General features: G+C 71.4%; 48 protein-coding genes and 2 pseudogenes (1 of these 50 running past the window's edge). 25 read left to right on the plus strand and 25 right to left on the minus strand.

From position 1 onward, the window contains the following. From ACFVT1_RS36945 to ACFVT1_RS36975, 7 genes are all read right to left on the minus strand, one after another. Positions 1–113 (minus strand): signal recognition particle receptor subunit alpha (locus ACFVT1_RS36945; protein WP_389800886.1); only part of this gene is annotated, 113 nt, incomplete at its 3' end. 90 nt (positions 114–203) lie between these two features. Then, positions 204–1565: a DUF6895 family protein gene (locus ACFVT1_RS36950; RefSeq protein ID WP_389804088.1), complete on the minus strand. Its 1362-nt coding sequence runs from the start codon at positions 1563–1565 to the stop codon at positions 204–206. Beyond that, on the minus strand, positions 1562–2362 hold the full coding sequence (locus ACFVT1_RS36955; RefSeq protein WP_389804091.1) for an ABC transporter permease: 801 nt from the start codon (positions 2360–2362) through the stop codon (positions 1562–1564). Before ACFVT1_RS36955 ends, ACFVT1_RS36950 begins: the two co-directional genes overlap by 4 nt. Further along, on the minus strand, positions 2359–3420 hold the full coding sequence (locus ACFVT1_RS36960; RefSeq protein ID WP_389804094.1) for an ABC transporter ATP-binding protein: 1062 nt from the start codon (positions 3418–3420) through the stop codon (positions 2359–2361). The genes ACFVT1_RS36955 and ACFVT1_RS36960 overlap by 4 nt, the downstream gene beginning before the upstream one ends. Continuing rightward, a complete protein-coding gene (locus ACFVT1_RS36965) occupies positions 3417–4778 on the minus strand; it encodes a lanthionine synthetase C family protein (protein WP_389804097.1) in 1362 nt (453 codons plus the stop codon). Before ACFVT1_RS36965 ends, ACFVT1_RS36960 begins: the two co-directional genes overlap by 4 nt. Continuing rightward, positions 4775–8107 carry a lantibiotic dehydratase gene (locus tag ACFVT1_RS36970; RefSeq protein WP_389804100.1) on the minus strand — a complete coding sequence of 1111 codons (3333 nt, stop codon included), beginning with the start codon at positions 8105–8107 and terminating at the stop codon, positions 4775–4777. Before ACFVT1_RS36970 ends, ACFVT1_RS36965 begins: the two co-directional genes overlap by 4 nt. A gap of 91 nt (positions 8108–8198) precedes the next feature. Beyond that, positions 8199–8369, minus strand: coding sequence for a gallidermin/nisin family lantibiotic (locus ACFVT1_RS36975; RefSeq protein WP_362204984.1), 171 nt, complete (start codon positions 8367–8369; stop codon positions 8199–8201). Between the two features lie 280 nt (positions 8370–8649). Between ACFVT1_RS36975 and ACFVT1_RS36980 the strand changes: the two genes are divergently transcribed. The 7 genes from ACFVT1_RS36980 to ACFVT1_RS37010 all read left to right on the plus strand — a co-directional run bounded on the left by ACFVT1_RS36980 (position 8650) and on the right by ACFVT1_RS37010 (position 13924). Continuing rightward, positions 8650–9207, plus strand: coding sequence for an RNA polymerase sigma factor (locus ACFVT1_RS36980; protein ID WP_389804102.1), 558 nt, complete (start codon positions 8650–8652; stop codon positions 9205–9207). Between the two features lie 104 nt (positions 9208–9311). Beyond that, positions 9312–10181 carry a hypothetical protein gene (locus tag ACFVT1_RS36985; protein ID WP_389804105.1) on the plus strand — a complete coding sequence of 290 codons (870 nt, stop codon included), beginning with the start codon at positions 9312–9314 and terminating at the stop codon, positions 10179–10181. A gap of 126 nt (positions 10182–10307) precedes the next feature. Continuing rightward, positions 10308–10949, plus strand: a complete 642-nt coding sequence (locus ACFVT1_RS36990; protein ID WP_389804107.1) for a hypothetical protein — start codon at positions 10308–10310, stop codon at positions 10947–10949. Further along, positions 10949–11743 (plus strand): hypothetical protein, encoded by a 795-nt coding sequence (locus ACFVT1_RS36995; protein ID WP_389804110.1) that lies wholly within the window; start codon positions 10949–10951, stop codon positions 11741–11743. Before ACFVT1_RS36990 ends, ACFVT1_RS36995 begins: the two co-directional genes overlap by 1 nt. Beyond that, on the plus strand, positions 11740–12645 hold the full coding sequence (locus ACFVT1_RS37000; protein WP_389804112.1) for an ABC transporter ATP-binding protein: 906 nt from the start codon (positions 11740–11742) through the stop codon (positions 12643–12645). Before ACFVT1_RS36995 ends, ACFVT1_RS37000 begins: the two co-directional genes overlap by 4 nt. Positions 12646–12652: 7 nt before the next feature. Further along, on the plus strand, positions 12653–13045 hold the full coding sequence (locus tag ACFVT1_RS37005; protein WP_389804115.1) for a DUF2511 domain-containing protein: 393 nt from the start codon (positions 12653–12655) through the stop codon (positions 13043–13045). Positions 13046–13153: 108 nt separating this feature from the next. After that, positions 13154–13924 carry a DNA-binding response regulator gene (locus tag ACFVT1_RS37010; RefSeq protein ID WP_389804118.1) on the plus strand — a complete coding sequence of 257 codons (771 nt, stop codon included), beginning with the start codon at positions 13154–13156 and terminating at the stop codon, positions 13922–13924. A 208-nt stretch (positions 13925–14132) separates the two neighbouring features. Here ACFVT1_RS37010 and ACFVT1_RS37015 read toward each other — a convergent pair whose 3' ends face one another. Beyond that, positions 14133–14879: an ABC transporter ATP-binding protein gene (locus tag ACFVT1_RS37015; protein WP_389804121.1), complete on the minus strand. Its 747-nt coding sequence runs from the start codon at positions 14877–14879 to the stop codon at positions 14133–14135. 2 nt (positions 14880–14881) lie between these two features. Then, complete coding sequence (locus tag ACFVT1_RS37020; protein ID WP_362204957.1) at positions 14882–15685, minus strand: ABC transporter permease; 804 nt, start codon at positions 15683–15685, stop codon at positions 14882–14884. 283 nt (positions 15686–15968) lie between these two features. Here ACFVT1_RS37020 and ACFVT1_RS37025 point away from each other — a divergent pair, with 283 nt between their 5' ends. From ACFVT1_RS37025 to ACFVT1_RS37045, 5 genes and pseudogenes are all read left to right on the plus strand, one after another. Then, positions 15969–16280, plus strand: coding sequence for a hypothetical protein (locus tag ACFVT1_RS37025; protein WP_389804124.1), 312 nt, complete (start codon positions 15969–15971; stop codon positions 16278–16280). 93 nt (positions 16281–16373) lie between these two features. After that, positions 16374–16607 (plus strand): hypothetical protein, encoded by a 234-nt coding sequence (locus tag ACFVT1_RS37030; protein WP_389804127.1) that lies wholly within the window; start codon positions 16374–16376, stop codon positions 16605–16607. Between the two features lie 261 nt (positions 16608–16868). Next, positions 16869–17366, plus strand: coding sequence for a toxin-antitoxin system YwqK family antitoxin (locus ACFVT1_RS37035; RefSeq protein WP_389804130.1), 498 nt, complete (start codon positions 16869–16871; stop codon positions 17364–17366). 246 nt (positions 17367–17612) lie between these two features. Beyond that, positions 17613–17795, plus strand: a pseudogene (locus tag ACFVT1_RS37040) (hypothetical protein); the annotation flags it as partial. Positions 17796–18241: 446 nt separating this feature from the next. Continuing rightward, on the plus strand, positions 18242–19219 hold the full coding sequence (locus tag ACFVT1_RS37045; RefSeq protein ID WP_389804208.1) for a terpene synthase family protein: 978 nt from the start codon (positions 18242–18244) through the stop codon (positions 19217–19219). On the opposite strand, the gene ACFVT1_RS37050 is transcribed toward ACFVT1_RS37045, so the two are convergent. Further along, positions 19183–20727: a PucR family transcriptional regulator gene (locus ACFVT1_RS37050; RefSeq protein WP_389804133.1), complete on the minus strand. Its 1545-nt coding sequence runs from the start codon at positions 20725–20727 to the stop codon at positions 19183–19185. The genes ACFVT1_RS37045 and ACFVT1_RS37050 overlap by 37 nt on opposite strands. Before the next feature lie 177 nt (positions 20728–20904). On the opposite strand from ACFVT1_RS37050, the gene ACFVT1_RS37055 reads away from it, so the two are divergent. The 3 genes from ACFVT1_RS37055 to ACFVT1_RS37065 all read left to right on the plus strand — a co-directional run bounded on the left by ACFVT1_RS37055 (position 20905) and on the right by ACFVT1_RS37065 (position 24441). Further along, the gene (locus ACFVT1_RS37055) at positions 20905–22416 is read left to right on the plus strand and encodes a long-chain fatty acid--CoA ligase (RefSeq protein ID WP_389804136.1); all 1512 of its coding nucleotides are present in this window, start codon (positions 20905–20907) and stop codon (positions 22414–22416) included. A 108-nt stretch (positions 22417–22524) separates the two neighbouring features. Next, positions 22525–22947 carry a hypothetical protein gene (locus tag ACFVT1_RS37060; protein ID WP_389804139.1) on the plus strand — a complete coding sequence of 141 codons (423 nt, stop codon included), beginning with the start codon at positions 22525–22527 and terminating at the stop codon, positions 22945–22947. Positions 22948–22953: 6 nt separating this feature from the next. Then, entirely contained in the window at positions 22954–24441 is a 1488-nt protein-coding gene (locus ACFVT1_RS37065) for a carboxylesterase/lipase family protein (RefSeq protein ID WP_389804142.1), read from the plus strand. A gap of 73 nt (positions 24442–24514) precedes the next feature. Here the strand turns inward: ACFVT1_RS37065 and ACFVT1_RS37070 are convergent, their stop codons facing one another. Next, a complete protein-coding gene (locus tag ACFVT1_RS37070) occupies positions 24515–24730 on the minus strand; it encodes an EF-hand domain-containing protein (RefSeq protein WP_362204930.1) in 216 nt (71 codons plus the stop codon). Positions 24731–24906: 176 nt separating this feature from the next. On the opposite strand from ACFVT1_RS37070, the gene ACFVT1_RS37075 reads away from it, so the two are divergent. After that, positions 24907–25545, plus strand: a complete 639-nt coding sequence (locus ACFVT1_RS37075) for a GNAT family N-acetyltransferase (RefSeq protein ID WP_389804145.1) — start codon at positions 24907–24909, stop codon at positions 25543–25545. 12 nt (positions 25546–25557) lie between these two features. Here the strand turns inward: ACFVT1_RS37075 and ACFVT1_RS37080 are convergent, their stop codons facing one another. The 7 genes from ACFVT1_RS37080 to ACFVT1_RS37110 form a co-directional block, all read right to left on the minus strand. Beyond that, the gene (locus ACFVT1_RS37080; protein ID WP_389804211.1) at positions 25558–26166 is read right to left on the minus strand and encodes an ADP-ribosyltransferase; all 609 of its coding nucleotides are present in this window, start codon (positions 26164–26166) and stop codon (positions 25558–25560) included. 90 nt (positions 26167–26256) lie between these two features. Beyond that, on the minus strand, positions 26257–27450 hold the full coding sequence (locus ACFVT1_RS37085) for a beta-propeller fold lactonase family protein (RefSeq protein WP_389804147.1): 1194 nt from the start codon (positions 27448–27450) through the stop codon (positions 26257–26259). Further along, a complete protein-coding gene (locus ACFVT1_RS37090; protein ID WP_389804150.1) occupies positions 27450–28268 on the minus strand; it encodes a polysaccharide deacetylase family protein in 819 nt (272 codons plus the stop codon). The genes ACFVT1_RS37085 and ACFVT1_RS37090 overlap by 1 nt, the downstream gene beginning before the upstream one ends. 368 nt (positions 28269–28636) lie before the next feature. Then, positions 28637–29152 carry an ATP-binding protein gene (locus ACFVT1_RS37095; protein ID WP_362204916.1) on the minus strand — a complete coding sequence of 172 codons (516 nt, stop codon included), beginning with the start codon at positions 29150–29152 and terminating at the stop codon, positions 28637–28639. A 251-nt stretch (positions 29153–29403) separates the two neighbouring features. Continuing rightward, positions 29404–30171, minus strand: a complete 768-nt coding sequence (locus ACFVT1_RS37100; RefSeq protein WP_389804153.1) for an enoyl-CoA hydratase/isomerase family protein — start codon at positions 30169–30171, stop codon at positions 29404–29406. Between the two features lie 88 nt (positions 30172–30259). Beyond that, a complete protein-coding gene (locus ACFVT1_RS37105) occupies positions 30260–31504 on the minus strand; it encodes an Ig-like domain-containing protein (RefSeq protein WP_389804156.1) in 1245 nt (414 codons plus the stop codon). 260 nt (positions 31505–31764) lie between these two features. Continuing rightward, positions 31765–32988 (minus strand): Ig-like domain-containing protein, encoded by a 1224-nt coding sequence (locus ACFVT1_RS37110; RefSeq protein ID WP_389804159.1) that lies wholly within the window; start codon positions 32986–32988, stop codon positions 31765–31767. A gap of 153 nt (positions 32989–33141) precedes the next feature. Here ACFVT1_RS37110 and glgX point away from each other — a divergent pair, with 153 nt between their 5' ends. Further along, on the plus strand, positions 33142–35379 hold the full coding sequence (gene glgX, locus ACFVT1_RS37115; RefSeq protein WP_389804162.1) for a glycogen debranching protein GlgX: 2238 nt from the start codon (positions 33142–33144) through the stop codon (positions 35377–35379). Positions 35380–35382: 3 nt separating this feature from the next. Here the strand turns inward: glgX and ACFVT1_RS37120 are convergent, their stop codons facing one another. The 4 genes from ACFVT1_RS37120 to ACFVT1_RS37135 are packed head-to-tail and all read right to left on the minus strand — an operon-like array spanning position 35383 to position 39083. Beyond that, positions 35383–36033, minus strand: a complete 651-nt coding sequence (locus ACFVT1_RS37120; RefSeq protein WP_389804165.1) for a response regulator — start codon at positions 36031–36033, stop codon at positions 35383–35385. Positions 36034–36055: 22 nt separating this feature from the next. Then, positions 36056–37345 (minus strand): sensor histidine kinase, encoded by a 1290-nt coding sequence (locus tag ACFVT1_RS37125; protein ID WP_389804168.1) that lies wholly within the window; start codon positions 37343–37345, stop codon positions 36056–36058. 57 nt (positions 37346–37402) lie between these two features. Beyond that, positions 37403–38179, minus strand: coding sequence for an ABC transporter permease (locus ACFVT1_RS37130; RefSeq protein ID WP_389804171.1), 777 nt, complete (start codon positions 38177–38179; stop codon positions 37403–37405). Position 38180: 1 nt separating this feature from the next. Then, positions 38181–39083, minus strand: coding sequence for an ABC transporter ATP-binding protein (locus tag ACFVT1_RS37135; RefSeq protein ID WP_389804174.1), 903 nt, complete (start codon positions 39081–39083; stop codon positions 38181–38183). A gap of 185 nt (positions 39084–39268) precedes the next feature. Between ACFVT1_RS37135 and ACFVT1_RS37140 the strand changes: the two genes are divergently transcribed. After that, positions 39269–41170, plus strand: coding sequence for an ABC transporter ATP-binding protein (locus tag ACFVT1_RS37140; protein WP_389804176.1), 1902 nt, complete (start codon positions 39269–39271; stop codon positions 41168–41170). Then, positions 41167–43044 (plus strand): annotated as a pseudogene (locus tag ACFVT1_RS37145) (ABC transporter ATP-binding protein); the annotation flags it as partial. The gene ACFVT1_RS37140 and the pseudogene ACFVT1_RS37145, both read left to right, overlap by 4 nt. Positions 43045–43169: 125 nt before the next feature. Here the strand turns inward: ACFVT1_RS37145 and ACFVT1_RS37150 are convergent. Further along, positions 43170–44054, minus strand: coding sequence for a helix-turn-helix transcriptional regulator (locus ACFVT1_RS37150; protein WP_389804214.1), 885 nt, complete (start codon positions 44052–44054; stop codon positions 43170–43172). A gap of 36 nt (positions 44055–44090) precedes the next feature. Next, positions 44091–44897, minus strand: coding sequence for an SDR family oxidoreductase (locus ACFVT1_RS37155; protein ID WP_389804179.1), 807 nt, complete (start codon positions 44895–44897; stop codon positions 44091–44093). Between the two features lie 787 nt (positions 44898–45684). On the opposite strand from ACFVT1_RS37155, the gene ACFVT1_RS37160 reads away from it, so the two are divergent. From ACFVT1_RS37160 to ACFVT1_RS37170, 3 genes are all read left to right on the plus strand, one after another. After that, positions 45685–46716, plus strand: a complete 1032-nt coding sequence (locus ACFVT1_RS37160; RefSeq protein WP_389804182.1) for an alcohol dehydrogenase — start codon at positions 45685–45687, stop codon at positions 46714–46716. A gap of 671 nt (positions 46717–47387) precedes the next feature. Next, on the plus strand, positions 47388–47573 hold the full coding sequence (locus tag ACFVT1_RS37165; protein ID WP_389804185.1) for a hypothetical protein: 186 nt from the start codon (positions 47388–47390) through the stop codon (positions 47571–47573). Between the two features lie 207 nt (positions 47574–47780). Beyond that, positions 47781–49814: a M4 family metallopeptidase gene (locus tag ACFVT1_RS37170; RefSeq protein WP_389804188.1), complete on the plus strand. Its 2034-nt coding sequence runs from the start codon at positions 47781–47783 to the stop codon at positions 49812–49814. Between the two features lie 125 nt (positions 49815–49939). Here ACFVT1_RS37170 and glgP read toward each other — a convergent pair whose 3' ends face one another. Then, complete coding sequence (gene glgP, locus ACFVT1_RS37175) at positions 49940–52543, minus strand: alpha-glucan family phosphorylase (protein ID WP_389804191.1); 2604 nt, start codon at positions 52541–52543, stop codon at positions 49940–49942. An 846-nt stretch (positions 52544–53389) separates the two neighbouring features. Between glgP and ACFVT1_RS37180 the strand changes: the two genes are divergently transcribed. From ACFVT1_RS37180 to ACFVT1_RS37190, 3 genes are all read left to right on the plus strand, one after another. Next, positions 53390–55432, plus strand: coding sequence for an alpha-1,4-glucan--maltose-1-phosphate maltosyltransferase (locus tag ACFVT1_RS37180; RefSeq protein ID WP_389804194.1), 2043 nt, complete (start codon positions 53390–53392; stop codon positions 55430–55432). Beyond that, a complete protein-coding gene (gene treS / locus ACFVT1_RS37185; protein ID WP_389804196.1) occupies positions 55429–57135 on the plus strand; it encodes a maltose alpha-D-glucosyltransferase in 1707 nt (568 codons plus the stop codon). Before ACFVT1_RS37180 ends, treS begins: the two co-directional genes overlap by 4 nt. 238 nt (positions 57136–57373) lie before the next feature. Continuing rightward, positions 57374–57671, plus strand: partial view of a maltokinase gene (locus tag ACFVT1_RS37190; RefSeq protein WP_389804199.1) — the 5' portion only. 1103 nt of this gene lie beyond the right edge of the window; only the first 298 of its 1401 coding nucleotides appear in the window; its start codon is at positions 57374–57376; its stop codon lies beyond the right edge, outside the window.

Below are 57671 nucleotides of genomic sequence, written 5' to 3' on the forward strand. Positions count from 1 at the left end.
AACGCGATACGGATCTCACGAGCCGTGGCATCGATGTCCGCCTCGGACAAGCGGCCCTTGCCCCGAAGATTCTTGAAAGTCGCGGCAAGGCGGTCGGAGAGAGTATCGAACACGGCGCTCGTCGGTCCTCAAGTCGATGGGCTCCTGGCCCCTGGAGAAGTTCGGGGCCGCAGGCTGGATCCCCAAGGGTATCCGCCTGCTGGTCACACACTCCAGGCTCTCGTGGCCTCCGGACGTGCCCCGTGGCCGCCCGGCTCCCAGGCGGCAAGGAGCGCTGCCGCCGAGCGGACCAGTGGGCGGTCGCCGTGTCCCAGCCGTTCGGCGGTGCGTACGACGTCTGCCAGAACGTCCGGATCATGTGCCTGGACGCCGAGCGCCAGCAGCGGGTCGAGGTGCGCGGCCCACGCCTTGCGCACGGCCGCCGGGGCGGTTCCGGCCCTTTCGGCCGCCTTTCGCGCCCATTGGCGGATCTCCTCGGGGTCCGCCCGGGGAAGCGGGCCGCCGATGGACCGCGTGGGTCCGGTGCCCGGTGCGCCCGGCTTCCGTACGGCGGCGGCGAGCGCGGCCGCGAGCGTGGTGTGGTAGCAGGTCCCGAAGAGGTAGGCCGCGGCCTTGTCGCCCGTGAGCCCGGCCAGGACCTCGGGGCGGTGCAGAGGGCTGGGCACGGCGCCGTCCCCGCGCTGGGCGGCGGCCAGCGCGTTCCACCCGGCGTGCCTCAGCGGGCCGGAACCGTGGCCGTGACCGTCCCCCTGTCCGTCGCCCCGTCCGTCGCCCCGTCCGTCGTCCAGGGCCGAGTCGCACAGCAGCAGTTCGGCCAGGAGGTCCAGACCGCCCCGGGCGAGGTGGACGCCGAGCAGCACCCGTACCGTCTCGCGCACCTCGGCCGCCGCCCCGCTCCGGCCGGGCAGACGGCGGCGGTGGCCGAAGTCCGTCACGTAGAAGAGGACATGGGTGAGCGCGTAGGTCTCGCTCCCGGTCAGCTGGAGGACGTCGGGGCTCCGGGCGGCGATGCTCTCGCGGTAGAGAGCGCCGATTCCGGGGAGCGCGGTGGGGGCCGTGAAGCCGCCGCGGTCGATGAAGTAGCGCAGCTCGGTCCTTGAGAGGACCGGCTTGTACGGCCGGCAGTGGCCGCCCGCGTCCGCCGCGAGCAGTTCCTCGCAGGCCGCGCGCAGGCCGGGGTGCGGGCGGCCGAGCAGTTCCAGGAGCGCCGTCAGGTTGAGGTGGTAGGGGAAGAACGCGTCGCCCCGGTGCAGTCCGCGCGCGAAGTCCGCGTCGCCGACGGCTTCTTCGGCGAGGGTGAGTGCGCGGCTCGGCACCGGCGCGTCCCGGGGCAGGAGGGACGACCGGTCCAGCACCCGGACCAGTCCGAGGAGTTCGAGGAGCGGGCCGGGCCGGAAGGGGCGGCGGGGCAGGAATTCCTCCCACCGCCTCGGCGCGAACCATTCCAGGTGGGCTTCGATCCAGCGCAGCGCACCGGCCAGCACCCGGCGGGCCGCGTCCTCCTCGTCCAGTCGCGTACGACCGGTCCTCAGGTGCGCCGGGAGCGAGGGCCAGTCGGCGCTCACCGGCCGCTCCGCACCCGCAGCAGTGCCAGGGCCACCACGAGGATCCCGGCGAGCGCACCGAGGTCCGCCCACCGCGGCAGCAGGCCACCGCCGCCCAGCAGGGTCTGGCGGGCCAGGTCGACCGCGTACGTCATGGGGTTGATGTGCATGATCCAGGCGAGCCAGTCCGGTACGTCGGCCGGGCTGAAGACCGACCCGGACAGGAACAGCATCGGGAACATGGCCAGTTGGACGGTGGCCTGGAGTGTCTGTACACGGGTGATGACGGTGGCCAGGCAGAGGCCGATGACGCTGAACACGGTGGCGGCGAGCGCGTAGCAGCCGGCCGCGGCGGCGAACCGCCCCACGGTCAGCTCCACGCCCATCAGCGGTGAGAAGGCGAGCATCACCGCGCTCTGCACGGTCACGGTCCCCGCACCGGCGACGACCTTTCCCAGGGGGAGGCAGATCCGGGGCACGGGGGCGACGAGGAGTTCGCGCAGCACGCCGTATTCGCGGTCCCAGGCGTACGTCTGGCCCGAGGCGACACCGATCGACACGACCTGGATGGCGATGATCCCCGGGAAGACGTAGGCGCTGAACGGTACCGACCCGACCGAGCCGACCATCCCGTCGAAGCCGACCGCGTAGACGAGGACGAAGAAGAGGATCTGCACGGCCTGGCTGAGGAGCACGCCCGGACGCCTGCTCTGCCGCAGCAGATCGCGGTGGGCGATGACGCCGATGGCGCGCAGCGCCACCCGCAGCCGGCCGTCGTCCGCGGCGGCGGGCGGTGCGACGGCGGTCGTCACGGTCATGGTGTGACCGCCCCCTCCCGCTCCTGTCGCGGCCCGCTCCGACCCGCCGCCGCCTCGGCCTCCGCCTCCGCGTCGGCGTCGGCGTCGGCGTCGGCGTCGGCGTCGGCGTCGGCGTCGGCGTCGGCGTCGGCGTCCAAGTAGACGTCGTTCATGGAGGGGTGGTGTACGGAGACGGTCAGCGCCGGGACGTCCAGGGCCCGCACCACCTCCGCGATCCGGGCCTCGGGGTCGGCGCAGTGCACCACGACGCCGCCCGGTTCGACCAGCGGCTCGAATCCGGCGGCCCGCAACTGCCGCGCGGCGGCCTCGTCGTCGGCGCAGCTCACCACGCAACGGGACGATTCCAGGCTGCTCTTGAGCTGGTCGCCGCTGCCCTGCCGGACGATCCGGCCCTGTTGCAGGATGACGATCTCGTCGGCGTACTCCGCCTCGTCCATGTAGTGGGTCGCGTACAGGACGGTGACGCCCAGGTCGTCGCGGAGGCGCAGCAGGTCGGCCCATACAGTGGCACGCGCCCTCGGGTCGAGACCGTTGGTGGGCTCGTCCAGGATGATCAGCCCAGGGCGGTGCAGCAGGGCACGGGCGATCTCCACGCGTCTGGCCAGTCCGCCGGACAACTCCTCGACCGGCTGGCGGCGGCGGTCCGCGAGGTCGAACAGCTCCAGCATCAGGCCGATCCGGGCACGGGCGTCCGCCCGTTTCATGCCGAACAGCCGGGCGTGGAACCACAGGTTGCGTTCGACGGAGAGTTCCTTGTCCAGGGTGCGTTCCTGGAAGACGAGTCCGAGGCGGCGGCGTGCGGCCGTCGGAGCCTCGCGGACGTCGTGGCCGAAGATCCGGACGGTTCCCGCGTCGGGCCGGGCCGCGGTCGACAACACGCCCAACAGGCTCGACTTCCCCGCCCCGTTGGGCCCGAGGAGGGCGGTGACCCGGCCCGGCGGCGAGCTGATCGACACTCCCTCCACGGCGGTCACCCTGCCGTGGCGCACGAGGAGGTCGGCCACCTCGAAGGCCGGTGTCCCGGACAGGTCGCTCCCCTTCGCCGGCCGGGCGCTCACGCCAGCCCCAGGGTGCGGTCCCACGGAAGGGGGCCGTCCCCCACGGGCAGCAGCGCGAGGGCGACACCCGCGGCGCCCTCCAGCATGCCCGCGGTGTTCACGGCGCGGTGCGGCACGGGTGAGCGGGCGGCGGCCGGGAAGCGCATGAGGTGGCGGAACCCGAACGGCGCGCTCTCGTCCGCGTACGCCAGTACCCGGCCGGTCAGACGCCGGCGTCCGGCGTGCAGCTCGGGGTCGCCGGTCTCCTCGGCCGCCCTGGCCACGACGCGCAGCAGGCCCGCGTAGCCGTGGCAGACGGTGGCTCCCTCGATCGCCCACAACGACTCGTCGCGCCGCAGCGCGGCCCGCAGCGCGTCGACGGCGGCGGTGCACCACTCCGGCCGGTCCATGGCGCGCCCGGCGCGCAGGAGTGCGGCGGCGACCCCCGGGGTGCCGTAGCACCAGGCGGTGCGGGTGAACAGCTGCCGCGGGCGGTGCGGGGCCAGTTCCTGGTCCCAGCCGGCGCGGGCGGGCCAGTAGGGCCCCGCCCCGTCGTGCAGCGTCCAGCTCAGCAGCCAGTCCGCGATGCGGTGGATGGCGTCGGGCATGTCCGGCGTCCCGTGTCCGGCCTCGTACGCCGAGCAGAGCACGGCGAGCGGTCCGGCGATGCCGTGGGCCATGCCGAGGTTGAAGTCTCCGCGCGGATAGGTCTCGCGGTCCCGGGCGCCGACCTGGAGCGCGGCAGGCACCCACCAGCCGGGGACCTGGTGGCCACCGGCCCGGACGGGTGCGGTGATACCGACGAGGTGCCGGAGGGACGCGGCGAGGGCCGACTCGACGACGGGTCCGGACTCGGCCGGGTCGGCCACCGCGTCCAGCAGCAGGCGGGTCGTCCCGGAAACCCCGTTGACCAGGTCGTACGCGGCCCAGTCGACGCCCTCGCCACCGTCTTGGACGCGGTCGCGGAAGACGCGCAGCCGCTCGGTCTGCTCCTCGGCGGCCCAGGTCGCCAGCCCTCGCCGCAGGGACCGGTAGTGCCCTTCCGGTCCGGCGCAGGTCTGGGCTGCGGCGAGCAGCGCGGCCGGTCCCGAGAACAGGCCCCGGCTCGGCGCCGTTCCCATGACGCGCCCGGCTGCCGCGAGGTGGCGGTGGGCGGTCTGCCGCCAGGAGTCGTCGGTGCGGGCCAGTTCGCCGTAGAGGAGGGCGGTGCCCGGCAGGCCGTTGGCGAGCGTCAGCGGGCCCCACATGACGGCGTCGTACACGGGGTCGCGGTTGTCGTCGCGCGAGGCGACGGCGGCGACGTGCTCCGGATCGGCGAGCCGCTCGGCGACGAGCTGGACGGCCCTGTCCGGGGCGAGGGTGGCGGTGCTGGCGTTCACAGCTGGTACCTCCGGCGGTTGGCGTGGTCCTGCACGGCACCGCGTGCGATGCCGAGCACGGTCAGCTCGCGGTCACCGGAGCCGCCGAAGAGGCGGTTGCACACCATGTGGAGCAGGCTGCCGACGACCCGGCCCTCAGCCGTCGCCCCGGACTCCCGTACGGAAGCGGCGAGTCGGCGCACCGCCCGGTCGCGCGGGCGCAGTGCGTCGAGGACGCGGGCACCGGCCGGGTCCTCCGCGAGGACGGGCCAGCCGCCGTAGGGGTCGACGAGGCGGCGCCAGCGGGCGGACCGGGCGCGGAAGGCTGTGGGCAGGTCGCGGCGGGCGCCCGTCATGGACAGCCAGACCGCGGCGCCGTCGTCGCCGTAGCCCTCGGTGATGCGCGGGGTGCCGGGCACCGGCGACCCGAAGGCGTGGGCCAGTGCGGCGCAGGAGATCACGGCGAGGTCGTCGACGTCGTAGCCGCTCGTGGGGTCCTTGGCGGTGCGCAGCAACGCGACGGCGGCCTCGCTGTCGTACCGGAAGACGTCCTCGGCCGGCCGTCGGGCGGCGGGGCCGCCGTAGCGCTCGGTCTCCGGGTCGTACTGGTCGAGGGTGTGGCCGCGCAGCAGCCCCGCTCGCTGCCACTGCTGGAGCAGCGCACCGGCCGCCGGAGCGACCGTGCCCCACAGTGCGGCGGGGCGGTCTCCGCGCAGCCGCAGCCGCAGGTGGTGGCCGCTGTCGTCGGTGTACCGGACGAAGAACCAGCCGTCGGCGCCGTTCCGTGCGGCCAGGTCGACCAGTTCGGGGACGTGGTCGCGCAACAGGTCGTCCTGGGTGCGGGCGGAGCCGTGCAGTTTGAGGTAGAGCCACTCGCCGCCGAGGCCGTGGACGGTGCGCGGGGCACGTGCGGTGCTCGGGGTTCCGGTGGTGCCTGCGACGCCCGCCGGGCCGGCGGTGCTCGTGGGGCGGCGGTGTCCCGCGTACGGCCTGCGGCGGGGCCGGCCGGTCTCCCGGCGGACCATCGGGACGACCAGTTCGAAGGTGTGCCCGGCGAGCGGGCTGTCCAGCCAGTCCTCGTACTCGCCGGGGATTTCCTGGGCGATCAGGTCGGGATGGCGCAGCAACTGGTCGAGCAGCAGCTCGCGGTGCCAGGCGTGGTCGAGGTCGAGCAGCAGCCGCTGGTCGGCGGTGACGGCGAGGATCCGGCGGGGTACGTCCCACGCGGCCCGCCAGTGGGCGACCGCGCGCTCCCAGTCGGCGCCGCGTGCCTCGTCGCTCCTTGTGCGCAGCTCCCGGGCGCGCGCGTGGATCCCGTCCGGCCGCCAGACCGCACAGGCCAGTACGAACCGTCCGTAGCGCACCCGGGGGACGAAGGGCGCGTCGGCGAGCGGGCCCCAGTTCCACGGCTCCCAGAGCCGCTGCCCTTCCAGTCCGATCTCCCACAGCAGCCGGACGGCGTTGGGGGCCTGGGCGGGGGCACTGACCATATTGCCGAGTACGGGCACGATTTCGCGGCCCGTGGGCATGTGCACGGCGGTCAGCCGGTCCAGTGTGGCGCCGATGCCGATGTCGCCCAGGCGCAGTTCGTCGGTGCCGGGGGCGTCGGGAAGACCGACACCGATGCGGCGGCCGGTGGCCGGGGCGGTGTGGGAGAGGTTGGCGGCCCGGCCCGAGCGCGGCCGGAAGGCGAGATCGACGGGGACCGCGTCCTGGATGTGCACCGGGTTGTCCCGGTGCAGCGCGGCGAACTCCTCGCGCCAGGCCGGATGCTGGTCGGCGAACCGGGCGAAGGTGGACCCGGCCCGGTGCGATCCGGGCGAGGGCGAAAGGAAGACGCGGAACTCCCCCTCGTCCAGGGCCTCCACCGAGGGGGCGACGACCTGCACCGTCACCTCGCAGGAGTTGGGCGCGTCCGCGGGGTCGGCCGTGTCGTGGCACAGCTCGTCGAGGTCCGCGTCGCCGAGGACGACTTCACGCCGTCCGGCGCGCTGCGCCGCGGCGACGAGCCGGGCCATGGCGCGGTCCCGGCGGGTGGTGCGGGGGGCGTCGGACGGGGCGGGCGGTGCCTCGCTGTTGGGCCAGCCGTAACCGGCCGGGGCGCCCAGTCCGGTCGACGCGTCGAGCAGTTCCAGGACCGGCACCAGGCGGTCGGCCCCGTACGCGTCGAGGAAGCGGCGGTGGTGGTCGCGCAGGGCGAGGAGCCCGAGCTTGGGGCGGGAGAGCCGCCACATCAGGGCGGTGGCCGTCTCGATCTCGTCGCGCACCGCGTACGGCAGGTGCACCGCGGCGTCGAGGCGGGTGTCGACGTGCAGGGGCGTGTCGTCGGGCTCCACCGAGCGCGCGGTGCTCAGCAGTCTGCTCAGCTGCTCGTGGCCGTCGCCGACGGGCCGCGCGTCGTACGCCCGTCTCTGCTGCTCCACGGCGAGCAGGGCGTCGCGCACCCGGCGGGTGTCCTCGGACGGTTCGGTGACCCCGGCGAGCAGGCCGAGGACGTGGTGCAGCGGGTCGCCGCCGTCCAGGGGCGGTCGCAGTCCGGTGACGAGGATCTCCTGTCGCACCAGTTCGGCCAGCAGGCCGCGGACCCGCTCGGGGGATGCGCCGGGGAATGCCTCGGTGGTGCGCCGGAGCAGTTCCTCGTACGGCAGTGGGGCCTCCGCCACGGCCACGGCCCGCTCGACGACCGGGGTCCTGCGCACGGAGACCGTGGAGCGGCCCTCGCCGGCCTCGCCAGGTGGCACGCCCTGGGTGGAGGGGGCGGTGAGGACCAGCCGGTCACCGCGTGGGACCAGGGCCTGGTGGGCCTGGACGGTGAGCGTGGACAGGACGGCCGGGTCGCGTTCGAGCCGGTGGCCGATCCTGGTGAGCCACTGCATGTCGGCATGGGTGCGGGTGCGGTGCGCCGTGCCCCGCTCCGCCTTGGCCGTGGAGTCGAACTGCCCGCGGGCGACACCGGCGAACAGGCCGAAGGGGGTGGGCCGGGTCCGCATCCTGATGTCGTAGCGGAGCACGGCGAGCGCGGCGCGGCGCAGCTGCCCTGCCTTGACGCCGGCGGCACCCTGCTCGGCGACGCGCCGGACCAGGGCGCCGAGGCTCGGTGAGGCGAGGTCGAGGGCCTCGCCCAGAACGCCGTCCATGGGGACCGAAGCGAGCAGCTCGGCGCAGGCGGCGAGGGACCGGGGGTCTTCCGCGGCCGGTACGCGCAGACCGGTTCCTCCTCGTGCCCGTTCTCCTGCGGACAGCACGGAACCGGCCGGACGTTCCGGCGGTGCCAGCGGTGCCCGGTAGAGGAAGACGTCCTTCGCCTCGAACGGTGTCGCCTGCGGCGGTTGCCCCGGCGATTCCCTCACGGGTGTCCTCCTTCTCGTCCTTGTTCCGGCAGGTCCGGGAACGGTCCGTGGAGCCGGGTCGGCGTCCGCCCGGCCCCACGGTCACGCGCCGTCAACAGCAGTGGCTGCAGCCGGAGCCGCCGCCCTCGCTGGTGCAGCCGGGGGTGCAGTAGGAGACGCTCGTGATGGCCGGGCCGGCGACGGAACGCTCCACGCCGATCTCCAGGTCGAGGTCGAAGAGGTCCGTTTCGTTCTGCGACTGCGAGATGGTCTTGACTCCCATGCTGACTCCTTCAGGGATCGAACGGGTGGTCACGGATCGTGATTTCTGCATCACGATCCACGGCCGTTCGCGGCCGTTCAATAGGTTCCGTCGCCCTTGGCAGTCCTGGCAGCCCTGGCAGCCCTCGCGGGTCCGGCGGCCCGGCAGTCCCGCGGTACCGGCCGCCCCATACCACGAGGCCGCGTGGCACGGCGGCCGCGTGCCACTCCCCCGGCTGAAAAATGGACCGTCGCGCCGACGAACGGTGAACCGGTCACCGCATTCTTGATACGTACGTGGTGTGTGCTCGGACGAAGCTCTGCTATCCGCCGTCGCCCACGGCGACCAGACCGCCCTACGGACCCTCTACGACAGGCATGCCGGCGCGATGCTCCGTCTCATCCGCAGACTCACCTCGGACCAGGGCGTGTCCGAGGAGATCCTGCAGGAGACCTGGCTGGCCGTCTGGCGCTCGGCCGCGGGGTTCCGGGGAGAGTCCTCCGTGCGGGGCTGGCTGATGGGTGTGGCCAGACGGCAGGCACACAACCAGCTCCGCAGGTCACGACCTCAGCTGGCGGACCTGTCGGAGGCGCGGAACGTGGCGGACGCGGCGCCGAGCGTCGAGGACCAGGTCGTGGTGGAGTCCGAGCACTCCGCCCTGCGGGCAGCCGTGCGCGCCCTTCCCGAGCATCTGCGCGAGGTCCTTGCGCTGGTGCTGTTCGAAGAGATGGCCTACCCGGAGGTGGCCACCGCGCTCGCCATCCCGGTGGGCACCGTCAAGAGCCGGATGTCCCACGCACGGAGGCGGCTGGGCAGCATGCTCGCCGCCACGCGGCTGGAAGGATCGGGACAGCTATGAGTGATCACCTCGCGGACGACGTCCTGGCATCTCTGGCACGCGCCGGGGACGTCGCACCACAGCACCGCCGACACCTGGGCGATTGCCCCGACTGCCGCAAAAGATTGGCAGTTTGGCAGGACATCGCGTGTGCGGTGCGCGCCGAGGCGGCGGAAGACACCGTGTCCGTGCCGTCCTTCGACGCCCTGATGACGGGGGCGTTGCCGGCCACTGCCGGTCCCGTCGGCGCGGGCGGGCGCCCCTCCGTCGTCGCGGTCCCCGCCGCCGCACCCGCCGCTGTGTCCGGACGGGTCGCGGGGCCTGCCGTGCCATCCGGACGGGTCGGGGGCACCGGGCCCGCCGCCGGTCTCGCCCGGCCCTGGCGGACTGCTTGGCAACTGGCCCTGCGGCAGCTCGTACTGATGCCCAGGATGTGGGCGCCGCTGAGCGCGGTCTGCCTGGTCGTCGCGGCTCTTGTGGCGTCGACGCAGTTGCAGGAGCGGCCCGGCATAAGGCTGTTCGGCGCGGTGGTCGTGCTGCTGATGCTGTTCGGGGCGCTGATCGTCGCCTCGCCGCGCCGGGATCCCAGACGTGAGCTGCTGTTCACCCTGCCGGTGCCGCCCGCGGCGGTGTTCCTGGCCCGGCTGGCGGTGGTGCTCTGCGTCGACCTGACGCTCGCCACGGTCTGCTCGGCGCTGGTGCGGGGGCCCGGTTGGTGGGCGGTGGTGGGGAGTTGGCTCGGCGAGTCGCTGCTGGCCGCGTCGCTCGCGCTCGCGCTGTCCGTCCGCTTCTCTCCGCCGGTGGGCGCGGCGGCGGGGGGCGCGTTGTGGTTCCTGGGAGTGGTGGGCGGACCGCACGGGCTGTTCAGCACACCGGTCGACGCCTTGTTGGACGCGCTGCTGTCGACGACGCCGTGGACGATCGCGTCGGCCGCCGTTCTGCTGGGATGGGCCGCGCGGGCCATGCGGTCGTTCGGTGAGCCCTCGTCGTCGTAGCGGGGGCGTACGGGCGGCTCGTCCCCCGTGCGGGGGATTGCCGGGTCCAGGTGTGAACCGCCATGGGCCGGACCGCTACGTACGGGGTGTATCGGGAGACAGGGGAACAACGGGAGGAACAGCGCCATGACCGTTGCACCATGGTGGGTCCACGAAGCGCGCCGCTGCGGAAAGCAGGCGTTCGTGCTTCCGCTTCTGGCCGCGATCCTGGCCTTCGCGGCGGTGGCCGCGGGGCCCGGCGCGGGAGTGGTCCTGGACCGCGCGCTGCTGAGCTGCGCGCTTCCCACGGCCACGGCTCTCGCCTGTGCCGCGGCGGTGGCACGGGAGCCGATGGTGGAGCTCCATCTGTCGCTGCCCACCCCGTATCCGCGCACCGTCGCCCGCCGGTTGGTCTGGCCGGTCTCCGCCGCCGCGGTCTCCGCCGCCGCCCTGGTGGGGCTGGTGGCGGCCACGGGCCGACACCCCGGACCGGTGGCGACCCTGCTGGAACTGGCCGGTCTGACGGCGCTTCTCAGCGGTGCCGCAGTGTGGGCGACGGTACGGACCGGTGCGGCCGCGCCCGCGACCGGACTGATCGTCGCCGCCGTGCTGGCCAAACTGCTGCTGATCGACCGGGTGGTGCCCGAAGGGGCGGGGCAGGCGGTCCCCGCCCTGCTGTCCGGTGCCTGGCTGATGGCGCTGGCCCTGCGTGCGCTGGGCCCGTGCGGACGCTCCCGGGCCCCGCTCGGCCGCGGCGCCGACGCGCACTTCGGCCCCCGGGAGGCGTGATGACGGCCCTTCTGTGGACCCTGCGCTACGAAGCCCTGATGGCGGCTCGCCGAAAAGCCGTATGGGGTGCGGTGCTGCCTCTGGCCCTGCTCAGCCTGCTGCTGGTGGCCACCTCGCCCGTCATCACCGGTCACAGCGATCCGGCCGCCAGGGCCGGTGCGGCCGCGGTCGTCGTCAACACCTTCTGCACCCTCGGTGTGGGCATCGCCCTCGCCGACCGGCTGCGACGCGGCCTCGAAGCGCACGGCATGGCCGAATTGCTGACCGCGACACCCACCGGTCCGCTGCCGCGGACCGCCGGGATACTGGGCGGCCCGCTGCTGACCGCTCTGGCGCCGGTCGCCGGCCTCTTCCTGCTGTACGCCGCGGTGTTCTCGGTGGCCGGCGGCTCCTTCGCCCCGTTCGGCTCGGCGGTGGTCTCGCTGGTGACGGTCGTCGTCCCGGCGGCGCTGCTGGTCACCGCTTTCGCCGGGCTGCTGGGCGTTCTGCTTCCGGTGGCCGCGGCCCGCGCCGTCACGGTCGTGGTGTGGCTGTGGGCCTGTCATTTCCCACCGGCCTTCTCACCACTGCCCACGCCGACCGGCACCGTCCTCTCTCCGCTCGGCGGCTATCCGTTGGTCGCCTGGGCTCACGCCCCCGAGGTGTGGGCCGCCCGGCAGGGCACCGGGGCACTGCGCCCCGCCGTCGACGACGCGACGGCGCTGCTGAATGTCGGCCTCGTCCTCGCGATGGCTGCCGCCTGCTACGTGCTCGGCCATCTCGCCGCCCGCATCAGACGACACGGAGCATCATGAACATCACCACAGAGCGACTGTCGAAGGTCCACCCCGGCGGTCTCCGCGCGCTGGACGCCGTCGATCTCCACATCGAGAGCGGCACCGTCGGGCTGCTGGGCGCCAACGGGGCAGGCAAGACGACCCTGTTGCGCATTCTGACCGGAGTGCTGCGGCCCACCTCCGGGCGGGTCCTCGTCGCCGGGCACGATCTGTCGACCAGCGCCGGGCTCGCCGCCGTCAAGCGCACCCTGGGCTATCTGCCGCAGGAGCTGTCCCTCTACCCCGACCTGACCGCACGCGAGTTCCTCGACTACATCGGCGTGCTCAAGGGCATCCACGACCGACGTGAACGCCGTCGTCAGGTCGACGACCGGATCGCCGAGGTGGGACTGGGCGAGCGGGCGGGCGAGCGGCTGGCCGGGTTCTCCGGTGGGATGAAGCGCCGGGTCGGCATCGCGCAGGCGCTGATGGGCGCCCCGTCGGTGCTCATCGTGGACGAGCCGACCACCGGCCTCGACCCGCACGAACGGATGCGGTTTCGCGCGTTGCTCGCCGGTCTCGGCCACGGCCGCACCGTGCTGCTGTCCACCCACATCCTCGACGACGTCGCCCAGACCTGCCCCGAAGTGGCAGTGCTCGCCTCCGGCCGTCTGGTCTTCCACGACTCCACCACGGCCCTGGTCAGCCAGGCCGCGGGCTGCACCTATGTGTGCCGGTCCGACGGCCCCGCCAGCGGCCCCCCGCCCGGCGGCGAAGTGGTGAGCGCCGTGACCACCTCTGCGGGAACGGAGTACCGCATCGTCACCACGAATCCGCCCGCCGGAGCCCGCCCGGTCGAACCGTCGCTGGAAGACGGTTACGCCGCGCTGCTCGGCGCCGACGGCCGGACCCACCCCACCAGCATTCCGACAGTGAGGTAGCCGACATATGATCGCGAACACCCGGTACGCCGCCGCCTCGGCCCTGATGGGTCTGGCACTGCTGACACTGGCCGCCTGCGGAGGCAGCGGCCGCAGCGAACCGGCCACCACGGACCCCGTACCCCTTCCGAGCCCGACGGCCACCAAGCAGCAGATCAGCGAGAAGAACCTCGGCTACACCTGGCCGCTCACGGTCGATCACGGAACCGCCGAGTGCCGCGGGGGCGACCAGGCAGTCATCACCGTCCCCGACGGCACGACCTACGCCCTCAACGACCGTGCGCGGGACGCCGGTTACGACAACATCGCGCCAGTGCGCATGTCCGGCGACGGCGGTGAAAAGGTGAGCCTCGGCTCGCTGATCAGCAGGACCTTGAAGCTCTGCAAGGCCGGCCGGTGACCGGACACGGGCGGGCACGGGCCTGCCGTGAGCGTGATCCAACACCTTGTGTCGCCCAGTGACCGCGGGACGACCACCACCGGGATCAACGCTACGGGGAACAGCGCCTTGCACCAACGCGAGCAGCAGCACGCAACGACCGCCACCGGGCTCCACGTCCTGGTCCACTCGGGACTCAAGCCGTACTTCGACTCACCGCAGGCGCTGCTCGGCGCGCTCCGCTCCGGCCTGGACCGGGTCGACTTCGTCGACGCCGAGGAGCTGACCGCGCCCTGCGGTGCGCTCGACCTGCCGGTTCTGATGCCGGTCACCAGCGAGTTCCAGGCGGAGGAGCTGCGCGCCGTGCGGGTGCGGCATCCGTTGTCCTTGCTCGTCGCGGTCACCAACGATGTCTCGGGATACCGGACGTACTACGCCATCCGTTCGGGCGCGAATTTCGTGCTCAACCTCGCCATACCCAGCGAGAGCCAACGCGATCTGCTGTACGCGCAGCTCCGGGCTCATCTCATGGCCGGCCCTGCCGACAGCATGGCGACCGCCGGTCCGCAGGGCTTGCCCGCGGACCAGGGCGGCCGTCAGCGATGCCGGTACCACGGCGGGGAGACGCCGGCCGGTGCGGACGGCGACCGCGAGAGCGACATACCCGGAGAGCACCTGCGGGCCGCTCTGCCCTCTCATGACGCGGAGCTGATGCGGCTGCTCTGCACATCCATCACGGTCTCCGAGATCGCGCGACGCTATTACTACTGTTCGGAGCGGTCCATGTACCGCCGCATACGGAGGCTCTACGACGATCTGGGGGTCGGGGGCCGCGCCGAGTTGATTTCGCTGGCCACCGTGCCCGACCCCCGTCGGCCGTTGACGGCACGCGCCTGCTGACACCGGTCCCCCACTCCGCGCGCGCGGGGGCTCTCGCGCGGGTTCCGCGTACCCACCCGCCCTTGGACGCCCCTTGCCCTCCGCCGGCCTCGGCCCCCGGGGCCGAGACCAGCACCGGGGCCGAGACCGGCCCGGGTTCCGGCGCCGGCCCAGGTGCCGGTACCGGCCCAGGTTCCAGTTCCGGTTCCAGTTCCGGTGCCGGTGCCGGTCAGCGGATGCCTGCGTCGGCGGATTCCAGGAGCCGGAAGAAGCCGGCCTCCACGTCTCCGTCGACGGCGAGCCCTGCCAGCGGGCCTTCGTACTGGGTGCGGCCGGCCGCCAGTACATGCACCCGGTCGCAGACCTGAGCGACCTCTGCCAGCTGATGGCTGGCGATCAGCACCGCCACCCCTTCTTCGGCCAGTGAGCGGATGATCCCGCGCATCTCGCGGATGCCGACGGGGTCGAGGCCGTTGGTGGGCTCGTCGAGGACGATCAGCCGCGGCCTGGCCAGCAGGGCGACGGCGATCCCCAGCCGCCAACGCATGCCGAGGGAGTACGCGCCGACCTTCCGGTCTCGCGCGTCGGTCATCTTGACCAGGCTCAGCGCAGGTTCGATCCACGCCTTCGGTACGCCGCGCAGCCTGGCGTGCACCTTCAGGGTCTCGTCGGCCGTCAGCGTCGGCCACAGTCCGGGGACCTCGATCAGGGCACCCACATCGGCCAAAGCGTCCCGTCCGACCGGCCTGCCGAAGATCTCGATACTGCCCGACGTGGGCCGCTGCAGGCCGAGGAGGGCCTTCATCAGGGTTGTCTTGCCGGCGCCGTTCGGGCCGAGCAGTCCGTAGACCTCTCCGGCCCCCACCGTGAGATCCACCCCGTCCAGGGCGCGGTGGGAACCGTAGTGCTTGTGCAGTCGACGGATCGTGAGCGCCGGTACCACGGGGGTCTCCGGGGCGCCCGTTGTCGCAGTCATGATCAGATCTCCTTACGACGCATGTGCATGCTGCCGACGACGAGCAAGGCCGCGGTCAGCGCGGCGGCGAGGCCCACGGCGAGCGGGATGGCCGACATGTCGGTCACCGGGCTGCCTTTCGGCAGCGGCACCCCGTTGGGGCCGATCCCGGCCAGCGGCAGGACCACCCGCATCGGCCAGGCGAACGGAACGGCGTACCAGAAGACCTTGTCCGAGACGAGCGCCCCGCACAGCAGACCCGCGACACCCACTCCGATGCTGGGGCCCATGCCCCACACCACGGCGACCAGCACCGCCAGCGCCGTCATGGACAACCCGACCAACCAGGGCAGATAGACCGCCGCGGCCACCGTCCCCATGGCTTCGGGGAAACGTCCGCTGATCACCGCGCCGAGGGAGAGCATCACCAGCAGCACGGTCGAGGAGACGAAGCCCAGGACGCCCAGGGCGGCCACCTTGCCGATGAAGTAGCGCCCACGCGGCACGCCGTACGACAGCAGCAGCCGCCAGGCGTCCTGGTCGGCGCGGACCGAGAGCGCCGCCGCCAGGCCCGCGGTCATCGGTACCAGGACCCCCCAGAACTCCAGGGTCACATTGCGGAACACCTCAAAGCTCTGGCCCGCCTTCGCCTCGGAGGAGCCGAGGGCGCCGAGGAAGAGAGGGACGGTGATGATGACGGGGGCGAGAAGGTGGTACCAGGGAATGAAGCCACGCTTGTTGCGGGCGAGTTCGGTACCCACCACCGTCGCCAGCGAGGGGTTGTCGCGATGCCCCACGAGGGGCGGGGCGACCATGTCGTGCGCCATGTGTGCTCCTGCCTGGCCACTGTTGTCGGTTGTCGGACGGTCGGTTGCACCAGGTACGTAGCGGTGGCCGACGCCGCGGTTCACGGCCGGGAACGCGAAGACCCGATCGGCAGCCGTCCGACACCTGGCGGACAACTGACAGCCGACTGCCAATCGCTCCACCGAAGGGGGCGTCCCGAGGTGCCCGGATGGGAGTGTCGTCACGCCACCACCGGGCCGTCCCGCGCCCTGAGGAGTCCGTCGGGGCCCGGCGCGGCCACACCACCGCCAGGGAGGAACATTCATGAAGTCACTCCGCCGCACGCTCGCCATCGGGGTCATGGCCCTCACATTCGGGGGCCTCGTCGCCCCCGTCGCATCCGCAGCCGTCGGCCCGGCGCCCGCAGCGGTCACGCGCGAGATCTCCGTCATGAAGACATGGCACGCCACGGTGCAGTGCCAGATCGTCCGTATCAGTGACAACAACGCCGTCAGGTACGAGAGGGCCGACGGCACGGGCAACACCGAGCAGGCGGCCATCAACGACGCCGCGCGCAACATCCCCGTCCCGCCGGGCCACTACAAGCGCCATTGCGACGCCAAGCGCACCTGGTAACCTCAGGAAGGGGGCGATTCATTTCGCCCCCTTTTGCGCATTTCCACCCTTTCTCCTTCTCCCCTTTCTCCCCGCCGATCCGGGACGTGAGCGATGCCTGAGAATCCGAGTGTCTGGGAAGTACGGCTCGGTATTTACGCCACTGAGCAGCAGGCCGAAGAGGTCAAGGAGCACATCGCCAGGCTGCTGTGTCCGGACCCCGACCACGCCCCGCCGTGCCCGATTCCCTGGTCGGCATCCCTACGCCACGTGTCGGGGTCGGAGGAAGCCGACTCGTACGCGGAGCTGATCGAACAGGCCGAGGCGGAGAAGCACCTCCGCCCATAGCCGCCCGGGAAGCAGCGGGTGGCCGCGGGCCCGGAGGCTGCGAAGCGATCGGCCGGACGCCGGCCGACCGCGTCCACCGGGCCATGGCCGCAAGGGCCGAGTCGATCATCGACTCGGCACCGGCGCGGACCGTCTCCTCGGACATGCCGAGGTCAAGGCGGCGAACGAACTGCCCTAAAAGGCCAGGAGTTGGGGCTCCCCATCGACGAGGCGGCGCTCTCCGAGCTCCGCGCCCCGGTCGAGTTCCCGTACCTGCCGCACATGAAGACCGAACCGCCCCGGCGCCCTGCGGCTTTCTGCGCAAACTGCACCATTGCGCGGGGCGGTGCGGACAGCCCGCGCGGCGGGTTCAGGCAACCCTCCGACCGACGACCTTTGGATTCCCTGATGGCCGACGTGACACGCATCGACATCGACGGCCCCGAAGTCGACATGGATGCGGGACAGCGCCTGCTGTATCGGGGAGAACTCTTCACCGGCGAGGTCGAGGAGCGTCTGGGGGGCGCTCTGGTCTCCCTGGATTCCTACGTGGCCGGTGTGCAGCACGGCCCCAGCCGCGAGTGGTACAAGGACGGCACGCTCCGGTCCGAGGCGACGGCCTGCGAGGGGCGCCCGGCAGGGGTGTCCAGGGAATGGCACGTGAACGGCACACTCGCCGCCGAAGTGGTGTTCGCCGAGGACGGTCCGACCGTGCTGTCGGATCGCCGATGGGACGAAGAAGGCCGGCCGACGAAGAACTGCCGCACGAGCGAGGAATGACTTCCCCGAAGGCATCGAACGGGCGCCGTCCGAGGGTGGACCTCATCTGAGCAGCGAACCGTCGCGGACCGTTCTTGAGTGACCGGCTCGCGCCCGATGGTGCGGCAGGTCGTGCGGGGTACGCCGAGCGCATCGGCACCGCTTCCGTCGAGCGCGTGCACCATGGGGCAGTCGGCCGGGCCACGCTGCGGGCACAGAACGAGGTCGAGCTGCCCGACCTGCCGGATCCGTACAAGCCACTGCTGCGACCGGGAGCGCGCGGGACGCACCGTCGAGGAGGTACGGGGCATGCTCGCGCTCCGTGAGGAGCTGTTCCGCGAGCACGGCATCGACTCCGTCGAGCAGTTGCGCGCCCCGCACGCGGCGGGCCGGCTGCCGCAGTTGGCACCGCGCCGGATCGGCGTGAAGTCGACGGGCTCCGCCGCCGTCGGGGCGGTCGGCGGCGGCGGCCGACGGCGGTCGATGACGTTCGACCGTGATGATCATCCCAAGAGGTCGTCAACTGCTCAGAGCCGTTCACTCCTTCCTGACAATGACGCAAATTCGGTCACGTATGGCTTCCCTCCCTCGCCCACAGGGGGTTGACTGGAGGTCACCCATGGTGATGCCGCCCTCCTGGGCGGAGGGCGTTTGCCACCGCGGACCCGCGAGCCCGGCCCCGATGCCCCGACGCCCGGCAGAGGAGAGTGAGCAGGGATGACCGCCCCACCTCGTACGGTGACCCTCCGGCCGGCGCCGGGCGGGAACGTGCGGCGCGTCTCCCTGTGCGCAATGGCGCCGACGCGTGAATGCGTTCCGGTCCCCGCTCGTATCGTTCATCCGCATCGTCTCGACGAGGGGCACCAATGAGCCAGATTTCGCTGCCGGCGTTTCACATGCCGTTCCAGAGCGCCGGCTGCAATCCCGGCATCGAGGAGACCGGGAAGGCCGCATGGGAATGGGCCGAGTCCAACGGTCTCGCGCTCGCTCCGACGGCGCGCAAGAAGATGATCCGGACAAGACCGGAACTCTGGATCTCCCTCATCTTTCCCACTGCTTCGCAGCAGCATCTCGATCTCTTCTGCCAATGGCTCTTCTGGGCCTTCCTCGTCGACGACGAGTTCGACGACGGACCCGCCGGACGCGATCCCCGCATGTGCGAGGCGGCGATCGACCGGCTGGTGACCGTGCTCGACGGCGGACCGCCGCGCGGCGCCATGGAACGCGCCCTCGCCGGGCTGCGGACGCAGACGTACCGGGACCGCTCGGCGCGCTGGATCCGGCAGTTCCGGCGGGACACGGTCGCCTGGTTGTGGACCTACTACGCCGAGGCCGTGGAACGGGCTGCCGGGCAGGTGCCGACGAGGGCCGAATTCGTGAGGCACCGCAGGGATTCGGTGGCCATGCAGCCCTTTCTCGACCTTCATGAGATCACTGCCGAGATCGACCTTCCTGAATCGGCCCGCAGCCTCCCCGCGTATATCGCTCTGCGCAATGCCGTCACCGATCACTCAGGGCTCTGCAACGACATCTGCTCCTTCGAGAAGGAGGCTCTGCTCGGTTACGAGCACAATGCGGTACGGCTCATTCAGCGCGAGCTCGGATTGACCCTCCAGGAGGCCGTCGATGAGGCCGGGGCGCAGCTCGCGGAGATAGTGGAACGGGTGCAACGTGCCGAGAAGGAACTGATCGAGGAAATAGAGGCGGCCGGGATCCACGACCGTACCCGGGCCGCGCTGGAGCAGTGCGTGCGGGACTACCGCGGGCTGGTCCGGGGCGACTTCGACTACCACGCCCGCGCGGAGCGCTACACCCGGCCCGACCTGGTGGAGGTCGATCAACGGGTCTCGCTGTCACGGCACTTCGCCGCCTGACCGGCCGACGGGGCCCCTCCCGCACCGCCCCGGCCCGGCGCCGCCCCCGGCCGTCCGGGCTCTCCGCTGTCCGGCGGGTCCGACCGGCCCGAGTAGGCGTCCGTGAGCGCCGGTTCGCCCTCGGCTCCTCTCAGTGGCAGTGCTCTCAGGGCCAGCGCCCAGCCCAGCCGGGCCTCGCCCGACTCCGCGGAGCGGCCGGTGAGTTCGGCGATCCGGCCGATCCGGTTGAGGACCGTGTTGCGGTGGCAGTAGAGCTGCTCGGCGGCGCGCGCCGCCGAGCAGCCGTTGTCGAGCCAGACCCGCAACGTGCCGAGCAGTGCCTCGCGTTCGGCCGCCGTGTCCAGGACGGCGCCGAGTTGCGTGGTGACGATGCGCTCGGCGATCTCGGGCCGGCCGACGAGGAGGGCCTCCGCCAGCCGGTCGTCGAACCCCGCCGCCTCGCCGCTTCCGGCGGGCAGCGTACGCAGGGCCTGTTCGGCCAGCCTCAGGGCCCGCCCCGCCTGGGCGAGCCGGTCGAACTCCGGTGACACGCCGGCGGTGGCGCCGGTGCGGTGGCGCAGCAGGTCGAGCAGCATGCCGGACTCCCCCGCGGCCAGCCGCACGATTCCCGCGTAACGGCCCGACCGCGGCCGCCAGAAGGACCAGATGCCGTGGTCGTCGAGGACCGGCGCCGGGTTGGGTGGGGCGGCCGGGTCCTGGGCGGCTACGACGATGACGTACCGGTCGTGGACCGGCACGCCGAGCGCGGCGGCGGCCGCCGCGGCGACCGCCGGGTCGTCCCCGCGCCCGTCGAGCAGGGCCTCGAAGAGGGCGACCCGGCGGGTGTCCTGGCGGCCCTGCATCTCCAGCTGGGTCAGCCGGTAGGACTCGGCCATCACGAGCGAGTAGCGGTCGATGGTCTCCCATACGGCGCCCGCCATGTCGAGTTCGGTGTCCCGGTCGCCCGCGACGGCGCGCACCGCGTCCTGCCCCCGCCGCCCGGCTCCTCCGGCCCCCGGAGCACCCCCGCCCCGAACGCCCCGGCCACCCCGGCCGTCCCGGCCGGAGGCACCGGCCCCGCTGCCTCCACCGGCCCTGTCGGCGCCGTCGGCCCCGTCGTCCCGGCCGCCCCGTGCGGCCCGCAGGTGTTCCGCCATCACCTGCCACATCACCCGGCCGCCGCGCCGGTAGGCCTGGAGCACGGTGTCCAGCGGTACGTTCTGCTCCGCGCGCCGCCGACCCGTCTCGCGCGCCGCGTGCTCGAAGTCGCCCCCGCTGGGGGGCAGTCCGCCGAAGTCCTCCAGCGCCCGCAGCAGGTTGTCGCGGCAGATCTCCCACAGATCGTCCCGGGTGACCGGCCTGCCGGACGCGTACGTGCCGCTGTGCGCGTGGATGTCGTCGACGACCCGCCGGGTCAGTTCGTCGATCGCGGGCAGCAGGGCGAGGGCCAGGACGCGGCGCAGTTCGCCGTCCTCGCCGCTGCCGTGGTCGTCGCCGCGAGGGAACCGGGCCCCGGGATTGTCCGCCATGCCGGAAGGTTAGCGCCGCCTGCCCTTTAGGCGAATGCCTTGCCTCGTATCCGCCCGAGGGGCTGCTGCCCAGGTGGGGTGTGCGCATGGTGGGCATCTGCACATTGTGCGGAGGCGGCCGACGGCTGATTCTGAGCAGCAGTAGCCCTGTAAACGCCGTGTTTCCCGGAGCGTGTCATGTTTCTCAGCGTCGCCACTGTCCTCGATGAGTCGGCCCGCAGGTATCCCGACCGCGTCGCCGTGGTCGATGGGGACACCCGGCTCACCTACTGGGAGCTGTGGGCGCGGGCGCTGCGCTGCGCGGGCGCGCTGCGGGCCTCCGGTGTGCGTCCGGGCGACCGGGTGGCGGTGCTGCTGCCGAATTCGGCGGACTTCCTGTACGCGTACTACGGGGCGCTCGCCGCCGGGGCCGCGGTCGTACCGGTGCACGGGCTGCTGGTGGCCGATGAGGTGGCGTACGTACTGCGGCACAGTGGCTCCGTCGCACTGATCAGCGGTGGTCCGCTGTGGCCGGTGGCCGAGGAGGGGGCGCGTGCCGCGGGGGTACGGGCCGTGCACGGCGTACCGACGGACGGGGACCCGTTGCCCGCGCCGGAGCCCGCGGCGCCGGACGACATCGCGGTGGTGCTCTACACCAGTGGCACGACCGGGCGGCCGAAGGGTGCGCTGCTCACCCACTTCAACATCGTGATGAACGCGTCCGTGACCGCCCACGACCTGCTGGGGCTGACCGGCGACGACGTGATCCTGGGCTGTCTGCCGCTGTTCCACAGCTACGGGCAGACCTGCGCGATGAACGCGACGCTGCGGGCGGGGGCGACGCTCGTGCTCATGCGGCGCTTCAGCGGCGCGGGCGCGCTGGAGCTGCTGGCCGCCGAGGGCGTGAGCGTCTTCATGGGCGTGCCCACGATGTATCACGCACTCGTCGAGGCGGTGGTGCAGGACGCCACGGCGCGGGACGACACCACGCGCCGTCTCACGCTGCGCGCGGCCGTCTCGGGCGGTGCCGCGCTCCCCGTCGCCGTGCTCGAACGCTTCGAGGAGACCTTCGCCACGCAGGTCCTGGAGGGATACGGGCTGACCGAGACCTCCCCCGTCGCCACCTTCAACCAGCCGGCGCTCGGCCGTCGCCCCGGGACGGTCGGCCACCCGGTCTGGGGCGTGGAGATCGGTGTCGCGGACGCGGCGGTCGAGGACGCCGTGGTGCTGCTGCCGGAGGGGGAGGTCGGCGAGGTCGTGGTGCGCGGGCACAACGTCTTCGCGGGTTATCTCGACGATCCGGCGGCGACGGCAGCCGCGGTCGTCGACGGCTGGTTCCGCACCGGGGATCTCGGGGTGCGGGACGAGGACGGCTTCCTGAGCATCGTCGACCGGAAGAAGGACCTGGTCATCCGGGGCGGCTTCAACATCTATCCGCGCGAGGTCGAAGAGGTGCTGGTACGCCATCCGGCGATCTCCGAGGTCGCGGTGATCGGGGTGCCGGACGAGGCGCGCGGAGAGGAGATCTGCGCGGTGGTCGTGCTGCGCGCGGAGGCCGGCGCGGTGACGGAGGAGGACGTGATCGCCTGGTCCCGGGACCGGCTCGGGCGGCACAAGTACCCGCGGATCGTGCGGTTCACCGAGACGCTGCCGCTCGGCCCGACCGGCAAGGTCCTCAAACGCGCGCTGACGGCAACGTCCTCCTCCTGAACGCCCGCCTCCCCCTTCGCCGTTCCTCCCCGAACCCCACCGCCGCCTCCCCCTCCGCCGGGCCACCCGCCGACGCCCCGACCGACGACGACCGGAGCCACGTCCGCCATGACCGCCCCCGCGCGTCCCCGCTCCCCGGCCGGCACGGACGGCAGGCCCTCCGACCAACGCCCGGCGGCGCAGCTGAGCACCGGCGGCTCCGCGTTCCGGGAGGGCGGGGAGGGCGGTTCGTACTGCCACGGATGGTCGGCCACGCCCAGCCGTGATCTGCTGGTGTACACGCTCGGTGTCACCCCGGCCGAGCCCGGATACGCCCGGGTGCGGGTCGCTCCGCGGCTCGGCGCGCTGTCCGGTGCCCGGGGCGCGGTGCCGGCCCCGCAGGGCCTGGTCCGGGTCGACGCGGCCCCGGACCGGGTACGTATCCAGTCACCGGTGCCGGTGGAGGTACTGCACCCCGACGGCTCCCTCACCCACCACCCGTCCGGCTCGTCGAGCGTCGCACTCGCCGGCTCCGCACCGCAGAAGGGCTGAAGCCTCATGTCCGCCGTACCCCCTCCCATATCCGAGACGTCACCACGGGTCGGCACGGCCCACGGGGCGGTGCGCGGCACGCTGGAGCACGGTGTCGCCGTCTTCCGCGGGATCCCGTACGCGGCCGCGCCGGTCGGCGCCCGTCGTTTCCGGGCACCCGAGCCGCCGGAGCCGTGGGAGGGGGTGCGCGAGGCGGTGGCGTTCGGGCCGACCGCACCCAAGCGGCCGTACGCCCCGCCGCTGGACCGGTTGCTGCCCGATCCCGAGGTGCCGGGCGACGACTGCCTCAACCTCAATGTGTGGACACCGTCCCCGGCCCGTACGGGGCTGCCCGTTCTCGTCTGGATCCACGGCGGTTCGCTGCTGCACGGCTCGTCGGCCGTGCCGCTGTACGACGGGTCGGCGTTCGCCCGTGACGGCGTGGTCCTCGTGTCGGTCAACTACCGCCTGGGCATGGAGGGGTTCGGGGTGTTCCCGGACGCGCCCGCCAACCGGGGGCTGCTCGATCAGCTCGCGGCGCTGGCCTGGGTGCGGGACAACATCGCCGCGTTCGGCGGCGATCCGGACCTGGTCACGGTGTGCGGCGAGTCGGCGGGGGCCATCAGCATCGCCGCGCTGCTGGCCGCGCCGCGTGCGAAGGGGCTGTTCCGGCGTGCGGTGCTGCAGAGCGGCCCGCCCTCCGCTCTTCCCCTGGACGGCGCCGCCCGCCGCACCACGGAGCTGATCGCGAAGCGGCTGGGGGTCGGGGCGACGGCCGGGGAGCTGGCCGCGGTGGACCCGGAGCGGCTCCTGGCGGCGCAGACCGAGGTGACGTCCGGCGGCTCTCCGCTGACCGGCGGGAACTCCTTCCAGATCGTGGTGGACGGCGACCTGCTGCCCCGCGATCCGCTCGAAGCGCTGCTGGACGGTGCCGCGGACGACGTCGATCTGCTGATGGGCGCCAACAGTGAGGAGTACCGGCTCTGGTTCGTGCCGAGCGGTCTGACGCAGGGGCTGTCCAGGATCAAACTGCGGCTGGCCCTGGTGAAGTTCAAGGTGCCGGGCGCCACGACGCGTACGTACCGGGCGAACCGGCCCGGTGCCACACCGGGCGAGTTGCTCGGGGCGCTCGCCACCGATCTGCTGCTGCGCGTCCCGCTGAACCGGGTGGCCGACGCCCGCGCCGACGCTGCGGGGAGCACTCATCTCTACGAGTTCGGCTGGCCGTCGCCCGTACTGCGGCTCGGCGCCTGTCACGGGCTGGAGATCGGCTTCGTCTTCGACACGCTGGACCGGCCCGACGCGGTGGCCCTGGCCGGCGAGGACGCCCCGCAGGAGCTGGCCGACGCGATGCACGCGGCGTGGGTGCGGTTCGCCGCCTCCGGCGATCCCGGCTGGCCGGCCTGGGACACGTCCCGCCCGGTGATGGGCTTCGGCCCGGGAGCCCCTGCTGTGGTGCGCGCCCCGCGCGACGAGGAGCTGCGCGGCTGGGCACCGTACCGGAGGAACACCTGACGCCGGTCTCCACGGCGCGGACGAGTGCGCGAGCGGCGGCCCCCGACCGGTCGGCCGGGGGTCCTCCCGGCCATCAGCTCTTGTTCTGCGCCGCCCAGAACTCGTCGAACGTGAGCAGCCCGTCGCCGTTGGCGTCGTGCGAGTTGATGACGGCCTGCGCCACCGGCTCGGTGACGTAGGGGTCGCCGAGCTGAGCCATCACGCTCTTGTACTCGGCGGCCGATATCAGCCCGTCGCCGTTCAGATCGAACCGCTCGAATGCCTTGCGTGCCGACTCGATGTCCGCCACAGTTCCGCCCCTTCGCAATGCCTCACCCATGCCTGGCCAAAGTCTGACCAGTGTCTGACTGACGGTGGTCAGATTAACGGGCGCGACGGGTGGCGGTCGCGGCGGCCGGTCGTCGATCATGGGTGGGGTGTCCGCCGCCCGGCGGGCCGTGGTCCGGACCGGGGAGCGGGACGCAGATGGACGACGCACTGGCACAGATCCTGACGGCCGCCGCGAGCGGGCGGTTTCCGCCGCCGGACGGGTCGACGACGGTGGTGGGGCAGCCCGATGCCCGGGACGCGGGGGTGCTGGCGTTCACCGCGCACTCGGTGGTGTTCACCGACGAGGACCCCCGGTGGGTGCGGTCCGTGCTGGACTCCGCCCCGGGAGACGAGCTCGCCGCGACGATGCATCCGTACTTCCTGTCCGCGCTGCTGGCCCGCAGCGGCCGGCAGATGAACACCATCGATCTGCTGACGGTCGCGGACGCGCTGCCGGGCGAGCCGGAGGTCGCGCTGCGGGAGATCAAGGACCCGGAGCATCCTCGGGTGGCGCGGGCCATGAAGTACCGCGACGAGGTGCGGGTCTGGTCCGCCGACGGCGGTGTGGTGATCCTCGGCCGGGGAGTCGCGGGGCGCTGGGAGACGGCGATCGAGGTGGACGAGGAGGCGCGCGGCCGGCGGCTGGGCGAACGGCTGGCGCGGGCGGCCCGGCATCTGGTGCCGGACTCGGCGGTCTGGGCGCAGCAGTCGCCGGGGAACGCCCGCAGTGTGCGGACGTTCCAGGCGGCGGGCTACCGGCCGGTGGGCTCGGAGGCCCTGCTGGTCACGGAGTGAGTGCCCAGCGGATCAGCTGCGCCACGGCTTGTAGTGCGGGTTGTCGACGCACTTGCTCATGATCTCGGTCTTCTTTGCCTGGTCGATCGGGCACGCCCCGACGATGAACTTCCGGTCGACGCCGCCGGGGAAGGCGACCTCCACCTGGTCGGCGTACTTGTGGGTGTCGCCGATCGTCTTGTTCACGTCGATGCCACCGGGGGCGTCGATGTAGTAGTTGAACTCGCTCTTCCACCGCTTGTACAGGTCGTGGTCGTACGTGGTGGAGACGAACGGCGAGGGCTGGTTGGCCAGGACGTACTTCTCCAGGTCGTACTGGCCGTAGACGATGTCCTTGGCGTGGAAGCCCTCGTCGAAGACGGTCATCGGGCCCCGGCCGTCCGCCCGGTAGAGCTGGCGGCAGTTGTCCCGCCAGGAGGGCCGGGGGGTGATCCGGTCGATGTCCACCGGGTCGGCGGCGGCGAAGAGGTGGTCGGCGACGACCGGGCAGCCACCGGGTTTGAGCGCGGCGGTCGCGGGAGCGGCGGTGGGGGCGGCCTCGGTGGCGGCGGCGGGGACGAGTACGGCGCAGAAGGAGAGAACGGCAACTGCGGCCCGGCGCCGCAGACGAGAAGTGATCATCATGATGGTCACTGTCCCGGCAGCGCGGCGCCGGGCCGTGGAGTGTCACCCGAAGGCGAGCGTGTCCGGCGGAGTGTTGACGCCGGACCGTCAGCGGAAGACGCCGGTGTGGCCGAGCGAGTAGCGGCCCGGCTGCGGGTAGACCGCGAGTCCGTGCGGGCCGCTGCCGACCGGGATCCGGGCGAGCTGTTTGCCGCTGGCGGTGTCGATCGCGTACACCTCGGAGTTGTAGCGCCCGCTCAGCCAGAGGACCTTGCCGTCGGCCGAGACTCCGCCCATGTCGGGGCTTCCGCCGCCCGGCAGGCGCCACTTCTTCACCAGTTTGCGCTGTCCGAAGTCGAAGACCGAGATGGAGCCCTCGCCCCGGTTGGAGACGTACATCTCCTTGGAGTCGCGGCTGACGTAGAGGCCGTGGGCGCCCTTGCCGGTGGGCAGCAGCTTGGGGGTGGTGAACTTCTTCCCGTCCAGCACCCACACCCCGTTGGCGATCATGTCCGCGATGTAGAACGTGCCGCCGTCGGGCGACAGCTTCACGTCCTGCGGCATCGCGCCCTTGAAGGGCAGCTTCTGGTGGCCGACGACCTTCATCTTCGCCGTGTCGACCTTGAGGAGTTCGCCGGAGAACTCGCAGGAGACGATGAAGTACCGGCCGTCCGTGGAGAAGTCGGCGTGGTTGACGCCCGCGCAGGCGACCGGGAGGGTCTTGACCGTCTTCATGGTGTGGGCGTCGCGGAAGACCAGTTCGCGGTCCATCGAGGCCATCACCACGGCGTATGTGCCGTCCGGGGTGAAGTAGAGGTTGTACGGGTCGGAGACGGGCACCGTGCGGCCCACCTTCCCGGTGGCGGGATCGATGGCCGTGAGGCTGTCCCCGATGTCGTTGTTGACCCAGAGGGTCTTCAGGTCCCAGGACGGGACGACGTGCTGCGGCTGGCGGCCGACCTTGATGGTCCTGATGACCTTGTACGTCGCCGGGTCGATCACCGACACCGTGTCGGAGTTGGTGTTGGGGACGTACACCCGGGACGGGAAGTCCTTGACGACCGGGGAGAGCTTCCCCGGCCGGTCGGCCGCGTAGACGTCCTTGGCGTCGAGCACCGGCGGCATGCCGGGCAGCCCCGGCGGCACGGGCGGTGCGGCGCGTTCCGTCTCGACGGGCGGGGCGGCGGCCTCACTGCCGACGGCCTCGCCGCTCCCCTTCCCGGCGGGGGAGCCGCAGCCGGTGAGGACGGCGAGGAGGACGCCCCCGAGCAGGGCCGCGGTGTGCTTGGTGGAGGGAAGCATCAGGTCAGCAGCTCCGTGGTCGTCACCGCGCGCAGTTGGCGGCGGTCGATTTCGGTGAGGAGGAGAGGCAGGGCGGCGACCGTGTCCGCGTAGCCGAAATGCAGGCTCACCACCGATCCGTTGCGGATCTCCCCGGTCACCTTGCGGGTGACGGCCGCGGCGCCGGGAGAGGTGAAGTCGAGGGAGTCCACGTCGTACGAGAGGACGTGCGGGTAGCCCGCACGGGCGGCGAGCCGCTGGACGAGCGGGGTGGCGTACCGGGTGCGCGAGGGGCGGAACCAGGTGCCGATGGAGCCGGTGAGCCGGCGCAGCCGCTGGGCGCAGCCGGTGATCTCCGCGTACGCCTCGGCCTCGCCCATCGTGGAGATGTCGAGGTGGCGTTGGGTGTGGTTGCCGAGGTCGTGGCCGCCGTCGAGGATGCGGCGGGCCATTTCGGGGTGCTCGTCGAGCCAGCTGCCGACGGCGAGGACGGTGATCCGGGCGTGGGCCCGTTCGGCCTCGGCGAGTACGGTCCGGGCGACGGCGGGGTCGCCCTGGCCGTGGAAGGTGAGGGCGACGCGGCCGCGGTCGCGGGGGCCGTGCTCGATCTGGACCGGCTGTCCGGGGAAGCGGCGCGGGGCGGGCGCGGGGCGCGGGGCCGGGGGTCCGGTGGTCGCGGAGTCCTTCTTCGGGCTCGCCGCGGCCGTGACGGTCTTGGCCGACGTACCGGCGGTGTCGCCGCGGTCCGCGCAGCCGGCGGTCAGGGCGCCGGCGAGGGCGGCCCCTGCTCCCGCGCGCAGGGCGCTGCGGCGGTGCACCGGTGCGTCGGAGGCGTTCATGCGCAGAACAATAGGGGCGAAATGAATGGGGGATAACAATTCAGCCTTATGGGCGACGCGAATGAATCACTCAACGAATCCCATAAATATTCATGGTTTTCCAGGCAAGTGACCCATAACACCTGCGATTCACCTAAGGAATGCCCTGCTAAGTAGATAAATGCCCTGTTTGCACCTTTGGCGGAGAGGTCGCCCGTCTGCCATAGTCGGTGACACGACCGCATCGACCCGAGCCCGGTCGTCACAAGCGGCCGTGAACACACCCCCCATGTCACGGCCCCCACACAGCAGCCCCCGAAGCGCCCCACCACGGCGGACCGGGGGCTTCTGTGCGTCCCGGGCACGCGCCACCGGGGATCGGTCGGGGATCAGCGGTCGGAGGTGCGCATCTCGAACCAGGTCGTCTTGCCGCGCGGCAGCAGATCCACGCCCCACCGGTCGGAGAGCTTGTCGACGAGGAAGAGCCCCCGCCCGCTCACATCCATCTCCCGGACGGGCATCAGGCACGGCAGTCCGCGCGAGGGGTCGCGCACCTCGATCCTGATCCAGCCGCGGCGGCGCAGCATCCGCAGCCCGAAGACCCGGGCACCGGTGTGCCGCACCGCGTTGCCGACGAGCTCCGAGACGAGCAGTACGGCGTATTCGGCGGTCTGCGGGGAGAGCGCCCACTGACGCAGCACCACACACGAAGTCAGCCGCCGGGCGGTGGCCGCGGACTCCGGGCGGGAGGGCAGCCGGACTTCGCCCTCCGCCGGATTTCCGAACAACTCCAGCGCCTTGAACGCCTGTTCGTCCTCGACGGTCGGCATCCAGCGTGCCGCTGTCGCGCCGCTGTGCGGTCGCGGCTGTTCCACACCCTCCAGGCCCGCCATGCACACCATCATGGCCGCAAGGCGGGCGCTCCGGGGCCGTTCCGCGGGAATCCGCACCCCGGAACGCACTCTTCCCCAGAGGTCGACAGGCATATGCCACTGGCAGAGCGTGGCTCCCCGCACCCATGCTGACCTGCATGAATGCGGCGCCCGAGGGGAACTGTCCGCCCCTTCGGAGAGCTGGGCCCCAAGGCTCCCTCAAGGCCCAGCCAATCCGCCCGCACGGATGAACCCGCGTCAGCCCGTGCCCAACTGACTGTCAGTCAGAGGAACTTGGCCTTGCCCGGACCCTCTTCCACGAAGCTGCGCATTCCGCGCTCCCGGTCCTCGGTGGCGAACAGACCCGCGAACCAGTTCCGCTCGATCGTGAGCCCGGTGTCGATGTCCGTCTCCAGACCGGCGTCGACGGATTCCTTGGCGGCGCGCAGCGCGAGGGCCGGCCCCTTCGCCAGCCGGGCGGCCCAGGCGTGCGCCTGCTCGTACACCTCGGCGGCGGGCACCACGCGGTCCACCAGACCGATCGTCAGGGCCTCTTCGGCCTTCACGTGGCGGCCGGTGAAGATCAGGTCCTTGGCCCGGGAGGGGCCGACCAGCCGGGCGAGGCGCTGGGTGCCGCCCGCGCCGGGGATCAGCCCGAGCAGGATCTCGGGCTGGCCCAGCCGGGCGTTGTCGGCGACGATCCGGAAGTCGGCGCAGAGCGCCAGCTCGCAGCCGCCGCCCAGCGCGTAGCCGGTGACCGCGGCGACGACGGGCTTGGGGATCCGGGCCACCGCGGTGAAGGATTCCTGGAGCGCCTTGGACCGTACGACCATCGCCGTATGGTCCATCACCTGCATCTCCTTGATGTCCGCGCCCGCCGCGAACACCTTCTCGCCGCCGTAGAGGACCACGGCACGCACGTCGTCGCGCCGGGTGGCCTCCTCGGCGAGTGCGCGCAGCCGGTCCTGGGTGGCGACATCCAGGGCGTTCATGGGCGGACGGTCCAGCAGGATCGTGCCGACGCCGTCGGTCACTTCGAGGGTTACGGTCATGGGAGGCAGGTTAACCGGCGCTAACGACGGCGGGCCCGGTGCTGTTGGTCACAGCACCGGGCCCGCCCGTGTCCGGTTGCGACGGGTACTACTTGGTCCACTCCGACCAGGACATGTTCCAGCCGTTGAGACCGTTGTCCGGCTGGATGGTCCGGTCCTTCGAGTTCTTCACGACCACGACGTCGCCGATGAGCGAGTTGTCGAAGAACCAGGCCGCCGAGGTCTTCTTGCTCCAGGCGCCGCGCACGTCCTGCAGGCCGACGCACCCGTGGCTGGTGTTGGCCGAGCCGAAGACGCCGGAGCCGCCCCAGTAGTTGCCGTGGATGAAGGTGCCCGAGGTGGACAGCCGCATGGCGTGCGGCACGTCCTTGATGTCGTACTCGCCGCCGAAGCCCACGGTGTCACCGTTCATCCGGGTCACCTTGAGCTTCTCGCTGATGACCATCTGGCCGTTGTACGTGGTGGTCGCCGGGGCGCCCGCGGAGATCGGGATGTCCCTGATCTGCTTGCCGTCGCGGACGACCTTCATCCGGTGCGTGCTCGCGTCGACGGTGCTGACCTGCCGGCGGCCGACGGTGAAGGAGATCGTCTTGGCCTGCTTGCCGTAGACACCCGGACGCCCCTCGACACCGTCGAGGTTGAGCTTCACGCTCACCTTGGTGCCCGCGGCCCAGTAGTCCGCGGGGCGGAAGTCGAGGCGGTCGTTGCCGAACCAGTGGCCCTCGATCGGCACGGAGGGCTCGGCAGTCACCTTGATGGCCTTCTCGACCGCGGCCGGGTCGGTGATGCCGCGGGTGAAGTGGATCGAGACGGGCATGCCGACGCCGACCGTGGAACCGTCCTCCGGGGTGTACTGCCCGATGAAGGTGTTCTGCGGGACCAGCGTCGTGAAGCTGGTGTCCTTGGCCGACTCACGGCCCTTCGCGTCCTTGGCGACCGCGTGGACCGTGTACTTGGTCGCCGCGGCCAGATGCTGGTCCGGCGTCCAGCTCGCGCCGTCCGCCGCGATCCGGCCCTCGACCTCGGCGCCCTTGGGGCCGGCGACCTTGACCGTCGTCAGCTTCCCCTGCTCGGCGGAGATCTTCAGCGCTCCGCTGGTGGCGACCGAGTCCGCCCCGTCCTTCGGCACGACCGCCACCACGGCCTGCGAGGCGGCGGTGTCGCCCACCTTCGCCCCGCCCTTGCCCGCGCTGCCGGCGTCGTCTCCCCCGCCGCACGCCGTCACCAGCATCAGCATCGCACCCAGTCCCAGAGCCAGCAGTCCGGTGGCCCCATGTCCACGCCGCCCGCTGTCCGCTCCGGCCGATGCCCCCGATATCGGCTGCCCGTTCAATGTGCTCGTCTCCCCTCACACGGCCCGGCCCCGCCAAGGCCCTGGGGGCCCTCGGCCCCCTCCCCCGCGCGCTGCACATGCGCGCTCAGCGAAAGATAATCACACCGGCCGTGAGGAAATGACCCCGCGGAATGTCACCGTTCAGTCCCAACTCCTCCGGGGACTTCTCCAGGTGGCACGGGGTACGGGCGCGACGGCGCCGGGCGAGGGCCCGTCCACGAGCGGGTACGCCGGACAGACCCGGGCGATCCGACGGGGCGTCAGCGGAGGGCGGAGCCGGCCTTCCACCGCTTCCAGTCCAGGTTCCAGCCTCCGAGACCGTTGTCCGGCGCGACCTGTTTGTCCTTGGACTTGACGACCTCGACCACATCGCCGACGAGCGTCCGGTCGAAGAACCAGCCGGCCGGGGTGTCGCTGCCGCCGCCCCGCACGTCGCGCAGCCCGACACAGCCGTGGCTGACGTCGGCCGAGCCGAAGACGTCGTCGTCCGACCAGTAGTTGCCGTGCAGGAACGTGCCGGAGCCGGTGAGCCGGAGGGCGTGCGGGACGTCCTTGATGTCGTACTCCCCGCCGAACCCGACCGTGCGGCCGTCCATCCGGGTCACGTCGTACATCTCGCTGACCACCATCTTCCCGTTGTACGTCTCCATACCGGGGTAGCCCGCCGTGATCGGAACCGTGGAGAGGAGCCGGCCGTCGCGGCGTACCTCCATGGTGTGTGCCGCCGCGTCGACCCGGGACGTCTGGGAACGGCCCACCGTGAAGACGACCTTCTTGTCCTGGGTGCCGTACACGTGCGGCGCGCCCTCCACATCGCGCAGCCCCATCGCCACGGTGACCTCGGTGCCCGGCACCCAGTAGGCGGCGGGGCGGAAGTCGAGGCGGCTGTCGCCGAACCAGTGCCCCACCACCTCGACCGGCGGAACGGAGGCCACCCGGATGGCCCTCTGCACGGCCGCGCGGTTCTTGACCGGGCGGTTGAAGGTGAAGGAGACGATCATTCCGGTGCCGACCGTGGAGCGGTTCTCCGGCTTGAAGTAACCGATGAAGCGGTGTTCGGGGACCACCGTGGTGAACGTCGTGTGGCGGGCCGAGCGGTGCCCGGAGCCGTCCACGGCGACCACGTCGACGCTGTACTTGGCGGCGAGCCCGAGCCGGCCCGTCCTCCCCCGGGGTGACCAGGAGAGACCGTCGTGCGCGATCCGGCCCGTCACCTCCTGGCTCCGCGCGTCCTCGGTCCGCTTCACCTCGACGTTCTCCAGCCGCCCGTCGGGGACCTCCACCTCCAGGCGGTCGTCGGGGCCGATGTCCCTCGCCCCGTCGCGCGGGGTGATCAGGATCGTGTCCTGCGGGGAGTGCGCCTTCCCGCTGAAGACCGAACCGGCGCCGGTGCAGCCGCTCAGGAGGGCCGGCACGGTGAGTAGTCCTGCCCATGTCAGCACGGCGGCCGAGTTCGCCACCGCCCTCTTCGCTACGTGGTTCACGTCCCCCCAACGACGGGGGCCGGTCGGGGGAAACGTGAGTCCCGGCGCCGGTGTGGGCAGAACAGGGGGGAGGACCACACTCGGAGGGCCGCGGCCGGGACGCCGTGCGCTCCTCTTCGGTGCCGGTCCCCACGAGCCGCGGGAGGCGAGCAGGTGTCGAGCGCAGCCGAGCAGGAGTCAGTACAGGAAGCGGTGCGGGAGACCGGGGCGCCGGCGGGGCGGCGGAGCGCGCCGACGGCCGGGCCGGCCACCGTGTGGCCGGGCGCCCCGACGCCGCTCGGGGCCCGCTTCAGGGTGGGCCCGGACGGGGTGGCGGGCACCAATTTCGCGCTCTGGGCGGGCGGTGCGGAGGCCGTCGAGCTCTGCCTCTTCGACGAGGAGGGAGGCGAGAGGCGCCTCCCGCTGGCCGAACTGACCCATGAGATCTGGCACGGCTTCGTGCCGGGCGTACGGCCGGGTCAGCGGTACGGCTACCGGGTGCACGGCCGCTGGGACCCCTGGACCGGTGCCCGCTGGAACGCAGCGAAGCTGCTCCTCGACCCGTACGCGCGCGCCGTGGACGGCTCGTTCACCCTCCCGGCCGAGGTGTACGGCCATGTGAGGGACTGGCCCCACCAGCAGGTCGCCGACACCGTGCGCGACGAACGGGACTCCGCTCCGTACGTCCCCAAGGGCGTCGTCGTCCATGACGACGACGACTGGGCCGAGGACCGCCGGCCCAAGACCCCGTGGGCGGACTCCGTCATCTACGAGCTGCATGTGCGCGGCTTCACCAAGCTGCACCCCGAGATCCCCGAGGAGCTGCGGGGCACCTACGCGGGTCTCGCCCATCCCGCGGCCATCGGGCATCTGCGGCGGCTCGGGGTCACGGCGGTCGAGCTGCTGCCGGTGCATCAGTTCGCCCACGAGGACCATCTGCTCCGGCGCGGCCTGCGCAACTACTGGGGCTACAACTCCATCGGCTACTTCGCCCCGCACGCCGACTACTCGGCCAGCGGCACCGCGGGCCAGCAGGTCGGCGAGTTCAAGCGGATGGTACGGGCCCTGCACGGCGCCGGGATCGAGGTGATCCTCGACGTGGTCTACAACCACACGGCGGAGGCGGGCGAACTGGGCCCGATGCTGTCGCTGCGCGGCATCGACAACCGCGGCTACTACCGCCTCCAGCCCGACGCCCGCAGATACGCGGACTACACGGGCTGCGGCAACACCCTGCACGTGGTCCAGCCGCACGTCCTGCGGCTGATCACGGACTCTCTGCGCTACTGGGTCACCGAGATGGGCGTCGACGGCTTCCGCTTCGACCTGGCGGCCGCGCTGGCCCGCTCGATGCACGACGTCGACATGCTCTCCCCGTTCCTCGCGGTGATCGCCCAGGACCCGGTGCTGCGCCGGGTGAAGCTGATCGCCGAGCCGTGGGACGTCGGCAGCGGCGGCTACCAGGTCGGCGCCTTCCCTCCGCTGTGGACCGAGTGGAACGACCACTACCGGGACGCCGTACGGGACTTCTGGCGCGGTGCCCTGCCCGACGTACGGGATCTCGGCTACCGGCTGACGGGGTCCAGCGATCTGTACGCGTGGGGCGGCCGGCGGCCGTACGCCTCGGTCAACTTCGTCACCGCGCACGACGGCTTCACCCTGCGTGACCTGGTCAGCTACGAACAGAAGCACAACGAGGCCAACGGCGAGGGCAACCGGGACGGCACCTCGGACAACCGGGCCTGGAACTGCGGCGCCGAGGGCGAGAGCGACGATCCCGCCGTCAACGCGCTGCGCCGCCGCCAGCTGCGCAACCTGCTGACCACACTGCTGCTGTCGACGGGCGTGCCGATGCTGGTCGCGGGCGACGAGATGGGCCGTACACAGCGCGGCAACAACAACGCGTACTGCCAGGACAACGAGGTCGGCTGGCTGGACTGGTCCCTGCTCGACCGGCCCGAGTGGCGGGCGCTGACCGAGCTGGCCTCCCGGGTCCTCGCCCTGCGCCGCACCCATCCGGTGCTGCGCCGCCGCGCCTTCTTCTCCGGGCGGGCGCAGGCGGCGGACGGGCTGCGGGACCTGGCGTGGTTCACCCGGCAGGGTGCGGAGATGACGGAGGGGGACTGGTACGCACCGGCCGCGACGGTCGGGCTCTACCTCTCCGGCCGCGACATCCCCGGCCGGGACGCGCACGGCGAACCCGTCACGGACGACAGTTTTCTGGCGATCCTGCACGCGGACCACCGGCCGAGCGGCTTCCGGCTCCCCGGCCCGCCGTGGGCGCAGAGCTACGAACTGGTCCTGGACACCTCGCGGGAGGACCAGGCCGCGGCTCCCGGCACCGTCCACCCGGGTGACGGGACACTGACCGTGCCGGCCAGGTCGGTGCTGCTGCTCCGGGTCGGGGAGTGAGCGTCAGCCGAGGATGCCGCGGTCGTAGCCGATCGCGACGGCGGCGGCCCGGTCCTTGGCGCCCAGCTTGGCGAAGACATGGGTGAGGTGGGTCTTCACGGTGGCCTCGCTGATGAACAGCTCGGCGGCTATCTCACGGTTCGACGTGCCCTTCGCGACGAGTTCGAGCACCTCGCGCTCACGGGCCGACAGCGACTCGTTGCCCGGGGCCGACGGAGTGCGCACCCGTGAGACGAGGCGGGAGGCGACGGCGGGGGAGAGCACGGTGCGGCCGTCGGCGGCGGCGCGGACGGCGGTGAACAGCTCGTCGCGCGGCGCGTCCTTGAGCAGATAGCCGGTCGCGCCGGCCTCGATCGCGGGGAGGGTGTCGGAGTCGGTGTCGTACGTGGTGAGGACGAGCACCTTGGACCGGGCTCCGCGTCCGGCCAGTTCGGCGATGGCGGGGACTCCGCCGCCGCCCGGCATCCGCAGGTCCATCAGGACGACATCGGGGTCGAGCCGGGCCACGAGGTCCACGCCCGCCACCCCGTTCGACGCCTCCCCGAGGACCCGGAACCCCGGATCGGAATCGAACATGCCGCGCAGACCGTCCCGTACGACGGGGTGGTCGTCGACGACGACGAGTGTGATGACGCGTGCGCGATCCTCAGTCATGGCAGGCCAACCGTACTGGTCGTCAGCTGTGCCGGACCAGGGGCACCCGGGCGCAGACCGCCGTGCCGCGGCCCGGCTCGGTCTCCACCTCGACGGTGCCCGCGACGCGTTCGGCGCGGGCCCGCATGCCGCCGAGCCCGAAACCGCCCGCGCCGCGGCGGTAGGGCGGCAGGGCGGCCGGGTCGAAGCCGCGGCCGTCGTCCCGTACGTCCAGGGTGAGTTCGTCGCCCATGAAGGACAGGGTGATGCCGACCCGCGAGGCGCCGGCATGGCGGCCGGCGTTGGCGAGGGCCTCCTCGGCGATGCGGAGCAGGGTGGCGGCTATCTCGTCGTGGACCGGCTCGACGGTACCGGTGACGGTGAAGTCGGCCCGGATCCCCTGGTGTTCCCCCCAGCCGGTGACCGTCTTCTTCAGCGCGCCGGGGAGGTCGTCGTGCTCCAGGGCGGCGGGGACCAGGTCATGTACCGAGCGGCGCGCCTCGCCCAGGCTGTGCCGGGCGAGGGCGGCGGCGCGGTCGAGGTGCTGCCGGGCCAGGGCCGGGTCGTTGCCGGCGACCGAGGTCACCACCTGGAGCTGGGCGATGATGCCGGTCAGGCCCTGTGCGAGCGTGTCGTGGATCTCGGCGGCGAGCCGTCGGCGCTCGTCGGCGACGCCCGCTTCGCGGGCCTGGACGAGGAGTTGGGCGTGCAGGCCGGCGTTCTCCGCGAGGGCCTGTTCGAGGCGGGCGTTGGCGGTCTCCAGGGCGGTGATGGTGTCGACCCGGGCGCGGGTCTGCTCGGCCTCCCGGTCGCCGATCTGGGCGAACACCATGGTGAGGGTCGCGTGCAGGGCGAAGAGGACACCGAAGGCGACCCAGTTCACGAGGTCGGCCGGCGGGAGGCCGCTGCCGGACTGCGAGCCCGCCATGATGACGGCGGTGGCCAGCAGCCCGGCTCTGACGGCCCGGTCCGGAAGCAGGCGGCCGACGTCGAAGTAGCCGAGAACCGCGAACATGGAGAAGAACGGGTTGCACTCGGTCAGTCCGAGGGCGAGCACCGTGCGGACGACGAAGTAGAACTGCGCCGCCCGCGACTTCGGGGGAACGCTCTGCCGGACCCGCCCCCACCAGAGCTGGAGGACGAGCGCCGCCGGGGCCAGCGCCGCGGCGACGTGCACGTCCGAGCGGGACATGATGAGGGGGGCGGACACCGCCGAGACCGCGGTGCCCAGGCCCAGCAGACCGTACGGCCCGTACCGGAAGAACCGTTCCCACCACTGCGCGGCCGTCGTCGGTCCGGTGGCGGCCGTCCTTGCTGCATCCCCCGTGTCCATGGGTGAAGTCTCCCCGCTTCCCCGTGCGTGTGTCCGCCCGCCTTCCCGCAACCGCGCTCACTCCCACCGGAACAGGCGGGTCGCGAGCAGAGTCACCAGGGCCGCCCAGAGCGCCATGACGCCCAGCTGCACCCAGCCGGGCCAGCCGCCGGACGCCGCCCGGTCCAGTGCCTGGGAGGCCGCGCCGAACGGGGTGGCCTCGACGATGCGCCGCAGGGTGTCGGGCATGGTCTGCACCGGGATCCAGACCCCGGCGGTGAACATCATCGCGAGGTAGACGACCGAGCTGACGGCGGCGGAGGCCTTGGTGGTGCGGGAGAGTGCGCAGAGCAGTGCGCCGAGGCCCAGCACGCTCGCCGTCGCCAGGAGCAGCGCCAGGACGTACCCGAAGGGCTGTCCGGGCAGTGCGACGCCGAAGGCGATCCGGCCGACGGCCATGGCCAGCGCGGCGGAGCCGAGGGCCGCGGCGCCGTGCAGCGCGATCTGCGCGGTGAGCAGGGCGGACGGCGGCACCGGCGTGGTCGACATGCGGCGCAGGATCCCGCGCTCGCGGTAGCCCGTCAGGACGGGCGGCATGGCTTGGAGCCCGGACATGATCATGGCGAGCAGGACCGCCACCGGTACGTACAGGTCGATGACGCGTCGGCCGCCGAGTTCGTCCTTGTGTTCCCCGAAGGAGGGGATGAGGCCGAGGATCGTCAGGAGCGCGGTCGGGAAGACGACGACCCAGAACAGGGCGCCTGGTTCGCGGAGGAAGAGCCGCGTCTCGGTCCTGAGCACGGCCGCCCAGGGGGTCGGCCTGTCCGTCGCCGTGGCCGGGTTCGCCGTGGTCATCTCAGGCCGCCTGTTCTGTGAGGTCGAGGTAGGCGTCGTCCAGCGTTGTCTCGGAGACGCGGAGTTGGTGTGCGGTGATGCGGTGGAGGGCGAGCAGCGAGATCACCGCGTTGACCGTCTCGTCGGTGCCGTGGATGACGATCCGGCCGTCCTTCCGCTCCGTGGAGACCGCGCCGGGCAGCGCGCCCAGGTCGGTGCCGTCCAGTGGCTGTGACGGGGTGAAGGAGATGACCGTGGAGCCGTCGGCCCGGCCGATCAGTCCGGCCGGGGTGTCCAGGGCGACGACCTTGCCCTTGTCGATCACGGCGACGCGGTCGCAGAGCCGTCTGGCCTCTTCCATGAAGTGGGTGACCAGAAGGACCGTCACGCCACTGTCGCGTACGTCCTCGATCAGCTTCCAGGTGTCCCGGCGGGCCCGCGGGTCGAGACCGGTGGTCAGCTCGTCGAGGACCACGACCCGGGGGTTGCCGACCAGGGCGAGTGCGATGGACAGCCGCTGTTTCTGGCCGCCGGACAGCTTGGCGAACCGGGTGCCGTACATGTTGTGCAGACCGAGCCGTTCGGCCAGCGCGCGCCAGTCGGCGGGGGCGGGGTAGAAGGCGCTGTACATTTCCAGCGCCTCGGCGACGGTGAGCTTGGGCTGGAGCTCGCTCTCCTGGAGCTGGGCGCCGAGCAGCCCGGTCACCCGGCCGTGGTCGGCGACGGGGTCGAGGCCGGCCACGCGGACCGTACCGGCGTCCGGGACCCGCAGCCCCTCGATGCACTCGACGGTGGTGGTCTTGCCCGCCCCGTTGGGGCCGAGGATCCCGAAGATCTCCCCCTCGTCGACGGCGAAGCTCACTCCGTCCACCGCGGGGCGCCCGGCGTAGGCCTTGCGCACCCCGCTCACTTCGATGATTGCCATGCCCACGAGCATCGCGTCGCGGGGACCGGCGCACCATCGGCCATCGCGCTCGAAGCCGCATCGGCCGATCGGTTGATACGGGGTACGACCTGCGGGTCCCACGGGACCCGGTCCGGGGCTCCGTCCCCCGGTCGGCCGAAAAACCACATGAGCGATGTCCGTGGTGAAACGTAGGCTCGCCGGTGATGCCCGAAGAACATGCAGAGCCCAAGGAACGGTCCACCGCACGCTCGTTGTTGCGGTTGTGGCCCTATGTGAAGCCGGTGCGGAACCGTCTGTTCGGCGCCGCACTGGTCGCGATCGTCGCCTCCTGCATCGGCCTGGTGATCCCTCTCGTACTGAAGTGGATCGTCGACGGCCCGGTGGCGGACCGCGACCCGGGGGGCGTCTGGCTGGGAGCGCTGTACCTGCTGCTGCTGGGCATCGCCGAGGCCGTACTCTTCGGGATACGCCGGTGGTTGGTGGCCCGGCCGCTGGCCGGGGTCGAAGCGGCGATGCGGGCCGACCTGTACCGGCATCTGCAGCGGCTGCCGGTGGCGTTCCACGATCGCTGGCCGTCGGGGCAGTTGCTGTCGCGCGGGACCACGGACCTGATGCTGCTGCGCATGTTCCTGGCCTTTCCGCTGACGTTCCTGCTGGTCAACGGCACGACGATCCTGGTCGGTTTCGTCATTCTGCTGATGCAGCAGTGGACGCTGGGGTTGGTGCTGCTCGCCCCGGTCGTGCCGTTGGTGATTCTCTGCGCGGTCTTCGAGACGAAGTACGCGGTCGTGGCGCGCAAGGCGCAGGACCAGGTCGGTGATCTGACGACGGTCGTCGAGGAGAGCGTGCTCGGCATCCGCATCATCAAGGGCTTCGGCCGGCACCGCAGCCAGTCCCTCTCGTTCCGTGCCCTCTCGCAGCGGCTGCGCGGCACGGAGCTGGGCAAGGCGCGCCTCCTCGCGGGCATCTGGGCGGTCATCACGACGCTCCCCGAGCTGGCCATCGGGGCGGCGCTGGTCCTCGGCACGGTCCAGGTCGCGGACGGCGGGCTCTCGGCGGGCACCCTGGTCGCCTTCCTCTCGACGGCGCTCGCCCTGCGGTGGCCGATCGAGTCGATCGGCTTCCTGCTGGCGATGAGCCAGGAGTCGGCGACGGCGACCGAGCGGTTCTTCGAGGTGATGGATGTGGCCGAGGAGGAGGACACGGACGCCGCCGGCGGCCACGCCCCGCAGGACACCTCCGCGGACGTCTCGAAAGCCGCGGACGGGCCGGGCCGCGGCGACATGGTCTTCGAGGGCGTGGAGTTCCGTTACCCCGACGCGGCGCCCGGTTCCGTACCCGTACTGTCCCGGATCGATCTGCGCGTCCGCCCCGGCGAGACGATGGCCCTGGTCGGGGCCACGGGTTCCGGGAAGACCACGCTCACCGCTCTCGTGCCGCGGCTGCACGAGGCCACCGGGGGGCGGATCACGCTGGACGGCAGGGACATCACCGCCATGCCCCGGGAGGAGCTGCGCAAGCTGGTGTCCGTGGCCTTCGAGGAGCCGACGCTCTTCTCGGCGACCGTCGGGGAGAACGTGCTGATGGGCGCCGAGGGCGCCGGGGAGGACGAGTTGCGGCGGGCGCTCGCCGTCGCGCAGGCCGATTTCGTGTACGACCTGCCCGAGGGCATCGGCACCCAGGTCGGCGAGCAGGGGCTCAGCCTCTCCGGCGGGCAGCGGCAGCGGCTGGCGCTGGCCCGCGCCGTGGTCGGCCGGCCCCGCTTCCTGGTGCTCGACGATCCGCTCTCCGCCCTGGATGTGCATACGGAGACGCTGGTGGAGGCCGCGCTGCGGCAGGTGCTGGAGGAGACGACGGCGATCGTGGTCGCGCACCGGCCGTCCACCGTGATGCTCGCGGACCGGGTGGCGCTGCTGTCGCAGGGGCGGATCACCGCGGTCGGCACCCATCAGGAACTGCTGCGCGGCAACGCGGAGTACGCGTGGCTGATGTCGGGCGCCACCGGCGCGCGGGAGGGCGCCTGCGCCGTGGACGCCTTCCCCGACCTGTCCGGCGAGGACCGCCTCGTGCCGGACGTCCCTGCCGAGAAGGGCCGTACCCGATGACCAGTACGACGACGACCGGCCCCTCCGACCGGCGGCGCGACGCGCGGAAGAAACCCGGGGACGCGTCTTCCCCCGACGGTGCCGGGGACCGGTTCGACCGGGACGATCTGCCCACCCCCCATGGTGCGACACGCGCCCTGCTGATGTCGCTGCTCCGGCCGCACCGGGGCCGGGTGCTGGTGTCGGCGCTGCTGCTGCTGATCCAGCAGGCGGCGGTGCAGGCGGGCCCGCTGCTCGTCGCGTACGCCATCGACAGCGGTGTGCCCGCCTTCCGGGACAAGGACTACGGACCGCTGATCGCGGTGGCCGTGGGGTACGCGCTGTGCTCGGCCGTCGCCGGGGCCATGCAGTACACGTTCATCATGGCCTCCGCCCGGATCAACCAGGACGTGCTGCTCGATCTGCGTGGACGGATCTTCCGCCACGCGCAGGCCCTGAGCGTGGACTTCCACGAGCGCTACACCTCGGGCCGGCTGATCTCCCGTTCCACCACGGATGTGGAATCGCTGCGGGAGCTGCTCAGCGAGGGGCTGCAGGAGCTGATCGGCATCGTCCTGTCCTTCGTGTCCATCTCGTTGGTGCTCCTCTGGCTGGACTTCGGTCTCGGCGCGGTGGCGGTGCTCTCCTTCGTACCGCTGTATCTGCTGGTACGGCTCTACCAGCAGCGGGCCGGGGTGCTCTACGCGGCGCGGTCGACGGCGATCGCCGCGGTCATCGTGAAGTTCGCCGAGTCGATGAACGGCATCCGTCCCGTCCAGGCCTTCCGCCGCGAGCACATCAACGACGCGCACTTCGAGGGCCTCAACAACGCTCACCGGCAGTCGAACGGCGGCGCGATGCTGGAGATGGCGCGCTATGTCGTCGGCTCCCGGCTGGTCGCCAACACGGCGGTCGCCGGAATCGTGCTGTGGGGTGCGTACCGCGTGGCATCGGGCACCCTGGCGCTCGGTGTGCTGGCCGCGGCCGTGCTCTATCTGCGCCGCCTCTACGACCCGATCGACCGGCTCGGCATGTTCCTCAACTCCTACCAGTCGGCCGCCGCTTCACTGGAGAAGATCGCGGGCCTGCTGGCCCAGACCCCTTCCGTCCCCGAGACGCCGCATCCGGTCGAGCTGCCCGCGCTCACCGGTGCGCACCCGGGCCGCGAGGTCGTCTTCGACTCGGTCCGCTTCGCCTACCGGACGGGCGGCGAGGTGCTGCCCCGCTTCGATCTGACGGTCCCGGCCGGCCAGACCGTGGCGGTGGTCGGTTCGACGGGCGCGGGCAAGTCGACGCTCGCCAAGCTGCTGGCCCGCTTCTACGACCCGACCGAGGGCCGGGTCCTGCTCGACGGGACCGATCTGCGGGATCTGGCCGTGCCCGAGCTGCGGCGGGGGGTGGTGATGGTGACCCAGGAGGCCTTCCTGTTCTCCGGGACGGTCGCGGAGAACATCGCGATCGGCAGCCCGGACGCCACCCGCGAGGAGATCGAGCAGGCCGCCAAGGCGATCGGCGCACACGATTTCATCGCCGGGCTGCCCGAGGGGTACGACACGGACGTGCGCAAGCGGGGCGGCCGGATCTCGGCCGGTCAGCGCCAACTGGTCGCGTTCGCCAGGGCCCTGCTCGCGAACCCGTCGGTGCTGATCCTCGACGAGGCGACGAGCTCCCTGGACATTCCCGGCGAACGGGCGGTGCAGCGGGCCATGGACACGGTGCTCCACGGCCGCACCGCGGTGGTGATCGCCCACCGCCTGTCGACCGTGGAGATCGCGGACCGGGTCCTGGTGATGGAACACGGCCGCATCGTGGAGGACGGCGCCCCGTCCGAACTCATCGGCGGCACCGGCCGCTTCGCCGGCCTCCACCGCGCGTGGCGGGAGAGCCTGGCGTGACGGGGGCGGGCTGTAGGTTCCGCGATTCGGTGCGCACTGTACCCGTGAAATGCGCACTGAATGCACAATCCCAAGGAGCTGTGCGCACTGACTCCGCACGGTAACCAACGACTGAAGGGGTTGGACTATCCGTTGTGTGCTTCGAGCTCGGTCGCCAGCGTCTGTTGGGTGGCCGCCCACGACGCCAGGAGCGCCAAATTGTCAGCGGTCGGTGTGCCCGTGGGTGCGGTGTAGACGTTGAGGCGCAGGCCGGGTTCGGCGGGCAGTTCCAGGGACTCGACGTCCAAATCGAGCCGGCCCACGATCGGATGGCGCACACGCTTGCGGCCGGACCGGTGCAGCCGCACGTCCTGGGATGCCCACCGCTGCCGAAATAGCTCACTGCACGTTGACAGTTCGCCGACTAGGGCGATCAGCTCCTCGTCGTGCGGATTGCGGCCGGCTTCCATGCGTAGCTTCGCGGCCACGTCACCGGCAATTTGGTCGTGGTCGACAAAGAAGTCTCCGGCCGCCTCGGGGCTCAGATAGACGAACCGCGCTGTGTTCGCGGGCCGTCGCGGGTCGGCCAGCACCGGTGAATACAGCGCGCGAGCGAGTTGGTTCATGGCGAGCACGTCATAACGGCCGTTACCGATCCAGGCCGGCGCATCGGAGATCGCGTCGAGCACCTGCTGCAGCGTCGAGCGCACCGTCACGGCAGGCCTACGCCGGCGTGGGCCACTGGGCGCCCTGGATTGGCGCGCGAGGTGGAACAGGTGGTCGCGCTCGGCCTCGTCGAGTTGCAAGGCAGAGGCCAACGCGTCGAGCACGCCATCGGAGGCACCGGCGAGGCTGCCGCGCTCCATGCGCACGTAGTAGTCGACGGATACCCCCGCCAGTAGCGCAACCTCCTCGCGGCGCAGACCTTTGACCCGACGGTTGCCGCCGTAAGCGGGCAGGCCCGCCTGCTCCGGTGCGATGCGGGCGCGACGCGAGCTGAGAAACTCCCGTATCTCGGTGCGTGGATCCATCGTGGCCATCCCCTCACCGTAAGCCCGTCCCGCAGCCTAAGGGGTACCTGATGCGGTCGTCGCGATGCCGCCGTCCACCGGGATGATGGTGCCCGTGAGGTAGGACCCGGCCCGGCTGGCGAGAAACACGGCGATACCCGCCATGTCGTCGTCGCGGCCGAGCCGGCGCAGAGGGGCCGCCGCCGCGATCGTGTCGCCGATGGCATCGAGCGTGGACGCCATCATCCGCGATGGGAACACTCCCGGTGCTACCGCGTTCACCGTGACGTGCTGTGGGCCCAGCTCTCTGGCCAGCACTCTGGTGAGTTGATGGAGTGCCGCTTTGCTGCTGGCGTACGAGTAGTTGGGCGACTGGGCGACGTGGATGGCGGCGATACTGCCGATGTTGATGATCCGCGCGGGATCATCGGCGGTGCCTGCCCTGCGAAGTGCGGGGAGCAGCACCTGCACCAGCCAGAACGGCGACTTGAGGTTGAGGTCGATCACTGTGTCCCAGGCCTCGTCCGGGAACGTCGCCAGCGGCTCGCGCCACATCGCTCCCGCGTTGTTGACAAGGATGTCCAGGCGTTCCGAGTCGGCCTTGACAAGATCAGCGAGGCGCTGACACTCGTCGTGCCTGGACAGGTCGGCGGGGACTGCTTGAACGTCACCGAATTCAGACAGTAGATGCTGTGCCTCCGCGCACGCGTCTGCCTTGCGTGAGCTGATGACGACGCGGGCGCCCGCCTGGAGAAGGCCGCGCGCCACCATCATCCCAATGCCCTTGGTGCCGCCAGTGACAAGGGCGTACTTCCCACTCAGATCGAAAAGTTCTGTGTGAGTGGTGAATTGGTTGTCCGCCATTGGTCTCCGTCCCTTCTGCCGTGAAAGAATGCGCCGACACGGTCGCGCATTCGGGGCAGCTGAATTTAACTGATGGGGTAAAGCCTCAGTGCGCGTCCATGGAGCGTTGTCGGCGCTTTCGACTCAACCAGGTTGACAGGCGTTTGGGACGGCTGGGAGACCCTGGTGATACAGGTACTGGGAGAGCCCCCCTTGCCTGGTGCGCTGACTCACCCCGGATCCACCGGCTTGATTCCCGGTTGATCGTTTCGGGGTCGTGCAGGCCGTGTTGGGGCTGAGTTGCGGATTCGGGCATGGGATGGCCGCTGGTCCACCCAGCTCTTCCTTGCACAGTTTCGCCGCAGGGAAGTCGCCGGTGCCGACCGCCACTGGTCATACGCGTCCAGGGGGTTTTCGTATTGAACGAGACGGGCGGACCGAGCGCCGCTGTCTCGGCACGGCGTTTCGGAGTCGATCTCGACAGGTAGGCAGGCGACGGCCCGCGAGAAGTCGTCACTGACTGCGACAGGCGCCCTGCCCAGCTGGGCGCCTAATGCGCATGGAGGACCGGCACCCGCAGTGCTCACTTCGCGCGGAATCCGGTATCTCCGCTGGAGTCAGTGCGCACGAGAAGGTGGAACCTAGACGGGCGCGAAGTCCTCGGTCCCGGCGGATGCGCGGGGCGGCGACGGGGCAGGACGGCGGGGCGCGTGCCCGCCCCTCGCCTGCCCCGCCCGGCGTGCGCGATCGGGCCGGAGCTGATCTGCTGGTTCCGGGGGCCGTCCACCCGTATCCCGGAGAGATCCAGATGAGCGTCCCCCAGGTCTACCGAGCCGCGCAGGTCACCACCGCCGGTGGTCCGTTCGAGATCGTCGAGCGCGAGGTGCCGCAGCCCGGCCCCCACCATGTGCGGGTGGCCGTGGACGCCTGCGGGATCTGCCACAGCGACGCCCTCTTCGTGGACGCCGCGCTTCCGGGCGTACGGTTTCCGCTGGTCCCCGGGCATGAGATCGCCGGGCGGATCGAGGAGCTCGGTGAGGGGACGCGGGACGCCTGGCAGGTGGGCGACCGCGTGGCGGTGGGCTGGTTCGGCGGCAGCTGCGGCCACTGCACGCCCTGCAGGCAGGGCGACTTCATCGTGTGCCGGAACCTGAAGATCCCCGGCTGGGCGTACGACGGGGGCTATGCCGAGAGGGTGATCGCGCCGGCGGACGCCCTGGCCCGGATCCCCGACGCGCTGGCCCCGGCCGACGCGGCGCCCATCGGCTGCGCGGGCGTGACCACGTACAACGGGCTGCGGCGCAGCTCCGCCCGGCCGGGCGACCTGGTCGCCGTGCTCGGCATCGGGGGCCTCGGCCACCTGGGGGTGCAGTACGCGGCCGCCATGGGCTTCGAGACCGTGGCCATCGCCCGTGGAGCGGCCAAGGCCGACTTCGCCAAGGAGCTCGGCGCGCACCACTACATCGACAGCACGGCGGGCACCCCCGTCGCGGACGCGCTCCAGGCCCTCGGCGGCGCCAAGGTCGTCCTGGCCACCGCCGCCAACTCCGCGGCCATCACGGCGACCGTGGAAGGGCTCGCGCCACGCGGTGAGCTGGTGGTCATCGGCGTGGATCCCGAGCCGCTGGGAATCAGCCCGGCCCAGCTGATCATGGACGGCAGGGTCGTCCGGGGCCACCCGTCCGGCACCGCGCAGGACGTACAGGACACCCTGGCGTTCAGCGCCCTGCACGGGATCCGCCCGATGACCGAGACCGTGCCGCTGGACGGGGCCACCGAGGCGTACCGGAAGATGATGTCCGGCGCCGCCCGCTTCCGGATGGTGCTCACCACCGGCTGACGCGCCCCGCCCCGCCCCGCGCAGGAGCGACCGGCTCCACCGCGGCCGCCGCCACTCCCCCGGCACGTCCCCGCCGGGAAGCACGGTCCCGAGGCTCCACCGGGACACACGGTCCTGAAGCCCCGCCGGAACGCAAGGCCCCGCCTGGAGCACGGCAGCCGTGCCGCGTGCACCGCACACCGCATACCGCGTACATCACCGCGGTGCATGTCCGGGCCGTCCCGTACGGCCCGTCATGTCCCGTGCGCCCTCCGGACGTACGGCGTTCCGGTGCGCCAGTACGGTGCGCTCGCGCAGAGCGAGCCGCCCCGTCCCGGCATCGCCGGCCGACTCCGCAGCCGGATCGCCTCCGGCGACCTCGCCCCGGGCGACCGCGTGACCTCCGTCCGCACGACCGCCCGACCGCCCGACCGCCCGAGAGGCACGGTGCCCGGCGGTCGGCGGTCGGGGGTCGGGGGTCGGCGGTCGGGGCTGGAACTCGCCGCCCGGTGGCTCCGGTCGGTGTACGGACGCCATCCGTGGGTGACGTACGCCGCGATTTCCTCCGCCCGGCCGCCGGCGTCCCGCGGTACCCGGAGCGGGTGCCGCACGCCCCGGCGGGCACCGGGCCGCCGCCGCATACGAGGCCTCACATCCCTCTCGTCCCACGCGTCCACGTCTCGGGACTCGCCATGGGCACCGGCGTGGAGGCGCGGGCGCGGCAGCGCACCGGGCTCTCCGAAGCGAAGCGGATGGTAAGAAATGAGCCACAGTTCAACGTCATCTCGGCCAGGATCGACCGCCCGTTCCTCGCCCGTCCATTCGAACACGATGGGTTCGAGCTCGGCCTCGACGCACTCTTCGAATTCGGCCTGTGAAGGACGCTGGACGTCATCGCGGTGATGATCGGCGAAACGTCCGCTTAACGAACATGACCTTTCCGGCAACGGACGACTTCCGGCCAACTTGTTGACGCGGTCCTGACAGAACCGTCTTCCGGCTGACACTCTTCACCCCGTTCTGCGCACTTCTCGTTCTCCCGACGGCCACCTGCCGCCGGTACCCCCCTCGCAGAAGGAGTCCGCGTGAGATCCACGCCCAGCCGTCGTGCCACCGCGACCGGCGCTCTGATAGCCGCAGCAGCCCTCCTCGCCGTCGGAGTCCAGGCCGGTACGGCCACCGCCACCCCCGGCAGCGCCACCGCAGCGCTGCCGGCGGCCGCGGGCGCCGACCACGGCGCCCTTGCCAAGCAGCTCTCCCCGTCCCAGCGCGCCGAGCTGATCCGCAAGGCCGGCGCGAGCACGGCGGCCACGGCCAAGGACCTCGGTCTCGGCTCTCAGGAGAAGCTCGTCGTCAAGGACGTCGTCCAGGACAACGACGGCACCACGCACACGCGTTACGAGCGCACCTTCGCCGGACTTCCGGTGCTCGGCGGCGACCTGGTCGTCCAGGAGACCAAGGCCGGGGCCACGGAGAGCGTCACCAAGGCGTCCAAGGTCTCCAGCGCCCAGCTGAAGGCCGTGGACACGTCGGCCGACGTCGCACCCGCCACGGCGGAGAAGCAGGCGCTCGGACTCGCCAAGGCCGACGGCTCCAAGAAGACCGCGGCCGACCGGGCACCCCGCAAGGTGGTCTGGATGGCGCAGGGCAAGCCGCAGCTCGCCTACGAGACCGTCATCGGCGGTCTCCAGGAGGACGGCACCCCGAACCAGCTGCACGTCATCACCGACGCCACCACCGGCGCGAAGCTGTACGAGTGGCAGGGCATCGAGAACGGCACCGGCAACACCGAGTACAGCGGCCAGGTCACCCTCGGCACCGCGCCGTCGTACACGCTGACCGACACGGGCCGCGGCAACCACAAGACGTACAACCTGAACCACGGCAGCTCCGGCACCGGGACGCTGTACTCGAAGTCCACCGACGTGTGGGGCGACGGCACCCCGCAGAACTCGGAGACCGCCGCCGCGGACGCCCACTACGGCGCCGCGGAGACGTGGGACTACTACAAGAACGTGTACGGCCGCACCGGCATCCGGGGCGACGGCGTCGGCGCGTACTCCCGCGTCCACTACGGCAACAACTACGTCAACGCCTTCTGGGACGACAGCTGCTTCTGCATGACCTACGGCGACGGCGACGGCAACGCGCACCCGCTGACCGCCCTCGACGTGGCCGCGCACGAGATGACGCACGGCGTCACCTCCGCCACCGCCGACCTGGTCTACAGCGGTGAGTCCGGTGGCCTCAACGAGGCGACCAGCGACATCTTCGCCACCGCGGTCGAGTTCTACGCCAACAACGCCACCGACAAGGGCGACTACCTCATCGGTGAGAAGATCGACATCAACGGCGACGGCACCCCGCTGCGCTACCAGGACAAGCCGAGCAGGGACGGCATGTCCAAGGACGCGTGGTACTCGGGTATCGGCAACGTCGACGTCCACTACTCCTCGGGCCCGGCGAACCACTTCTTCTACCTGCTCTCCGAGGGCAGCGGCGCCAAGGTCATCAACGGCGTCTCCTACGACTCCCCGACCTCCGACGGGCTGCCGGTGACCGGCATCGGCCGGGACAAGGCCGCGCTGATCTGGTACAAGGCGCTCACCACCAAGTTCACCTCCACCACGAACTACGCGTCGGCCCGTACCGGCACCCTCGCGGCGGCCGGTGAGCTGTACGGCACCACCAGCGCCGAGTACAAGTCCGTCGCCGACGCCTGGGCCGGCATCAACGTCGGCCCGCGCCCCGGCGGCGGCACCGACCCCGGCGGCACGGTCTTCGAGAACTCCACCGCGGTCGCCATCCCGGACCACGGCTCGGCCGTCACCAGCTCGATCAACGTCACCGGCCGCACGGGCAACGCGCCCAGCACCCTCAAGGTCGGCGTGGACATCACCCACACCTGGCGCGGTGACCTGGTCATCGACCTCCTCGCCCCGGACGGCACGGCCTACCGGCTGAAGAACGCCTCGTCCAGCGACTCGGCGGACAACGTCCAGACCACCTACACGGTCGACGCCTCCTCCAAGGCGGCCAACGGCACCTGGAAGCTGAAGGTCCAGGACCTCTACTCGGGCGACACCGGAAAGATCAACAGCTTCAAGCTGACCTTCTGATCCGACTGTGCCCTCTGCACCACCCGAGCCGGGTCCGGCCCGGCACGAACCGCCCGGGAGGAGCTCTCGCTTCCTCCCGGGCGGTTTCCCGTCCGCGGCGGGGCCGGGTCCCCTCGGGCGGTACGTCAGCGCATCAGCAGGCCCGCGCCGTCCCTCGCCGACTCCGCGGGCAGCGCCACCAGGCCGAGTTCCGCGCCGGTCGCCAGCAGGGGATGGGCGGGGAGCACCCGCACGGTGTAGCCGTACGGACCGGTGCGGTCGAGGGCGAGTGGACCGTCGTACAGCCAGCGGCCCTCCAGGTCCTGGCCTCCGGCGGGCTTCAGCGGGAAGACCTGGGCGTCCGAGATCCCGTCGGCGGCGTCCACCCGGCCGGCCACCGCCTGCACCTCCACATCGTCCGGCTCCAGCACCCCGAGCGCGATCCGGGCCCGCAGCAGCAGCGTCGACCCCAGCTCGGCCGGGCCGCCCGCCGTGTCGGAGGCCACGCCCTCCACATGGTCGACGGCGACGTGCGGCCAGGCGGCGCGGACCCGGGCCTTCCAGTCGGCGAGCTGCCGCGCCGTGCCGGGGTCCAGCGCACGCTGGGCGGTCGCGGCGGGCGCGTACAGCCGTTCCACGTACTCGGCCACCATGCGCCCCGCCAGGACCTTGGGCCCGAGCGTGCTCAGGGTGCGGCGGACCATCTCGATCCAGCGCTCGGGGAGACCCTCGCCGCCCCGGTCGTAGAAGCGCGGCGCGATCCGGTCCTCGATCAACTCGTAGAGGGCGCCCGCCTCCAGATCGTCCCGGCGGTCCTCGTCCGAACCCAGTCCGTCGGCCGTCGGGATCGCCCAGCCGAAGTCCGGCTCGAACCACTCGTCCCACCAGCCGTCGAGGACCGAGAGGTTGAGGCAGCCGTTGAGCGCGGCCTTCATGCCGCTCGTACCACAGGCCTCCAGCGGGCGCAGCGGGTTGTTGAGCCAGACGTCGCAGCCCGGGTAGAGCTTCTGCGCCATGGCCATCCCGTAGTCCGGCAGGAACACGATGCGATGGCGCACCCGCGGATCGTCGGAGAACCGCACCAGCTCCCGCACCAGGCGTTTCCCGCCGTCGTCGGCGGGGTGGGCCTTGCCCGCGACGACGATCTGGATCGGGTGGGTCGGGTGGAGCAGCAGTTCCCTCAGCCGGTCGCGGTCGCGCAGCATCAGCGTCAGCCGCTTGTACGAGGGCACCCGCCGGGCGAAGCCGATCGTCAGCACGTCCGGGTCCAGCACGTTGTCGATCCAGCCGAGTTCGGCGGCTTCCGCGCCCCGGTCGCGCCAGGAGGCGTAGAGCCGTTCGCGCACCTCGGCGACCAGTTGTGCGCGCAGGGCCCGCCGCAGCTCCCAGAGTTCCCGGTCCGGGACGTCGACGGCGGAGTCCCAGCGGCCGGGAGTACCGCCGTAGCCCTTGCGGAGCCGGAGGATCTCGGGCGCGACCCAGGTGGGCGCGTGGACCCCGTTGGTCACCGAGGTGATCGGCACCTCCGCCGCGTCGAAGCCGGGCCACAGCCCGGCGAACATCTCCCGGCTGACCGAGCCGTGCAGGGTGGAGACTCCGTTGGCCCGTTGGGCGAGCCGGAGCCCCATCACCGCCATGTTGAACAGCTCGGGCTCGCCGCCGGGGTAGGTCTCCATGCCCAGGTGCAGGATGCGTTCGACGCCCACCCCGGGGAGTTCGCCGTCGTCCCCGAAGTGCCGGGCGACGAGCTCGCGGTCGAAGCGGTCGATCCCGGCCGGCACGGGCGTGTGGGTGGTGAAGACCGTGCCGGCCCGTACCGACTCCATCGCGGAGTCGAAGTCCAGCCCACTGCCGGAGAGTTCACGGATGCGTTCGAGCCCGAGGAAGCCGGCGTGCCCCTCGTTGGTGTGGAACACCTCGGGCGCCGGATGCCCGGTGAGACGGCAGTACGTCCGTACGGCCCGTACGCCGCCGATGCCGAGGAGCATCTCCTGGAGCAGCCGGTGTTCGCTGCCGCCGCCGTACAGCCGGTCGGTCACCTCGCGTTCGCCCGGCGCGTTCTCCTCCACGGCCGAGTCGAGCATCAGCAGCGGTACACGTCCCACCTGGGCCCGCCAGATGTGGGCGTGCAGCGAACGGCCGCCGGGCAGGGCCAGCACCACCTGGCTCGGGGTGCCGTCGGGCTCGCGCATCAGGGCGAGCGGGAGCTCGTTCGGGTCGAGCACGGGATAGTGCTCCTGCTGCCAGCCGTCGCGGGACAGGCTCTGGCGGAAGTAGCCGTGCCGGTAGAGCAGGCCGACCGCGACGAGGGGGACGCCGAGGTCGCTGGCGGCCTTCAGATGGTCCCCGGCGAGGATGCCGAGCCCGCCGGAGTACTGGGGCAGCGCGGCGGTCACCCCGAACTCGGGTGAGAAGTAGGCGACGGCGGCCGGCAGCTCCGCCCCCCGGGCCAGTTGCTCCTGGTACCACCTGGGCCCGTGCAGGTAGTCCCGCAGGTCCGCGGACACCTCGGTCAGCCGGTGCAGGAACTGCCGGTCGCGGGCGAGCTCGGCGAGTCGCCCGGCGGACACGGCACCGAGCAGCCGCACCGGGTCGCACTCCGCCGTCCGCCGGGCCTCCGGGTCGACGGCCTGGAAGAGCTCACGGGTCTCGGTGTGCCAGGACCAGCGCAGATTGTGGGCGAGGTCGCTGAGCGGTTGAAGGGGATCGGGGAGGACGGGACGCACGGTGAATCGACGAATGGCCTTCACGTGTTCCACCTTTACAGGGGACGCACGGATCCGAGGGGACGCACCACGGTGTGCGCCGCTCCGTCACCCTCGGCGCCGACCACGAACCTCGCACCGCGGCCGCGGCCCGCGACCGGCTCACCGCACGTGCCGCCGGACGGGCCGCCGCACGCTCGACGGCGGTCTCTCCCTTCCTCTGTCCGAGCACGTGCCGCCGCACGGGCCGCCGCACGGCGCGCCCGCCCCGCCGTCGCCCCGGGCTCCGCTCCGGTTTCTCCCGGTGCCGCTCCGAGACGGCCCGAAACCCGTACACCCCGCCTCTCCTCATACGCATCCGAAATCCCATACGGCCCATCAAAAACCACCCGCCCCATACGTAATGGCCGATTCCGCCCCCTCATTCGGTCTTGTGGCGCTTCACACCAAGAGGAAGGCTTCCCAGTGGCGTCCGGGAGCACCGACGGGCCCGCACACGCGCGGCTGCACTCGGCACATTCCGGTCGTCACAGATACGCCCGATTAGTTGACACGCCACCGGATCGGCCCACCGAGAAGCATGGGAAGGCTTCTCCGGTACACAGCCCGAGTGCATCCAGGGAACATGCGAATGCCGCCCGAATGCAGCATGAATGCGAGGCACCCGCGGGACCGGTGTTCATCCGGTTTACCTCCGCGAAACACATCCGCACCCCGGCCATTCGAGTGCCATTCGAGTGAATGCGGACAGGAGCGGCCATGCCCACACCCCGTCAGCCGTCGACAGAGCAGCTAGAAAGGACGGACCCCATCGGTCGCGGTGCGCGTATTCCGCCCTCCGCGGTCACGTCGCGTCCCGTTCGGCCCCAGCCCCAGTCCCCAGGTGATTCCATGATCGGTCGCATTCCCGTCCTCGACGTCCGCCCTCTCGTCGACTGCGGCAGAAGGCCCGCCAAGGCCGTTGCCGGAGAGACCTTCCAGATCACCGCGACCGTCTTCCGGGAGGGCCACGACGCCGTCGCCGCCCAGGTGGTCCTGCGGGATCCGAACGGGCGCCCCGGCCCCTGGACGGCGATGCGCGAGCTCGCTCCCGGCACCGATCGCTGGGGCGCCGACGTCACCCCGTCCGCCGAGGGCCGCTGGACGTATACGGTCGAGGCCTGGAGCGATCCGGTCACCACCTGGCAGCAGCACGCCGGGGTCAAGGTCCCGGCCGGTATCGACACCGCGCTCGTCCTGGCGGAGGGCGCCGAGCTGTACGAGCGGGCCGCCACGGGCGTGCCCAAGCGGGACGGGCGCGAGGCGGTGCTGGACGCGGCCGACGCCTTGCGCGACACGTCCCGTCCGGCCGCCGCCCGGCTCGCCGCGGCGCTCGCCCCCGAGGCGCTGGCCGCGCTCGCCCGCCACCCGCTGCGCGAACTGGTCACCGCGTCCCCTCCGCTCCCTCTGCTGGTCGAACGCCGACGGGCCCTGTTCGGATCCTGGTACGAGCTGTTCCCCCGCTCCGAGGGCGCCAGGGTCGTGCCCGCCGAGCCGGCCGGTACGGCAAAGAAGGGCAGGGCCGGGAAGACCGCGGCCCGGCCGGAGAGGATCACCAGCGGCACCTTCCGCACGGCTGCCGAGCGGCTCCCCGCGGTCGCCGCCATGGGCTTCGACGTGGTCTACCTCCCACCCGTCCACCCCATCGGAACCACCCATCGCAAGGGCCCCAACAACTCGCTCTCCCCCGCCCCCCACGACGTGGGCGTGCCCTGGGCGATCGGCTCGGCCGAGGGCGGTCACGACGCCGTGCATCCCGAGCTCGGCACACTCGACGACTTCGATCATTTCGTCGCGACCGCCCGCACCCTGCGCATGGAGATCGCGCTGGATTTCGCGCTCCAGTGCTCGCCCGACCACCCCTGGGTCGAGAAACACCCCGAATGGTTCCATCACCGCGTGGACGGCACGATCGCCTATGCGGAGAATCCGCCGAAGAAATATCAGGACATCTATCCGATCGCCTTCGACAAGGATCTTCGCGGGCTGGTCGCGGAGACCGTGCGTATTCTCCGTTTCTGGATGGATCACGGGGTGCGGATCTTCCGCGTCGACAATCCGCACACCAAACCGGTGATCTTCTGGGAGAAGGTGATCGCCGATATCAATCGGACCGACCCGGATGTGATCTTCCTGGCCGAGGCATTCACCCGGCCCGCGATGATGCGTGCGCTCGCCACCATCGGATTCCAGCAGTCGTACACGTATTTCACCTGGCGCAACAGCAAGCAGGAAATCACCGACTACGTCACCGAGTTGTCGGCCGAGACCGCCTCCTACATGCGGCCCAACTTCTTCGTGAACACCCCGGACATCCTGCCGGAACACCTCCAGGACGGCGGCCGTCCGGCCTTCGAGGCACGGGCCGTCCTGGCCGCCACGCTCTCTCCGTCCTGGGGGATGTACGCGGGGTACGAACTGTGCGAGAACACCCCGGCAGGGCCCGGCAGTGAGGAGTACCTCGACTCGGAGAAGTATCAGATCCGGCCCCGGGACTGGGAGTCGGCGGAGCGCGAGGGCCGCTCCCTGGCCCCCCTCATCACCCGGCTCAACCGCATCCGGCGCTGCCACCCGGCGCTGCAGCAACTGCGCGATGTCCACTTCCACTCCGTCGACAACGACGCCCTGATCGCGTACAGCAAGCGTTCGGGGTCGAACATCGTTCTGGTGGTCGTCAACCTCGACCCGCACCACACCCAGGAGGCCACGGTCTCGTTGGACATGCCGCGACTCGGCCTCGACCGGCACGAGAGCGTGCCGGTGCGCGACGAGCTCACCGGCGATACCTATCACTGGGGCAGGACCTTCTATGTGCGTCTGGAGCCGGGCGTCACGCCCGCGCACATCGTCGTCCTGCGACCGTCCCCGCCGACCGGAGGGTCACCCACACCATGATCGTCAATGAGCCCGTCCACGACACGTTCGAGGACACCCCGGCCAAGGACCGCGATCCCGACTGGTTCAAGCGCGCCGTTTTCTACGAGGTCCTCGTCCGGTCCTTCCAGGACTCCAACGGCGACGGCATCGGCGACCTCAGGGGCATCACCGCCAAGCTGGACTATCTGCAGTGGCTCGGCGTCGACTGCCTCTGGCTGCCGCCGTTCTTCAAGTCACCGCTGCGTGACGGCGGTTACGACGTCTCCGACTACACCGCCGTGCTCCCTGAGTTCGGCGACCTGGCCGACTTCGTGGAGTTCGTCGACGCCGCGCACCAGCGCGGGATGCGCGTGATCATCGACTTCGTCATGAACCACACGAGCGATCAGCACGACTGGTTCCAGCAGTCCCGCACCGACCCGCAGGGCCCGTACGGCGACTACTACGTCTGGGCCGACGACGACAAGCAGTTCCCGGACGCCCGGATCATCTTCGTCGACACGGAGACGTCCAACTGGACCTTCGACCCGGTGCGCAAGCAGTACTACTGGCACCGGTTCTTCTCCCACCAGCCCGATCTCAACTACGAGAACCCGGCGGTGCAGGAGGAGATCATCTCCGCGCTGCGCTTCTGGCTGGACCTCGGCATCGACGGATTCCGGGTGGACGCCGTGCCGTACCTCTACCAGCGCGAGGGCACCAACTGCGAGAACCTCCCGGAGACCCACGACTTCCTCAAGCGGGTCCGCAAGGAGATCGACGCGCACTACCCGGACACCGTGCTGCTCGCCGAGGCCAACCAGTGGCCGGAGGACGTCGTCGACTACTTCGGCGAGTTCCAGGCCGGCGGCGACGAGTGCCACATGGCGTTCCACTTCCCCGTGATGCCGCGGATCTTCATGGCCGTCCGGCGCGAGAGCCGCTACCCGGTCTCCGAAATCCTGGCGAAGACACCGGCGATCCCGGAGAACTGCCAGTGGGGCATCTTCCTGCGCAACCACGACGAGCTCACCCTCGAAATGGTCACGGACGAAGAGCGCGACTACATGTACGCGGAGTACGCCAAGGATCCGCGGATGCGGGCCAACATCGGCATCCGGCGGCGGCTGGCGCCCCTGCTGGACAACGACCGCAACCAGATCGAACTGTTCACGGCGCTGCTGCTCTCCCTGCCCGGCTCCCCGATCCTCTACTACGGGGACGAGATCGGGATGGGCGACAACATCTGGCTGGGCGACCGGGACGCGGTACGGACGCCGATGCAGTGGACGCCCGACCGGAACGCCGGTTTCTCCTCCAGCGACCCCGGGCGGCTCTACCTCCCCACGATCATGGATCCGGTCTACGGCTACCAAGTCACCAATGTCGAGGCGTCGATGGCCTCCCCGTCGTCGCTGCTGCACTGGACGCGGCGGATGATCGAGATCCGCAAGCAGAACCCCGCCTTCGGTCTCGGCTCCTTCAACGAGCTGCCGTCGTCGAACCCCGCCGTCCTCGCCTTCACCCGTGAGCACGGGGACGATCTCGTGCTGTGCGTACACAACTTCTCGCGGTTCGCGCAGCCCACGGAGGTCGATCTGCGGTCGTTCAGCGGGCGGCATCCGGTGGAGCTGATCGGTGGAGTGCGCTTCCCCGCCATCGGTCAGTGGCCCTACCTGCTGACGCTCGCGGGACACGGTTTCTACTGGTTCCGGCTGCGCAAGGACGCGCCGCCGAACTGACCGAACGGCACCGCGCACCACCCGTCGCGGGGCGGTCTCCGCCGTCCCGCACGGGTCACTCTCCCCCGCATCGGACGCTTCCCGGCCCTTCCGGGTCCCCTCCGGCGTTTCGATCCCTTCGAGTCGAGTCCGTACGGACCATCCTGAACCGACACGTCCCGCACAGCCGGACAGCCATTGCCGCAATCCGGGACACTCTTCGCATCCTGTGGTGTGCCCGGGGAAAGGACGCGATGCCATGTCGGAGGCTGCATCCACTCGGGTCGCCCTGACCGACAGCCCAGCTCTGCTCCCGTCCCTCGCCCCCCTGCTGCACGAATGGCTGCCCCGGCAGCGGTGGTTCGCGGGCAAGGGCCAGCCGATCACGGCCTTCTCGCTGCTGTCGGCGACCGAGATACTGCCGGTGGGCACGGACTCCCCCAGCACCCGGGCCGGACTGCTCCATCTGCTGGTGCGAGCCCATCAGCCCTCCATGCCCGGCCAGTCGCCGGACGACTGCTACCAACTGCTGCTCGGCGTACGGTCCGCGCTGCCGC

The sequence above is a fragment of the Streptomyces sp. NPDC057963 genome (assembly GCF_042887155.1).
Lineage (GTDB): Bacteria > Actinomycetota > Actinomycetes > Streptomycetales > Streptomycetaceae > Streptomyces.

Bases quoted from the DNA above. Each gene is read 5' to 3' on its own strand.
- ACFVT1_RS37155 (WP_389804179.1), bottom strand. From the start codon at position 44,897: ATGGCGGACAACCAATTCACCACTCACACAGAACTTTTCGATCTGAGT.
- ACFVT1_RS37150 (WP_389804214.1), bottom strand. From the start codon at position 44,054: ATGGATCCACGCACCGAGATACGGGAGTTTCTCAGCTCGCGTCGCGCC.
- ACFVT1_RS37100 (WP_389804153.1), bottom strand. From the start codon at position 30,171: ATGACCGTAACCCTCGAAGTGACCGACGGCGTCGGCACGATCCTGCTG.
- ACFVT1_RS37000 (WP_389804112.1), top strand. From the start codon at position 11,740: ATGAACATCACCACAGAGCGACTGTCGAAGGTCCACCCCGGCGGTCTC.
- ACFVT1_RS37075 (WP_389804145.1), top strand. From the start codon at position 24,907: ATGGACGACGCACTGGCACAGATCCTGACGGCCGCCGCGAGCGGGCGG.
- ACFVT1_RS36990 (WP_389804107.1), top strand. From the start codon at position 10,308: ATGACCGTTGCACCATGGTGGGTCCACGAAGCGCGCCGCTGCGGAAAG.
- treS (WP_389804196.1), top strand. From the start codon at position 55,429: ATGATCGTCAATGAGCCCGTCCACGACACGTTCGAGGACACCCCGGCC.
- ACFVT1_RS37015 (WP_389804121.1), bottom strand. From the start codon at position 14,879: ATGACTGCGACAACGGGCGCCCCGGAGACCCCCGTGGTACCGGCGCTC.
- ACFVT1_RS37120 (WP_389804165.1), bottom strand. From the start codon at position 36,033: ATGACTGAGGATCGCGCACGCGTCATCACACTCGTCGTCGTCGACGAC.
- ACFVT1_RS37090 (WP_389804150.1), bottom strand. From the start codon at position 28,268: ATGAACGCCTCCGACGCACCGGTGCACCGCCGCAGCGCCCTGCGCGCG.
- ACFVT1_RS37055 (WP_389804136.1), top strand. From the start codon at position 20,905: ATGTTTCTCAGCGTCGCCACTGTCCTCGATGAGTCGGCCCGCAGGTAT.
- ACFVT1_RS37035 (WP_389804130.1), top strand. From the start codon at position 16,869: ATGAAGACCGAACCGCCCCGGCGCCCTGCGGCTTTCTGCGCAAACTGC.
- ACFVT1_RS37050 (WP_389804133.1), bottom strand. From the start codon at position 20,727: ATGGCGGACAATCCCGGGGCCCGGTTCCCTCGCGGCGACGACCACGGC.
- ACFVT1_RS36995 (WP_389804110.1), top strand. From the start codon at position 10,949: ATGACGGCCCTTCTGTGGACCCTGCGCTACGAAGCCCTGATGGCGGCT.
- ACFVT1_RS37180 (WP_389804194.1), top strand. From the start codon at position 53,390: ATGATCGGTCGCATTCCCGTCCTCGACGTCCGCCCTCTCGTCGACTGC.
- ACFVT1_RS37025 (WP_389804124.1), top strand. From the start codon at position 15,969: ATGAAGTCACTCCGCCGCACGCTCGCCATCGGGGTCATGGCCCTCACA.
- ACFVT1_RS37060 (WP_389804139.1), top strand. From the start codon at position 22,525: ATGACCGCCCCCGCGCGTCCCCGCTCCCCGGCCGGCACGGACGGCAGG.
- ACFVT1_RS37095 (WP_362204916.1), bottom strand. From the start codon at position 29,152: ATGATGGTGTGCATGGCGGGCCTGGAGGGTGTGGAACAGCCGCGACCG.
- ACFVT1_RS37065 (WP_389804142.1), top strand. From the start codon at position 22,954: ATGTCCGCCGTACCCCCTCCCATATCCGAGACGTCACCACGGGTCGGC.
- ACFVT1_RS37080 (WP_389804211.1), bottom strand. From the start codon at position 26,166: ATGATCACTTCTCGTCTGCGGCGCCGGGCCGCAGTTGCCGTTCTCTCC.
- ACFVT1_RS36975 (WP_362204984.1), bottom strand. From the start codon at position 8,369: ATGGGAGTCAAGACCATCTCGCAGTCGCAGAACGAAACGGACCTCTTC.
- ACFVT1_RS37160 (WP_389804182.1), top strand. From the start codon at position 45,685: ATGAGCGTCCCCCAGGTCTACCGAGCCGCGCAGGTCACCACCGCCGGT.
- ACFVT1_RS37130 (WP_389804171.1), bottom strand. From the start codon at position 38,179: ATGACCACGGCGAACCCGGCCACGGCGACGGACAGGCCGACCCCCTGG.
- ACFVT1_RS37045 (WP_389804208.1), top strand. From the start codon at position 18,242: ATGCCGTTCCAGAGCGCCGGCTGCAATCCCGGCATCGAGGAGACCGGG.
- ACFVT1_RS37085 (WP_389804147.1), bottom strand. From the start codon at position 27,450: ATGCTTCCCTCCACCAAGCACACCGCGGCCCTGCTCGGGGGCGTCCTC.
- ACFVT1_RS37030 (WP_389804127.1), top strand. From the start codon at position 16,374: ATGCCTGAGAATCCGAGTGTCTGGGAAGTACGGCTCGGTATTTACGCC.
- ACFVT1_RS37140 (WP_389804176.1), top strand. From the start codon at position 39,269: ATGCCCGAAGAACATGCAGAGCCCAAGGAACGGTCCACCGCACGCTCG.
- ACFVT1_RS37125 (WP_389804168.1), bottom strand. From the start codon at position 37,345: ATGGACACGGGGGATGCAGCAAGGACGGCCGCCACCGGACCGACGACG.
- ACFVT1_RS37020 (WP_362204957.1), bottom strand. From the start codon at position 15,685: ATGGCGCACGACATGGTCGCCCCGCCCCTCGTGGGGCATCGCGACAAC.
- ACFVT1_RS37005 (WP_389804115.1), top strand. From the start codon at position 12,653: ATGATCGCGAACACCCGGTACGCCGCCGCCTCGGCCCTGATGGGTCTG.
- ACFVT1_RS37135 (WP_389804174.1), bottom strand. From the start codon at position 39,083: ATGGCAATCATCGAAGTGAGCGGGGTGCGCAAGGCCTACGCCGGGCGC.
- ACFVT1_RS37165 (WP_389804185.1), top strand. From the start codon at position 47,388: ATGGGCACCGGCGTGGAGGCGCGGGCGCGGCAGCGCACCGGGCTCTCC.
- ACFVT1_RS36955 (WP_389804091.1), bottom strand. From the start codon at position 2,362: ATGACCGTGACGACCGCCGTCGCACCGCCCGCCGCCGCGGACGACGGC.